At 74.6% G+C, this 56000-nt stretch carries 58 protein-coding genes, 1 tRNA gene, 4 pseudogenes and 1 riboswitch (2 of these 64 only partly in view); of the genes and pseudogenes, 16 read left to right on the top strand and 47 right to left on the bottom strand.

Annotated features, from left to right (window positions below; all coding sequences use genetic code 11):
- The 17 genes from gcvP to JD77_RS26360 form a co-directional block, all read right to left on the bottom strand.
- Positions 1-59, bottom strand: partial view of an aminomethyl-transferring glycine dehydrogenase gene (gcvP, locus tag JD77_RS26280; protein ID WP_145776607.1) — the beginning only. The gene continues 2764 nt to the left of window position 1, outside the view; only the first 59 of its 2823 coding nucleotides appear in the window; it begins with the start codon at positions 57-59; its stop codon lies beyond the left edge, outside the window.
- Positions 60-143: 84 nt separating this feature from the next.
- A riboswitch (glycine riboswitch) is annotated at positions 144-242 on the bottom strand.
- Between the two features lie 74 nt (positions 243-316).
- Positions 317-1180, bottom strand: a complete 864-nt coding sequence (locus JD77_RS26285) for an NAD-dependent protein deacetylase (protein WP_387227893.1) — start codon at positions 1178-1180, stop codon at positions 317-319.
- Positions 1181-1285: 105 nt separating this feature from the next.
- Positions 1286-2074 (bottom strand): DivIVA domain-containing protein, encoded by a 789-nt coding sequence (locus JD77_RS26290; RefSeq protein ID WP_211372678.1) that lies wholly within the window; start codon positions 2072-2074, stop codon positions 1286-1288.
- A 52-nt stretch (positions 2075-2126) separates the two neighbouring features.
- A complete protein-coding gene (locus tag JD77_RS26295; protein WP_145776609.1) occupies positions 2127-3293 on the bottom strand; it encodes a globin domain-containing protein in 1167 nt (388 codons plus the stop codon).
- A 2-nt stretch (positions 3294-3295) separates the two neighbouring features.
- Positions 3296-3691 (bottom strand): group I truncated hemoglobin, encoded by a 396-nt coding sequence (locus tag JD77_RS26300; RefSeq protein ID WP_145776610.1) that lies wholly within the window; start codon positions 3689-3691, stop codon positions 3296-3298.
- A 460-nt stretch (positions 3692-4151) separates the two neighbouring features.
- Positions 4152-4739 carry a MerR family transcriptional regulator gene (locus JD77_RS26305; RefSeq protein WP_145776611.1) on the bottom strand — a complete coding sequence of 196 codons (588 nt, stop codon included), beginning with the start codon at positions 4737-4739 and terminating at the stop codon, positions 4152-4154.
- Between the two features lie 203 nt (positions 4740-4942).
- Positions 4943-5407, bottom strand: a complete 465-nt coding sequence (locus JD77_RS26310) for a bifunctional nuclease family protein (RefSeq protein ID WP_073833177.1) — start codon at positions 5405-5407, stop codon at positions 4943-4945.
- Between the two features lie 250 nt (positions 5408-5657).
- On the bottom strand, positions 5658-6362 hold the full coding sequence (ftsR, locus tag JD77_RS26315) for a transcriptional regulator FtsR (protein WP_211372851.1): 705 nt from the start codon (positions 6360-6362) through the stop codon (positions 5658-5660).
- A gap of 50 nt (positions 6363-6412) precedes the next feature.
- Positions 6413-6865 carry an oxoglutarate dehydrogenase inhibitor Odhl gene (gene odhI, locus JD77_RS26320; RefSeq protein WP_007071101.1) on the bottom strand — a complete coding sequence of 151 codons (453 nt, stop codon included), beginning with the start codon at positions 6863-6865 and terminating at the stop codon, positions 6413-6415.
- Between the two features lie 210 nt (positions 6866-7075).
- Positions 7076-7456: a glycine cleavage system protein GcvH gene (gene gcvH, locus JD77_RS26325; RefSeq protein WP_145776613.1), complete on the bottom strand. Its 381-nt coding sequence runs from the start codon at positions 7454-7456 to the stop codon at positions 7076-7078.
- Positions 7457-7524: 68 nt separating this feature from the next.
- Positions 7525-8448 (bottom strand): DUF881 domain-containing protein, encoded by a 924-nt coding sequence (locus tag JD77_RS26330; protein WP_145776614.1) that lies wholly within the window; start codon positions 8446-8448, stop codon positions 7525-7527.
- A gap of 11 nt (positions 8449-8459) precedes the next feature.
- The gene (locus JD77_RS26335) at positions 8460-8792 is read right to left on the bottom strand and encodes a small basic family protein (protein WP_091426880.1); all 333 of its coding nucleotides are present in this window, start codon (positions 8790-8792) and stop codon (positions 8460-8462) included.
- Complete coding sequence (locus JD77_RS26340; protein WP_145776615.1) at positions 8789-9757, bottom strand: DUF881 domain-containing protein; 969 nt, start codon at positions 9755-9757, stop codon at positions 8789-8791. The genes JD77_RS26335 and JD77_RS26340 overlap by 4 nt, the downstream gene beginning before the upstream one ends.
- Positions 9754-10407 (bottom strand): cardiolipin synthase ClsA, encoded by a 654-nt coding sequence (gene clsA / locus JD77_RS26345; protein ID WP_387227865.1) that lies wholly within the window; start codon positions 10405-10407, stop codon positions 9754-9756. Before clsA ends, JD77_RS26340 begins: the two co-directional genes overlap by 4 nt.
- A gap of 291 nt (positions 10408-10698) precedes the next feature.
- Positions 10699-11154, bottom strand: a complete 456-nt coding sequence (locus tag JD77_RS26350) for a MarR family winged helix-turn-helix transcriptional regulator (RefSeq protein WP_145776616.1) — start codon at positions 11152-11154, stop codon at positions 10699-10701.
- Positions 11155-11198: 44 nt separating this feature from the next.
- Positions 11199-12386: a PP2C family protein-serine/threonine phosphatase gene (locus tag JD77_RS26355; RefSeq protein ID WP_145776617.1), complete on the bottom strand. Its 1188-nt coding sequence runs from the start codon at positions 12384-12386 to the stop codon at positions 11199-11201.
- Between the two features lie 177 nt (positions 12387-12563).
- Positions 12564-13310, bottom strand: coding sequence for an SAM-dependent methyltransferase (locus JD77_RS26360; protein ID WP_145776618.1), 747 nt, complete (start codon positions 13308-13310; stop codon positions 12564-12566).
- A gap of 183 nt (positions 13311-13493) precedes the next feature.
- Here JD77_RS26360 and JD77_RS26365 point away from each other — a divergent pair, with 183 nt between their 5' ends.
- Both JD77_RS26365 and JD77_RS26375 read left to right on the top strand, forming a co-directional pair.
- On the top strand, positions 13494-14369 hold the full coding sequence (locus JD77_RS26365) for a universal stress protein (RefSeq protein ID WP_145776619.1): 876 nt from the start codon (positions 13494-13496) through the stop codon (positions 14367-14369).
- 288 nt (positions 14370-14657) lie between these two features.
- Positions 14658-15128 carry a hypothetical protein gene (locus JD77_RS26375; RefSeq protein WP_145776620.1) on the top strand — a complete coding sequence of 157 codons (471 nt, stop codon included), beginning with the start codon at positions 14658-14660 and terminating at the stop codon, positions 15126-15128.
- Between the two features lie 4 nt (positions 15129-15132).
- On the opposite strand, the gene JD77_RS26380 is transcribed toward JD77_RS26375, so the two are convergent.
- Positions 15133-15336, bottom strand: coding sequence for a hypothetical protein (locus JD77_RS26380; RefSeq protein WP_145776621.1), 204 nt, complete (start codon positions 15334-15336; stop codon positions 15133-15135).
- A gap of 158 nt (positions 15337-15494) precedes the next feature.
- Here JD77_RS26380 and JD77_RS26385 point away from each other — a divergent pair, with 158 nt between their 5' ends.
- Entirely contained in the window at positions 15495-16148 is a 654-nt protein-coding gene (locus JD77_RS26385; RefSeq protein ID WP_145776622.1) for a hypothetical protein, read from the top strand.
- 9 nt (positions 16149-16157) lie between these two features.
- Here JD77_RS26385 and JD77_RS26390 read toward each other — a convergent pair whose 3' ends face one another.
- From JD77_RS26390 to fdh, 9 genes and pseudogenes are all read right to left on the bottom strand, one after another.
- Positions 16158-16343: a hypothetical protein gene (locus tag JD77_RS26390; protein ID WP_145776623.1), complete on the bottom strand. Its 186-nt coding sequence runs from the start codon at positions 16341-16343 to the stop codon at positions 16158-16160.
- Positions 16344-16434: 91 nt separating this feature from the next.
- On the bottom strand, positions 16435-17712 hold the full coding sequence (locus JD77_RS26395; protein ID WP_211372679.1) for a hemolysin family protein: 1278 nt from the start codon (positions 17710-17712) through the stop codon (positions 16435-16437).
- A gap of 52 nt (positions 17713-17764) precedes the next feature.
- The gene (locus JD77_RS26400) at positions 17765-17962 is read right to left on the bottom strand and encodes a hypothetical protein (protein ID WP_145776624.1); all 198 of its coding nucleotides are present in this window, start codon (positions 17960-17962) and stop codon (positions 17765-17767) included.
- Positions 17963-18040: 78 nt separating this feature from the next.
- Positions 18041-19807, bottom strand: coding sequence for a selenocysteine-specific translation elongation factor (gene selB, locus JD77_RS26405; RefSeq protein ID WP_145776625.1), 1767 nt, complete (start codon positions 19805-19807; stop codon positions 18041-18043).
- Position 19808: 1 nt separating this feature from the next.
- Positions 19809-21119 carry an L-seryl-tRNA(Sec) selenium transferase gene (gene selA, locus JD77_RS26410; RefSeq protein WP_145776626.1) on the bottom strand — a complete coding sequence of 437 codons (1311 nt, stop codon included), beginning with the start codon at positions 21117-21119 and terminating at the stop codon, positions 19809-19811.
- A 106-nt stretch (positions 21120-21225) separates the two neighbouring features.
- Positions 21226-21321: transfer RNA gene (locus tag JD77_RS32500), tRNA-Sec, on the bottom strand.
- A gap of 59 nt (positions 21322-21380) precedes the next feature.
- Positions 21381-22382 carry an NrfD/PsrC family molybdoenzyme membrane anchor subunit gene (gene nrfD, locus JD77_RS26415; RefSeq protein WP_145776627.1) on the bottom strand — a complete coding sequence of 334 codons (1002 nt, stop codon included), beginning with the start codon at positions 22380-22382 and terminating at the stop codon, positions 21381-21383.
- Between the two features lie 208 nt (positions 22383-22590).
- Positions 22591-23502: a 4Fe-4S dicluster domain-containing protein gene (locus tag JD77_RS26420; RefSeq protein ID WP_145776628.1), complete on the bottom strand. Its 912-nt coding sequence runs from the start codon at positions 23500-23502 to the stop codon at positions 22591-22593.
- A pseudogene (gene fdh / locus JD77_RS26425) lies at positions 23495-26763 on the bottom strand (formate dehydrogenase). The gene JD77_RS26420 and the pseudogene fdh overlap by 8 nt, the downstream one beginning before the upstream one ends.
- 234 nt (positions 26764-26997) lie before the next feature.
- On the opposite strand from fdh, the gene JD77_RS26435 reads away from it, so the two are divergent.
- Complete coding sequence (locus JD77_RS26435) at positions 26998-27318, top strand: hypothetical protein (RefSeq protein ID WP_145776631.1); 321 nt, start codon at positions 26998-27000, stop codon at positions 27316-27318.
- Positions 27319-27579: 261 nt separating this feature from the next.
- Here JD77_RS26435 and JD77_RS26440 read toward each other — a convergent pair whose 3' ends face one another.
- The 6 genes and pseudogenes from JD77_RS26440 to JD77_RS26465 form a co-directional block, all read right to left on the bottom strand.
- Positions 27580-28179, bottom strand: coding sequence for a hypothetical protein (locus tag JD77_RS26440; protein ID WP_145776632.1), 600 nt, complete (start codon positions 28177-28179; stop codon positions 27580-27582).
- A 630-nt stretch (positions 28180-28809) separates the two neighbouring features.
- Positions 28810-29619, bottom strand: a complete 810-nt coding sequence (locus JD77_RS26445) for a hypothetical protein (protein WP_145777791.1) — start codon at positions 29617-29619, stop codon at positions 28810-28812.
- A 369-nt stretch (positions 29620-29988) separates the two neighbouring features.
- Positions 29989-30489 carry a DUF3626 domain-containing protein gene (locus JD77_RS35650; RefSeq protein WP_484213892.1) on the bottom strand — a complete coding sequence of 167 codons (501 nt, stop codon included), beginning with the start codon at positions 30487-30489 and terminating at the stop codon, positions 29989-29991.
- Between the two features lie 40 nt (positions 30490-30529).
- Positions 30530-31257, bottom strand: a pseudogene (locus tag JD77_RS35655) (DUF3626 domain-containing protein).
- 67 nt (positions 31258-31324) lie between these two features.
- The gene (locus JD77_RS26460; RefSeq protein ID WP_145776633.1) at positions 31325-31954 is read right to left on the bottom strand and encodes an MBL fold metallo-hydrolase; all 630 of its coding nucleotides are present in this window, start codon (positions 31952-31954) and stop codon (positions 31325-31327) included.
- Positions 31951-33039, bottom strand: a complete 1089-nt coding sequence (locus JD77_RS26465) for an S-(hydroxymethyl)mycothiol dehydrogenase (protein ID WP_145776634.1) — start codon at positions 33037-33039, stop codon at positions 31951-31953. Before JD77_RS26465 ends, JD77_RS26460 begins: the two co-directional genes overlap by 4 nt.
- Before the next feature lie 194 nt (positions 33040-33233).
- On the opposite strand from JD77_RS26465, the gene JD77_RS26470 reads away from it, so the two are divergent.
- Positions 33234-33656 carry a hypothetical protein gene (locus JD77_RS26470; protein ID WP_145776635.1) on the top strand — a complete coding sequence of 141 codons (423 nt, stop codon included), beginning with the start codon at positions 33234-33236 and terminating at the stop codon, positions 33654-33656.
- Between the two features lie 326 nt (positions 33657-33982).
- Positions 33983-35305 carry an IS110 family RNA-guided transposase gene (locus JD77_RS26475; protein WP_145773135.1) on the top strand — a complete coding sequence of 441 codons (1323 nt, stop codon included), beginning with the start codon at positions 33983-33985 and terminating at the stop codon, positions 35303-35305.
- 78 nt (positions 35306-35383) lie between these two features.
- Here JD77_RS26475 and JD77_RS26480 read toward each other — a convergent pair whose 3' ends face one another.
- Positions 35384-36697 (bottom strand): MFS transporter, encoded by a 1314-nt coding sequence (locus JD77_RS26480; protein ID WP_145776636.1) that lies wholly within the window; start codon positions 36695-36697, stop codon positions 35384-35386.
- Positions 36694-37356: a GntR family transcriptional regulator gene (locus JD77_RS26485; protein ID WP_145776637.1), complete on the bottom strand. Its 663-nt coding sequence runs from the start codon at positions 37354-37356 to the stop codon at positions 36694-36696. Before JD77_RS26485 ends, JD77_RS26480 begins: the two co-directional genes overlap by 4 nt.
- Positions 37357-37552: 196 nt before the next feature.
- Here JD77_RS26485 and JD77_RS26490 point away from each other — a divergent pair, with 196 nt between their 5' ends.
- Positions 37553-39001 (top strand): cryptochrome/photolyase family protein, encoded by a 1449-nt coding sequence (locus JD77_RS26490; protein WP_145776638.1) that lies wholly within the window; start codon positions 37553-37555, stop codon positions 38999-39001.
- Between the two features lie 24 nt (positions 39002-39025).
- Here the strand turns inward: JD77_RS26490 and JD77_RS26495 are convergent, their stop codons facing one another.
- The 4 genes from JD77_RS26495 to JD77_RS26510 form a co-directional block, all read right to left on the bottom strand.
- The gene (locus JD77_RS26495) at positions 39026-39865 is read right to left on the bottom strand and encodes an SDR family NAD(P)-dependent oxidoreductase (protein WP_145776639.1); all 840 of its coding nucleotides are present in this window, start codon (positions 39863-39865) and stop codon (positions 39026-39028) included.
- 23 nt (positions 39866-39888) lie between these two features.
- Positions 39889-41406: a flavin-containing monooxygenase gene (locus tag JD77_RS26500; RefSeq protein WP_145776640.1), complete on the bottom strand. Its 1518-nt coding sequence runs from the start codon at positions 41404-41406 to the stop codon at positions 39889-39891.
- A gap of 140 nt (positions 41407-41546) precedes the next feature.
- Entirely contained in the window at positions 41547-42023 is a 477-nt protein-coding gene (locus tag JD77_RS26505; RefSeq protein ID WP_145776641.1) for a hypothetical protein, read from the bottom strand.
- Between the two features lie 70 nt (positions 42024-42093).
- Positions 42094-42636 (bottom strand): MBL fold metallo-hydrolase, encoded by a 543-nt coding sequence (locus JD77_RS26510; RefSeq protein WP_246140967.1) that lies wholly within the window; start codon positions 42634-42636, stop codon positions 42094-42096.
- 130 nt (positions 42637-42766) lie between these two features.
- Here JD77_RS26510 and JD77_RS26515 point away from each other — a divergent pair.
- Positions 42767-43194: pseudogene (locus JD77_RS26515) on the top strand (archease).
- A 53-nt stretch (positions 43195-43247) separates the two neighbouring features.
- Here JD77_RS26515 and JD77_RS26520 read toward each other — a convergent pair.
- Together JD77_RS26520 and JD77_RS26525 are read right to left on the bottom strand one after the other, a co-directional pair.
- The gene (locus JD77_RS26520) at positions 43248-44666 is read right to left on the bottom strand and encodes an RtcB family protein (RefSeq protein ID WP_145776642.1); all 1419 of its coding nucleotides are present in this window, start codon (positions 44664-44666) and stop codon (positions 43248-43250) included.
- A gap of 51 nt (positions 44667-44717) precedes the next feature.
- Positions 44718-45296, bottom strand: a complete 579-nt coding sequence (locus JD77_RS26525; protein ID WP_145776643.1) for a hypothetical protein — start codon at positions 45294-45296, stop codon at positions 44718-44720.
- Between the two features lie 167 nt (positions 45297-45463).
- Here JD77_RS26525 and JD77_RS26530 point away from each other — a divergent pair, with 167 nt between their 5' ends.
- Positions 45464-46396: a pentapeptide repeat-containing protein gene (locus JD77_RS26530; protein WP_246140972.1), complete on the top strand. Its 933-nt coding sequence runs from the start codon at positions 45464-45466 to the stop codon at positions 46394-46396.
- Between the two features lie 71 nt (positions 46397-46467).
- Positions 46468-46713 (top strand): hypothetical protein, encoded by a 246-nt coding sequence (locus JD77_RS26535; protein ID WP_145776645.1) that lies wholly within the window; start codon positions 46468-46470, stop codon positions 46711-46713.
- 129 nt (positions 46714-46842) lie between these two features.
- Here JD77_RS26535 and rnhA read toward each other — a convergent pair whose 3' ends face one another.
- A complete protein-coding gene (gene rnhA, locus JD77_RS26540; RefSeq protein ID WP_145776646.1) occupies positions 46843-47319 on the bottom strand; it encodes a ribonuclease HI in 477 nt (158 codons plus the stop codon).
- A 146-nt stretch (positions 47320-47465) separates the two neighbouring features.
- Here rnhA and JD77_RS32505 point away from each other — a divergent pair, with 146 nt between their 5' ends.
- Positions 47466-47630, top strand: a complete 165-nt coding sequence (locus tag JD77_RS32505; RefSeq protein WP_170286551.1) for a hypothetical protein — start codon at positions 47466-47468, stop codon at positions 47628-47630.
- Here the strand turns inward: JD77_RS32505 and JD77_RS26545 are convergent.
- The 3 genes from JD77_RS26545 to JD77_RS26555 form a co-directional block, all read right to left on the bottom strand.
- Complete coding sequence (locus tag JD77_RS26545) at positions 47601-48809, bottom strand: lycopene cyclase family protein (protein WP_145777793.1); 1209 nt, start codon at positions 48807-48809, stop codon at positions 47601-47603. The genes JD77_RS32505 and JD77_RS26545 overlap by 30 nt on opposite strands.
- 70 nt (positions 48810-48879) lie before the next feature.
- Positions 48880-49773, bottom strand: a complete 894-nt coding sequence (locus JD77_RS26550) for an aldo/keto reductase (RefSeq protein WP_145776647.1) — start codon at positions 49771-49773, stop codon at positions 48880-48882.
- 74 nt (positions 49774-49847) lie between these two features.
- Positions 49848-50009, bottom strand: coding sequence for a TauD/TfdA family dioxygenase (locus tag JD77_RS26555; RefSeq protein ID WP_211372680.1), 162 nt, complete (start codon positions 50007-50009; stop codon positions 49848-49850).
- A gap of 484 nt (positions 50010-50493) precedes the next feature.
- Between JD77_RS26555 and JD77_RS26560 the strand changes: the two genes are divergently transcribed.
- The 5 genes from JD77_RS26560 to JD77_RS26580 all read left to right on the top strand — a co-directional run bounded on the left by JD77_RS26560 (position 50494) and on the right by JD77_RS26580 (position 54976).
- The gene (locus JD77_RS26560; RefSeq protein WP_145776648.1) at positions 50494-50976 is read left to right on the top strand and encodes a hypothetical protein; all 483 of its coding nucleotides are present in this window, start codon (positions 50494-50496) and stop codon (positions 50974-50976) included.
- A 120-nt stretch (positions 50977-51096) separates the two neighbouring features.
- Positions 51097-51723 (top strand): class F sortase, encoded by a 627-nt coding sequence (locus tag JD77_RS26565; protein ID WP_145776649.1) that lies wholly within the window; start codon positions 51097-51099, stop codon positions 51721-51723.
- A gap of 75 nt (positions 51724-51798) precedes the next feature.
- Positions 51799-52905, top strand: coding sequence for a magnesium and cobalt transport protein CorA (locus JD77_RS26570; protein WP_145776650.1), 1107 nt, complete (start codon positions 51799-51801; stop codon positions 52903-52905).
- Between the two features lie 889 nt (positions 52906-53794).
- Positions 53795-54460 (top strand): C39 family peptidase, encoded by a 666-nt coding sequence (locus JD77_RS26575; RefSeq protein WP_145776651.1) that lies wholly within the window; start codon positions 53795-53797, stop codon positions 54458-54460.
- Positions 54461-54559: 99 nt separating this feature from the next.
- Positions 54560-54976 (top strand): YchJ family protein, encoded by a 417-nt coding sequence (locus JD77_RS26580; protein ID WP_145776652.1) that lies wholly within the window; start codon positions 54560-54562, stop codon positions 54974-54976.
- Positions 54977-55034: 58 nt separating this feature from the next.
- Here JD77_RS26580 and JD77_RS26585 read toward each other — a convergent pair whose 3' ends face one another.
- Together JD77_RS26585 and JD77_RS26590 are read right to left on the bottom strand one after the other, a co-directional pair.
- Positions 55035-55838 (bottom strand): maleylpyruvate isomerase family mycothiol-dependent enzyme, encoded by an 804-nt coding sequence (locus tag JD77_RS26585; protein WP_145776653.1) that lies wholly within the window; start codon positions 55836-55838, stop codon positions 55035-55037.
- A gap of 41 nt (positions 55839-55879) precedes the next feature.
- A pseudogene (locus JD77_RS26590) lies at positions 55880-56000 on the bottom strand (MFS transporter) (it continues 1105 nt past the right edge of the window).

Here is a 56000-nt window from a genome sequence, read left to right on the forward strand (position 1 = left end):
CGGCGCTCCGCCTGCGGGTCGGGGCCGATGTGACGGGCGGCGAACTGCTCTGCGGTCATGGGCGACGCTCCCGAGGGGATGAGGTCGAACGGGTCGGCCTCCCCCTGAGTCGCACCCCCACGGCGCGGGGCTGCTCCACAGTGCCTGCCCACGAGGTCCTTTTGCCTGAGAGGTTCCGGGGAGGGATCTGCCCCTTCGGCGCCGCCCGCGGCACCGCGGGCGGTCTCTCCCACGTGGGTGGTACCGGCGCGGTCAACGCTACCAGCGCCGCCCCGGCCGCCGCGCCTCCGGGCCGGGTGACCGACCGGGGCGGCCCCTACGCCGGCGCGCCGGCGGCCGCCCCGGCGACCCGGTCGACCACCGCCGGCAGGACCCGCCCCAGCGGCGCGTCCACCGTCACGGCCGCGTACCCGTCGCCGCGGGTCGCACCCTGGTTGACGATCGCCACCGGAATGCCCCGCCGCGCCGCGCGGATCACGAACCGGCGCCCCGACATCACCGTCAACGACGACCCGAGCACCAGCAGCGACCGGGCCCCGTCCACCAGGTCGAAACAGCGCGCCACCCGCGCGGGCGGCACCGTCTCACCGAAGAACACCACGTCCGGTTTCAGCATCCCCGTGCCGCAGAACGTGCAGTCGACCGTGGTGAACCCCGCCACCGCCCCGTCCGGCAGCTCCACGTCCCCGTCGGGGTTGACCGCCGCGGCGGCGGCGGCGAACCCCGGGTTCGCCTCCCGCAGCCGCCGGTCCAGCTCCTGCCGGGAGGTGAGGTTGCCGCAGTCCAGGCACACCACCTCGTCGAGGCGGCCGTGCAACTCCACCACCGACGTCGACCCGGCCGCGGTGTGCAGCCCGTCGACGTTCTGGGTGATCACCGCCTCGACCAGCCCCGCCCGTTGCAGCCGGGCCACCGCCCGGTGCCCCGCGTTCGGCGCGGCCCGGGCGATCGTGCGCCACCCCAGGTGGCTACGCGCCCAGTACCGGCGGCGGGCCACCGGGTCGCCGGTGAACGCCTGATAGGTCATCGGAGTGTGCCGGCGGGCCGCGCCGCTCGGCCCCCGGTAGTCCGGAATGCCGGACTCGGTGGACAGCCCGGCGCCGGACAACACCACGACCCCACCGGCGGCGAGCAGCCGGGCCAACGCGTCGATCTCCGTCACCCGTCCATGCTGCCTCAGCCGCTGCCCTCACCTCCACCGGGCGACCGCCGTCGCCCGGTGGGGCCGATACTCACGCGGCCGGCCCGTGGTCGGCCCACCGACGCGGGGGGCCGACCACGGGGATCAGCGCTGCTGGTGCTGGGGCGGCAACGCCACCCGCACCCGGCCACCACCCACCGGCGCACCCACCGGCGTGCCACCCGCGGGCGCACCCGCCGGCGTGCCACCCGCCGAGACGCCACCGCCGCCAACCGCCGCGGCGGCGCCCGCCGGGGCAGCCCCGCCCACCTCCGCGGCAATCCGCTCCATGGTCCGCGCCAGCTGCTCACTACCGTCGTCGAGATGCCGGGCCGCCGCCTGCATGTGCGAGACCATCATCTCGCCGAAGATCCGCAACGCCTCCCGCGTCGCCACCGAGTCGTCGAAGCTCGCGCCGGCACTGCTGCGGTAGTCCGCCACCGCCCGCTCGGCCTCCTGCTTCGCCTCCTCCGCCGCCGCCCGCACGTAGCTCTCGTACTGCGTCCGCGCGTACTCGGCCACCCGCCGGGCGTAGTCATGCGCCTGGGCGATGATCTGCTCGGCCTCCCGCTGCGCCGCCGACAGCAGGTTGACCTCCTTCGCCGCCGGCAGCTTCGCCGCCACCCCGCTGCTCGGGATCACCCCGTGCCGGTGCAGCTCCAGGTGGTCGTTGAGCAGCCCGTTCTCGGCCCGCAGGTCCGCCACCTGCGTCGCCAGCATGTCCAGCTCGTCGGCCACCTGCATCCGGAACCGGTCCACGTCGCTGGGATCGTATCCGCGGCGGGTGAACGACGCCGCGCTGAACTCCCACCGGCGCACCCGGTCCGGGGTCAACCGGACCTGCACGCTGGCGACCTGACCCCCGTCATACCTCCTGATCGGGGTTGCGCTCACCGGGCTCCCCTTCCCTTCGCGGCCGCTTGGCTCGCGAGCTCGCGCCTCACGCTCACCGGACACCTCCGGAATCGTCAGGGGCGGTCGCGGTCCGCCACGTCGGCCCGTACCAATGCTTGCCGAAACCCTCATGGTGCAGCTGACCGGCGTGGTAACCCGCCCGGGCCAACGTCGTCACCGAATGACCGACCATCTCGTCCGAGCCGCAGATGTAGACGTGCCGGGACCGCCAGTCCCCGTCGGCCAGCGCCCGGTCCACCACGTGCCCGGACTCCGCCGGCCGCTGAGGGTCCAGCCCCACCACGTAGGTGACCGCCAACCACGGATACACGGCTGCCAGCTTCTCGATCGCCTCGTTGTCGTAGAACTCGCCAGGCGACCGGGCCCCCACATACAGGTCGACCCGGCGGCGCGAACCCTCCGCCGCGACCTGCTCCACCAGCGCCTTCAGCGGAGCCCAGCCGGTGCCGCTGCCCAACAACAGCAGATCGGACGTTCCGGCCGGCCACAGCGTCAACCGGTCCCCCACCGGGGCGGCCAGGTGGATCTGATCACTCACCGCGCACCCGTACACCAGCCGCGACGACACGGCGCCACCGGGCGCCGCGCGCACGTGCAGCTCCAACGTCCCATCCGAACGCGGCGCGTTCGCCGGCGAGTAGTACCGCCACGCGCGCACCGCCGGATGGGACACCCCGATCGACTGACCCGGTGCGAACGGCAGCAGATACTGCGGACGCAGCGTCAGCACCGCCACGTCGAACGACCGCCGCTCGTGCCCAAGGATCTCGGCCACCCACCACGGCGGATTCACCGCCTCGGCCGCCTGCGCCCCGTCGATCATCACCTGCGAGATCAGCCCGTACGCGGCCGTCCAGTCCTGCGTCAGCTCGTCGGTCCACGCCTCGCCGAGGAAATGCCGCAACGTCGCCAGCAGCGCCTCCCCGACCGCCGGGTAGTGCTCGGCGCGCACCGCGAACTTGCGGTGGTCGCCCCCGAGGTCATGCAGGAACCCCACCAGGCTGTCCACCTGGTCCACGTGGGACACGATGTGCCCCAACGCGGACACCAGCCGGTCCCGCTGCCCGGCCATGTTCGACGGGAACATCTGCCGGGTCTCGGGGTAGGCCAGGAACAACGTCGAATAGAAGTGGAGCGGCACCAGGTCACCGAACTCGGCGACCTGGGACCAGCTCTGCTTCAGCCGTGCCGCGTCCACACTCAGACGCCCGTTCCGCGTCCCTGGGCCACCACCTGGTCCTGCACCTTCTCCAGGACGACCTGCACGTCACCGATGATGTCCCCCGGCACACCCAGCTCCGTCAGCGTCGCCGTCAGGTGCTCACCGACCTTGAGGTAATGCGCCACCGGGATGTTCAACGGCTGGTGTGCCTCGGCAAGCTCCCGGCCGTCGTACTCGTTCGGCCCGCCGAGCACCACAGTCAGCATCAACGCCAGGTGCCGCCGCTGCTCGGCCATGTTGAGGTCGGCGAAGTAGCCAGCCAGCTCCGGATCGGCGAGCACCTTGTCGTAGAACAGGGCCACCGCGGCCTTGACCGAACTGGCACCGCCAATCCGCTCGTAGTGCGATGGCGCGGTCTCTTCGATAACCGTCACGGTCGTTCCTTCCGGGTGAAAGGTCGCGCCGGTCGGCGCGGAGGGGCAACCGGTCGGCTGATAGGAGGTGCCGTAACGTCGCGACAGCCGACCGTGTGGGACCTTAGCGCGCCGCCCACCCGAAGGCACGGCCGGCCTATCAGAATTTTGGCAACCACCGACCGGCCAGCGCGCTCCTCCTCCGGAAGGACCGTTCACCGCCGCGCCCATCCCACACCCACAAAACCCACCGGCGGTAGACCTGCCCGCGTGACACCCTCCACCCTGGACCGGCCCGCCCACCCGTCGCACCTCAGCGCGGTGACCGGCCCCGAGCACCGCGGCCGCCCGTCCCACCCACCGGGACCCGCTCCCGGCAACCCGACATGCAGGCACACGCAAAAGATCGCGCCGGGCCCCCGGCCACGACGCGATCCTGCACACCCACCCCGGCGAAAGACCCCGCCACCGGGGCGCCGGCTCAACCCGCGCGCCGACGTGCCCGGCGCGCCGCCAACTCGTCGCCCACCGGATCCGCCGCCTCCTCCTGCGGCACCGACCCCATCGCCGGCTCCGCAGGCAGATGCGACAGCGAACCCTCGATCTCCTTGAACGCCCCGCCGATCGCGATGCCGAACACGCCCTGGCCGCCCTGCAACAGGTCGACCACCTCCTCCGGCGACCGGCACTCGTACACCGTCGTCCCGTCCGAGATCAACGTGATGCCCGCCAGATCGGCAACCCCACGCGACCGCAACGCCTCGATCGCCTTACGGATGTTCTGCAACGACACCCCGGCGTCCAACAGACGCTTCACGACCTTCAACACCACCAGGTCACGGAACGAGTACAGCCGAGACGTCCCCGAACCCGACGCGTCCCGCACGCTCGGCACCACCAGCGACGTCCGCGCCCAGTAGTCCAACTGCCGATACGTGATACCCACCGCGTGGCACGCCGTCACACCCCGGTAGCCCACCGCGCCGTCACCCTCAGTCGCCGGCCCCGCCGGCCCACCCCCCGCCCCGTGCTGCTGCCTACCAGGATCGGGATCTCGCGGCTCGTGCATCCGGACAACCTCCCCGCCAGTGCGGTGACACGTCGCTTCCGGGACGTGCACCCCTCGACACGGCAACCCTATAGCGCCCTTGAAGAGTTACCGGGCAGGAAAGGACGCGACACGCCGCACAACCACGGCAAAGATCAGAAACACCACCGAACGATCACCCACCGTGACCAACCCGGGACGCGAAAACAGAACCGGCGAAGACCTCAGCCCGCGAAATCCTCCGGGCGCACCTGCTCCAGGAACTCCCGGAACTTCTCCACCTCGTCCTCCTGCTCGTCCGGGATCACGATCCCCGCCTCACTGAGGACCTGCTCGGCACAACGAATCGGCGCCCCGACCCGCAACGCCAACGCGATCGAATCGCTCGGCCGCGCCGACACCCGCACCCCATCACCGATCAACAGATCGGCGTAGAAGACGTTCTCCTTCAACTCGGTGATCTCCACCGCCCGCAACGGCGCCTGCAACGCCGCCAACACGTCCCGCAGAAGATCATGCGTCAACGGCCGGGCCGGCTTGACCCCCTGCTGCTCGTAAGCGATCGCCGTCGCCTCGACCGCGCCGATCCAGATCGGCAGATAGCGGTCCCCCTCGACCTCCCGCAGCAGGACGATCGGCTGGTTGCTGGGCAGCTCCACCCGAACCCCGACCACGCTCAGCTCGCGCACCGCCGCCTCCGTGTCGTTGTCACCTACGCCCGCACCGCGCCCTTCCTGCACGGTACACGGACCGCGACACACACGTCCCATGCGCTACGTGCACCACGCCCCGCGCCAGAAAGGGGTTACCCCGGCAAGCCTACGACACGCACCCACACCCAGATCTTTCCCACCGCCCCCACCGAGGCGCGCGGACCGACCCGCCCACAAACACCACGCGGCCCGGGCAACCGCCCGAGCCGCGCAGCACCACCAGGGGTCACCGACCCAACGTCGACCGCAACCCCACCCGCACCAACGCCGCGTGCAACTGCTGCGACAACGCCACCAACTCACGCGCCGTCTCCGCCGCCCGCGCCCGCGCCGCCGGATCACTCTGCCGCGCCAACGGCGCCACCAACTGCGCGAACAGACCGACCTCCCGATCCGCCGCCGTCCGATAACCCCGCAGATGCCGCGGCTGGAACCCGTACGCCGCCAGACCCGCCACCGCCCGCGCGATGATCAACGCATCCCCGTCATACCAACCCGGCGGATCCGACACCACCAACCCCAGCCGCTCCAACTCGGCCAGCGTCGACTCCTCGACCCCACTGCGCGCGATCAGATCCGACCGCCCCAGCCGCAGCTGCGCCGAATCCGCCGGCTCCGCCGACGCGTCCCGGCCCGGCACCTCACCACCCGGACCCACCGCCACCAACGCCGGCCGCGGCGGCGCCGGCCCGTCACCCGACGCGTCCCAACCGGCAAGCTGCTCACGGATCACCCGCAACGGCAGATACTGGTCCCGCTGCGCGGTCAACACAAACCGCAACCGCGCCACATCGTCCCAGCTGTACTTCCGGTACCCCGCCGCCGTCCGCTGCGGCTCCACCAGCCCCTCGGCCTCCAGGAACCGCAACTTCGAGATCGTGACGTCCGGAAACTCCACCCGCAGATGCGCCAGCACCTCACCGATGCTCATCAGCGCCTGGGACCGGGACACCCCGGCCGGCATCGAAGCCGCAGGCTCGTTCACCCCCGGCCGGCCTCCTCCTCCGGACGCGGACCGGCGATGAACACCACCCGGAACTTACCGATCTGCACCTCGTCACCGTTGCTCAACGTGGCCGCCTCCACCCGCTCCCGGTTCACGTACGTGCCGTTCAAACTCCCCACGTCCCGCACCGTGAACGTGCCACCATCCCGGTGGAACTCGGCATGCCGCCGCGACACCGTCACATCGTCCAGGAAGATGTCACTGTCCGGGTGCCGACCACTCGTCGTCACATCATGATCCAACAAGAACCGGGCACCCGCATTCGGACCCCGACGAACCACCAGCAGCGCCATCCCCGGCGGCAACGAACCGGACATCCGGCTCGGCACCACATCGGTGTCCGGCCCCTCCAGCACTTCGTCGAGCGAACCGAGATTGAGCGTCGAAGTGACGTCGAGCGGGGGGAACTCGTCGTCTGGGCGCGTCATGGATCACCTCACGGATCTGTTTCGCGTCGGCGTCGGGTAATGGCGGGTCTGGCCGCCGGGCACACACCCCGGCGGCTGGCTCCCCGTGCCCGCAAAGGCAATTCCGCAACGCTCAACTATTTGATTCTCGGTCGACTGGGCGAGCCTAGCCAGCGCCGAAAAGCAGGGCAACCGGACGCGCGGAAACAACCCCACACGCCCAACGGACACTCAGCTCTCGGTGAGCTCCCGGTACGCACCGGCGGTCAACAACCCGTCCACCGCCGCCGGATCACTCGGTGTGATCTCCACCAACCAACCCGCACCGTACGGATCCGAGTTGATCACCTCAGGAGCGTCCGCCAACGCCTCGTTGCGCGCCGCCACCGTCCCACTGACCGGGGCGTAGATCTCCGACACACTCTTCGTCGACTCGATCTCACCCAACGAGTCACCCGCGGCGACCTCCGCGCCCTCCTCCGGCAACTGGACGTACACGATGTCACCCAGCGCGTCCTGCGCGAAGTGCGTGATGCCGACCCGGACCGAACCCGACCCGTCACCCGCCACCCACTCGTGCTCGGCGGTGTACCGCAGATCCTCAGGAATCACCAGACGCGTCCTTCATCGTCGTGCCGACCATCGCGTTGCACCGGAAGAACCGGCGTGGCCCGTACCGGTCAGGAGACCGGACGGGCATGCTCCAACTTCACAGGCGCGTGCAGCGCCGAAACCTCGGCAACCTCACGCTCCTCGACGATCACGGTACCGCCGTCACCGGCAACCGATGCGGCCACCCCGCCCGGAATCCTCAACGCGGTCTCCATCGTCGTCGGATCACCGATCACCGTGATCGTGAACGGACCCGTCAACCGCCGCCCGTCCACCACCAACGAACCGTCCGCCCCGTCCAGGAAGTACGTCGACGCGATGATCCGCACCGTCGCCCGATCCCCCGCCGAAATCTGCATCGCCTCCGCGCCCGCGCCCCGCAACTCCTGCACCGCGTCCAGGATCCGGTACGCCGAGATCGGCTTCGCCCCCGCCTCGAACCGCACCTCCAACCCCGGCCCCCGCGCCGGCAGAATCCCCGCCAGGATCCCCAACTCGTCCGCGCGACGGGTCGCCTCCTCCAACGCCGCCTGCCGACCCTGCTCACCCGAGCGCAACTGCCGCTGGCTCTCCTCCAACGACTCGATGTCCTGCCGCAGCCGCTTCTCCCGCGAATCCAGATCCGAGAAGATCCGAACCAGGTCCTCCTGCCGCGTCGCCGCCGCCGTCGGATCCGTCGACGTCGTCCGCAACTGCACCACCAGCGTGAAGCCCAACAAACCCAGCAACAGCGCGATCATCACCCCGGCCGAGGTGAACCGCCGGCCCGCCGCCGCGGCCGACCCGCCGGCCGACCCCTCGGAGGCCGACTCCGACTCGACCTCCGGCGACTCCGGCCGCCCCTCACCCGGCTCAGCCTCCGGCGCCAACGGGCTCACCTCATCCGAATCCGGCGCCTGCGGCCGCGGATCAGGCTCCCCCGCCGGCCCACCCGGACGCCCCGGAACCACCGACGGCCACCCGGTACCCGTCTCGCTCTGCTCCTCGCTCATCCCCACGAACCCTACGCCCGGAACAGGTGCCGACGGATCGCCGCCACGTTGCCGAAGATGCGCACCCCGAGCACGACCACCACACCGGTGGACAACTGCCCACCCACCCCCAACTGGTCACCCAGATACACGATCAGAGCCGCCACCAGCACGTTCGAGATGAACGACACCACGAACTGCTTGTCGTCGAAGATCCGATCCAGCTTCGCCCGCACCCCGCCGAACACCGCGTCCAACGCGGCCACCACGGCGATCGGCAGGTACGGCTGCAACGCCGCGGGAACAGTGGGGTCGAGGTACACCCCGAGGACCACACCGGCGAGCAACGCCAGCACCGCGATCATCGGCCACCTCCGGAGGGGCTGGGAGACGAACCCGAACCGGACGGCCCGGGACTGGACTTCGGCGCGGCCGGCGAACCCGACACGAGCGGACTCGGACTGACCGACGGCTCGGCGTAGCGTAGCCGTGGCTCCGGAGCCGCCGGCAGGGTGAGGTCGTCCACCTCACGCACCTGGAACGACAACCCCACCGACTCCACCAGGTCCCGCATCAGGTACGCCGCCCGACTGTCCTCGAACCGGTCCCGCAACGACCTCGGCCCGATCGCCGACACCTCGTACGGACCCGTCACCGGACGGAAATCCACCAGGATCGCCTCACCCGCCGACCGGATCGTCGACGTCGCCGTCAACCGCTGACCGTTGATCGCCACCGCCTCCGCGCCCGACGCCCACAGGTCGTTGGCCACCTTCTGCAGATCCGTGTACAACACCCGCGGCGGACCACCCGACGACCCCGTCACCGCGTCCTTGTCCTTCGCCGGCGCGTCCGCCAGGCGCACCACCACACCGTCACCGCGCACCCGACCCAGCCCGGTGCCCGCCTCCAGCGTGCGCAGCCGGGACGCCTGCGAACCGCTCAACGCCGCGTCGCGCTGCCGGCCGACCTCCTCCCGCAACTGGTCCGCCCGCGCCGCCAACTCGTCCGTCTCCGCCTCGCGCTCCTTGATCTGCGCCACCAGACCCGCCCGGGCCGTGTTGCGCCCCGGCTCCTCGGCCATCGTCTGCCGGTACGCCACCGCGAACAGGAAACCCACCACCACGATCACCAGCAGGCTCACCGAACGCGTCGAGGCCCGCCGCCAACCCGCCGGCGGCGGCGACTCCCGGCGCCGGGCCGCCGCGTCCTCGTATCCCGGGTCCAGCGGATTGCGGAACAACTCCGTCAGGAAGTCCGGCGTGAACACCCGGCTCGCCGGCCGGCCCGCGCCGGACTTCTCCGCCGACGCGCGCTGCGGGCCCGTCATGCCGCCACTCCCCCCGGCCCGGCGGCCCGCGCCGCCCGCACCAGCCGCGCCGCCTGCACCACGTAGAGCCCGCCGGCCGCCCAGTACAGCACCAGACCCCACCACGCCAGGCCCCAGCCGACCGCGCCGGCGGCCGTCGCCGTGACCGCCGTCGTGGCGTGCGCCAGCAACAGGGTCGGGAACGCGGCCAGCAACAGGAACGTCGCCGTCTTGCCCACGTAGTGCACCGGCGGCGGGCCGTACCCGTGCCGGCGCAGCACCCCCAGCGAGCCCAGCAACAGCAGCTCCCGGGCCAACAGCGCCGCCGTGAACTGCCACGGCACCACCTCCCGGGCCGTGAACGCCAGCAGGGTCGCCAGGATGTAGAGCCGGTCGGCGAGCGGATCGAGCAGCTCGCCGAGGCGACTGACCTGACGCAGCCGGCGGGCGATCCACCCGTCCACCCAGTCCGTCGTGCCGCCGATCGCGAGCACCACCACGGCGGCGACGTCGGCGTGCGCGACCAGCAGCAGGTAGAGGAAGAGCGGCACGCCGAGCAGCCGGACGAAGCTGATCAGGTTGGGCAGCGTGAGCACCCGGTCCCCGCTCGGCGCGGCGCCGGGGCCGCCGGTGTACTCCGAGGGCTGCGCCCCCGCCGGCCGACGCGACACCGAACCTCCCTCCGCAGCACGATCCGGCGCCGCGACGGGCGCTGCGGAGGCACGTGCGCGTTGCCGGGCCGGCTCTCGCCGGCGCCTGTGCGATCCCGGGCTGGGACCTCCCCTGGTGCGGCCCGTGATCACCACGATCCCGGGCCAGCACGTTGCGCTGCCACTATATCGGGCTCGTTTTCGCCTCCCCGGAGGCCGCTTTGTCGGCGCGGTCCGCTGGCTGTCGCGGTGGGGGTCACGCGGCGTAGAGCGTCCTGGGAAACTTGTGGTCGCCGACGGGTGGCGACGGGCTCAGGCGGTACGGGCGGACGAGTCCGCCTCGGACGCGGCCGCCCGGGCGAACGCCAGCAGCCCCAGCAACAGTTCGTGCTGCGTGCGGGGCGGCATCCGGTCCAGCACCGCCTGCACCGCGCGCAACCGGCGCGCCTTCAACTCCCGCAGCAGGGCCTCGGCCGCCGGCGTGGGCACCAGCCGGACCTCGCGCCGGTCCCGGGGGTCGACCACCCGGCGCAGCAGCCCGACCGCCTCCAGCCGGTCGCACAGCCGGCTCGCCGACGAGGGCACCACGTCCAGCAGCTCGGCGAGCCCGTTGACGTTGGTCACCGGGCGGCCGCTGATCAGCGACAACACCCGCAGCTGCGTCGGCGAGACCGGCATGCGCTGCCGCGAGCCCGCGCCGTCCAGCACACCGACGAACGCCTCGGCGGCGGCGTCGATCGCCGCGGCGAAATCCGGAGATTGATCCACCGACGTCCCCTGCGATTCTCCGCTCGTGACCCGCTACGGTCGCCTCACCGCGCCCCGCCGCCCGCTCCCCCGCCCCGGCCGTGCCAGTCGAGGCAGACGACCACGGCGTCGTCGCGCAGATCGCGGTCCGCGTGGTAGGACTGCAGCCCGCGCATCACCGTACCAACCGCCTCGGTCGCCGGCTGCAGCCGCGTCGCGCGCATCGACCGCGCCATCGCCCGCTCCCCGAACGGCTCCCGGCCGCCGGGGGCCGCCGCGTACACCCCGTCGCTGACGACGAACAGCCGGTCGCCCGGCTCGAGGCTGAACTCCTGCACCTCGTACCGGGTCTCGGCGAACATGCCCAGTGGCAGTTGCTGCTCCAGCGGCACCCGCACCACCGACCCGCCGCGCAGCCGCAGCACGTGCGGGGAGCCGGCGTCCACGGCCCGCACCCGGCCGTCGGTCGCGTCCAGCTCCAGCAGCAGCGTCGCCACGTGCCGGTTGCCGCGGTGCTGGGAGAAGACGGTGTCCGAGGCCAGTTCCGCCTGCTCGACCAGCCCGCCGCCGGAGCGGCGGGCGTTGCGCATGGCGTTGACGGTGACCGCGGTCAGCAGGGCCGCCGACAGGCCCGCGCCCCCGCCGTTGAGCACCGTCACGGTGAGCCGGTCGCCGTCGACGGACCAGTCGAAGTGGTCACCGCCCACTGTGTACGCCGGCTCCAGCTGCCCGGCCAGCAGGAACGCGCCGTGGGTGACGCTTCGCCCCGGCAACAGGTCCCACTGCATCTCCGCGGCCATGCTCAGCCGCTCCCGGCGCCGGGCCCGGCGGTACCGGTCCGTACCCCGCTCGGCCGCGCGCAGCGCCAGGGCCAGCTCGCCGGCGATGTCCGCGGCCGCGTCCAGGGTGGACGGCGACGGGCCGGCCGGCAGCTCCACCAGCAGCACGCCGAGGCGCTCGCCCCAGACCGTCAGCGGCAGATACACCCGGCACCGGCCGTCGCCGGCCCCGTCCAGCACGAGCTGCTGGCTGCTGAAGCACCGCTGGGCCACTCCCTGACAGGCGAGGAAGCCGGCGTCGGGCAGGTCCGGGTCCAGCACCGGCCACAGCCCGCTGATCCGGTAGTCGGCGACGAACACGTCGGTCCGCGACGCGCCCAACCGGGCGCGGATGGCCCGGTCGGCGGCCTCCGCCAACCGGTCGGGCGGCGCCTCCCGCAGCGCGCGGGACACGGTCGCGGACGCGTCCGGCATCATCACCCTCCGACAACTCTTGCTGTAGGGCAAGCATCATACGGAGGGAACCTGACGGGCTACGGGCACGGTCGACTCCGCCCACCGGCCGAGCCCCTGGCAGGGCGGAGACACGGCGGCCGGGCACGACGAACTGGATCTCGTCGCGCGCGGCCCGACGCGGGCGGCCCGCGCCGGTCAGGCGGCGGGCTTGGTGGCCAAGGCGCCGTAGAAGGCGTCGGGCAGGTCGGCCGGCGGCGCCTCCGGCCGCCAGTGCTGCACCGGGACGATCCCGTCGGCCGTCGGCGTCCACCGGCCCAGCAGCGGGGCGAACGCGGCGGGCGGGCGCATCCGGAACGCCGGCCCCATCATGGCCAGGGCCTGCGGGTGCGCGGCCAGTTCCTCGCTGTCGAAGTCCACCGCGAGGAAGCTGCCCGGCGCCACCGCCGCGTACAGCTCGTCGAGGGTACCGGCCAGGGTCGCGTCGTCGAGGAACGCCGCCAGCCCGAGGAAGATCACCCCGACCGGGCGTCGCCCCCAGCCGGGCACGAACCGGTGCAGCAGCGCCGGGTCGATCGTGCCGACGTCGGTGGCGTCACCGAAGCCGTAGCCGGCGCGGTCGCTGCCGGCCAGGATCCGCTGGCCGAGGCGGATGGTCACCGGGTCGACGTCGGTGTAGAGCACCGTCGCCTCCGGGGCGGCCTCGTGCACGTTGCCCTGGGTCGGCACGCCCGCGCCGAAGACCAGGAAACCGTCCACCCCGGCCGCCGCGATCGCGCGCACCGTCCGGCCGAGGAACCCGCGCATCTCCCGGAACAGCGGGGCGCAGGGGCCGTACGCGCCCTCGAAGGCGCGCGCCGCGGCCACGTCGACGGGGAAATGGTGCGCCCCTCCCAACCAGAAATCGATCATACGGGCGGTGCTCGGCTGGTCGGCCTCTTCCATCGACGCTGCTCCCCTCCCCGGCGATTCGGGCCAGCGTACCGATCCCGCCGGCCTGCGCGGTATCGCCCCGACGGCCCCGACCCGGCCGGGATACTGGCCGCGGACCGAGGGTCCAAACCCGGCCGGGGAGGTGGGTGAGCCGCCCGAGCCGGGCCGGGTCGATGGCCCACGGGAGGTACTGCGGTGAACGACGGCGCGGCGGTGGTGGTGGGCGTGGACGACTCGGAGCCGGCCCGGCGGGCCATCAGGCTGGCGGCCACGGAGGCCGCCCGGCGGCGCCTGCCGCTGCGCGTGGTGCACGGCTTCATCTGGCCGCTGCTGCGCGTCCCCGTCGGCCCGCCGCAGGGCGCGCCGGCCGGCGCCGGGTTGCGGCCCCAGGCCGAGCGGCTCGTCGCGCGGGCGGTGGCCGAGGCCGAGGCGGCCGCCCGCGGGGTACGGGTCAGCGGCGAGATCCTCGACGGTGAGGCGGCCGCCGTGCTGGTCGGCGAGTCGCGCACCGCCGCCATGATCGTCCTCGGCGACCGCGGGCTGGGCGGGTTCGCCGCCCTGGTGATCGGCTCCGTCGCCGGCCAGGTCGCCGCGTACGCCGAATGCCCGGTGCTCGTCGCCCGCGGCGCCGAACGCGCCGACGGGCCGGTGGTGGTCGGGGTCGACGGCTCGGCGCTGTCCCGGGCCGCCGTGCGGTTCGCCGCCGACGAGGCGGCCCTACGCGGCGCCCCGCTGCGGGCCGTGCACGCCTACCGGCACCCGGCCTCCACCGGGCCCGGCGACATGCAACCGCTGGTCCATGATGCGGACCTGCTGCGCGGCGAGGAGGAGCGGGTGCTGGCCGATTCGCTGGCCGGGCTCGCCGAGCACCACCCCGAGGTCACCGTCGAGAAGGTGGTGGCCCACGCCCGACCCGCCGCGGCGCTGGCCGAGGCGTCCCGCACCGCGCAGTTGCTGGTCGTCGGAGCGCGGGGCCACGGCGAACTCACCAGCCTGGTCCTCGGCTCGGTCAGCCACGCCGCGCTGCACCACGCCGACTGCCCCGTCGCCGTGGTGCGCGCCGCCGGGTGACCGGCCCGCGCCGGCGACGGTTGGCCCCGGCGCAGCCGGGTAGACGGCGTACGCAACGGCCACAGCGACCTCGGGAGGCGGCGATGCCAGGACCACGGCCGGGCAGCAGCGCGTACGACAAGGAGCGGGCGCGGCTGCGCGATCTGATCGAGAATTCCGGACGGGCGGCCGACAGCGAGGCCAACGAGGTCGCCAACCGGATCCTGCAGGAGGAGCGGGGACAGCGCGGCGTCGTACGCGGGAACGGACGTACGGGCCGAAGGGCGAGCGGGAACCGGGTGACCCCAAGTGAGGCGCTCCGGGGCCCTCGACGGCGCCATCGCCGGCGCGGTCGGCACCGTCGCGCTCAACCTGGTCACGTACCTCGACATGGTGCTGCGCGCCCGCCCGGCGAGCAGCGCCCCGGAGGAGAGCGCCCGGCGGCTCGCCGGGCTCGCGCACGTGGACCTCGGCCCCGAGGATCGTGCGGCGAACCGCCGCTCGGGCCTCGGGGCCCTGATCGGCTACGCCACGGGCATCGCCGGCGCCACCGCGTACGGCGCGCTCGCCCGACGCCGGTTGCCGCTGCCCGTGTCCGCGGCGGCGCTCGGTGGGAGCGTGATGGCCATGTCCGACGGTTCGCTGGCCGCCCTGGGGGTCAGCGACCCGCGCCGGTGGAGCAGGACGGACTGGCTCTCGGACGTCGTGCCCCACCTGGCGTACGGAATGGCGGCCGCCGCCACCCTGGGGAGGCTGCGGCCGCCGGACTCCCGACGCTGACAACTCAGCGTGCGTCGCTCTCGTCGTCGGCGACCTGCGCCCCGGCCGGGCCGTACGGTGAGACCTGGCCGCGCGGCACCGTGCGACCGCGGTCGCCCTGCGAGGTGCCGCTGTTACGGGGATGGCCGGACGCGCCGGGGCCCTTGGCGTCCTGCACCGCGTCGTTGCGCGCGTTGCGGCGCAGCTCCGGCTGCTGCGGGTTCGTCACGGGATTCTCCCTTCCGGGTGGTGGGCGGGCTCTTGGGCGCGCCCACCACCGGTTACCCGCCGCCGTGGCCGCCATGCCGCCGGCCCGCCCACGGGCCACGCGCACCGCGCCTCCGGCCACGCACGGGTGGGCGTCCCGCGAGCGGGTACCCGGGGATCGTGGCAGACGATCGGAGGACCGCCCGGGTCCTGCTGGAGCGGCAGGGGCGCACGTACGCCGAGGAGGCGGGCATCCGGCTCGCCGACCGGCCGGCCCCGCTGTACCAGCTGCTGGTGCTGGCCACCCTGCTCAGCACCCGCATCCGGGCGAGCGTCGCGGTGGCCGCCGCCCGGGAGCTGATCGCCGCCGGCTACAAGACACCGCAGGCGATGGAGGCGGCGAGCTGGCAGGACCGGGTCGACGCGCTGGGCCGCGGGCACTACCGCCGCTACGACGAGCGGACCGCCACCATGCTCGGCACGGGCGCCCGGCTGTGCCTGGACCGCTGGCGCGGCGACCTGCGCCGGCTGCACCGCGAGGCCGACGGGAACCGGCAGGCGCTGCGCCGGCTGCTCACCGAGTTCCCCGGGATCGGCCCGACCGGCGCGGACATCTTCCTGCGCGAGGCGCAGGCGGTCTGGCCGGACGTGCGCCCGTACGCCGACCGGCGGACCCTGGCCGGGGCGAAGCGGCTGGGGCTGCCGGCCAACCCGGACGGGCTGGCCGGGCTGGTCGACGAGGACGAGTTCGGCCTGCTCGCCTCGGCGCTGGTCCGGGTCGCCCTCGGGCAGGAGTCCGCCGGGGAGGTCACCCGCACCGCCGCCGGCGGCTGACCCGCCCGGTCACTTGACGGGGCCGTCCTTCGGCCGGGTCAGGTGCCAGGCCAGCGCGGCGGCCAGCACGGCCAGCACGATCACCCCGCTGGACACCCCGCCGCCCTGCTCGGGGCTGCGGCCCTTGCTGCCGAAGTAGATGACCGCGAGGCCGGCCAGCACCGCGACGGCCGTACGCATTCCTCGGTCCCTCACCCCCCGGACGGTACGGCGGCACGCGGCGCGGAGGCGGCCGGAGGCGGGCGCGTTCCCCCGTCCGGGTGGGATGCCGCCCGGACGGGGCGGCTCAGCCGCGCAGTGCGTCGCCGTGCAGCCGGACCCGGCGGATCGCCCGCCCGGACACCTCCACCACCTCGACGGTCAGCCCCGGCAGCCGCACCGTCTCCCCGGGGCCGGCCGGGACGTGTCCCAGCCCGGCCAGGACCAGCCCGGCCACGGTGGTGTAGTCCCGCGACAGCGGGAGGGTCAGCCGCACCCCGACGTCGGGCAGGTCGTGCAGCGGGAAGTCCCCGGGCAGCAGCAGCGCCCCGTCCGGTTCCCGGGTCACGCCGCCGACGTCCCGGTCGGTCTCGTCGTACAGCTCGCCGACGACCTCCTCGAGGAGGTCCTCCATGGTGACCAGGCCGTCGACGCCGCCGCGCTCGTCGACGACCAGGGCCAGCTGCTGGCGGCGCTGGCGCAGCTGGCGCATCGCGTCGGCCACCGGCAGGGTGGCCGGCAGCAGCAGCGGCGGGTGGGCCCGCCCGCCCACGGTGTCGTCCCCGGCGTCCACCAGGTCGCGGATGTGCACCACCCCGACCACGTCCTCGCGCCCGCCGGGCCCGACGACCGGCACCCGCGTACGTCCCGCCGCGGCCAGCTGGCGCATCCCCTCCCCGGCACCCAGCGTGGCGGGCAGGACGGTCATGTCGCCCCGGGGGACGAGGATCTGCCGCAGCGTCCGGCCGGCGATGTCGAACGCCCCGCTGACGATCTCCCGCTGCTGGGCCGACAGCCCGCGCTGGCTGACCAGCATCTCCCGCAGTTCCTCCTCGGTGACCTCCGCCCGCTGGGCGCGCGGATCGCCGCCGGAGAGCCGCACCACCACGTCCGTGGCGCGGCTGAGCAACCACACGGCCGGGCGGGACAGGCGGGACACCAGGTCCAGCGGGCCGGCGCCGAGCAGCGCCCACCGTTCCGCCCACTGCATCGCCAGCCGCTTCGGGGCCAGCTCCCCGAGCACCAGGGTGACGAAGGTGAGCAGCATGGTCACCGCCAGCACCGCCACCGGATGGGCCAGCCCGCCGAGCACGTCCAGCGACCCGGCCAGCGGCTCGGCCAGGGACACCGCGGCCGCCGCCGAGGCGAGGAACCCGGCGAGGGTGATCCCGAGCTGGATGGTGGCCAGGTAGCGGTTCGGGTCGCGGGCGAGGTCGGCCAGCCTGGCCCCGGACCGGCCGTGCCGGGCCAGCCGGCGCACCTGGCCCTCCCGCAGCGACACCAGCGCCATCTCGCTGCCCGACAGGGCCGCGTTGAGCAGCACCAGCACGGCGATCAGCGCCAGCTCGCCCAGCCGACCCCCCACCGCACACCCCCTCCCCGCGCTTCGCCACGCCCCGGCCCCGCCCGGCCCCCGGTCAGTCGCTCTCCAGGTCGCCGAGGGACAGCGAGTGGGTCATCAGCCAGCGGGCCAGGGCGGCCATCCCGAACAGCCACAGCGGCGCCGACTCGGTGGTGCCGTTGGTGGCGAAGATGGCGAAGCGCAGGTCCGGCGCCCGGTACGCCTCGATCCGCCAGCGGTGGTTCCTGTCCCGCCACGTCGCCGCAGGGTCCATGCCGTCACGGTAGGCGACCGTCCCCCCGCCGGGACCGGGTTGCCGGGGATCGGCGCCGCGGCCCGCCCGGGCGCCCGGTCACGGGCCGGGTGGGGCGACCACCGTTCGGGCGTCGTCAGGCAGCCGGCGGGTGACGCCCCGCCGGTCCAGCAGCTCCAGCAGCGGCACCGCCACCCGCCGGGTGGTGTCCAGGGCCTGCCGGGCGGCGCTGAGCGTGAACGGCTGCGGCAGCCGGGCCAGCACCCGGGCGGCGTCGTCGACCGCCCCGGGCAGCAGCACCACGTTCTCGGCCAGCCGCAGCAGCGCGCCGGCCCGCACCGCCGCCCCGATCTCCCGGGGCCCCAGCCCGATCTCGGCCAGCCGGTACGCCTCGGGGGCCTGGAACGGTCGGCCGCCGTACTCCGCCCGGATTCGGGCCACGGCGCGGGCCACCGGCGCGGGCAGCGCGCCCTGCGCCGACGCGGTGACCCGGCCGTCGGCCAGTCGCAGCGGCGGGCGGACGAGGGCCTCCACCAGCGCCCGGTCGGGCAGGTCGAGGCGGTGGCGCAGCACGTCCACGGGGACGCCCGGCTCCAGCGGGTGCGCGGCGGCGTACCGGGCGGCCTCGGCGGCCAGCCGGGCGGCCAGGTCACGCCAGTGCTCCGGGTCGGCGAGCCAGTCCCCGGCGACCGGGGCCGCGGTGGCCGGCACCCCCATCCGGGTCAGCGCGTCGCGGCGGACCAGGGCGCGGCGGCGCAGCTCGCCGGCCAGGTCGGGCCGCCCGTCCAGGCCGGCGAGCACCCGGGCGCGGGCGGCGGCCGCGCCGCGACGGTCCAGCGGCGGCGGGGCCACGTCCAGGACGGTGACGCCGCCGGACACGTGGCGCCGGCCCGGGTCGCGCAGCAGCGCCCGGTCCCCGATGAGCAGCGGCAGCGGGTGGGCCAGCCGCAGCCGGGCGGTGTCCGGGCCCAGGGGGCGCACCCGGGCGGGCACGGCCGCGGAGCCGACGTGCAGGGTGAGCGTGGCCGGCAGGTCCGCCGCCGCGTCCCCGGCGATCCGCACGTCGAGCAGGTCGGTGCGGCCGAACCGGCCGGGGGTGAGCAGGGCGTCGCCGCGGCGCAGCCGGTCCCGGGGGACGTTGCGCAGGTTGACCGCCACCCGGGCCACCGCGTCGACCCGGTCGCGGGCGGCGCCGAGGCGGTGCAGGCCGCGTACCCGCACCGGCTCCCCGGTGTCGGCCAGCTCGAGCTGGTCGCCGGCGGCCAGCCGGCCGCCGCCGAGGGTGCCCGTGACGACCGTGCCGCTGCCCCGGATGGTGAACGCCCGGTCGACCCACAGCCGCACCGGCGCGTCGAGCGCCGGCGCGGGCAGCCTGGCGACGAGCCGGTCCAGGGCGGCCCGCAGCTCCGGTAGGCCCGCGCCGGTGACCGCGCTGACCGGCACGGCCTCCACGGCACCGAGGCAGGTCGCGGCGATCCGGTCCCGGGCCTGGGCCAGCACCGGCCCGGGGTCGGCCAGGTCCGCGCGGGTCACCGCCAGCAGCCCGTACGACACCCCGAGCGCGTGCAGCGCGGCCAGGTGCTCGGCCGACTGGGGCATCCACCCCTCGTCGGCGGCCACGACCAGCAGGGCGGCCGGGACGGGGCCGACACCGGCGAGCATGTTCGGCACGAACCGCTCGTGGCCGGGCACGTCGACGAACGCGACGGTGCCGCCGGAGGGCAGCGCCGTCCACGCGAAGCCGAGGTCGATGGTCATGCCCCGGCGGCGTTCCTCGGCCCACCGGTCGGGTTCCATTCCGGTCAGCGCCCGGACCAGGGTCGACTTGCCGTGGTCGACGTGCCCGGCGGTGGCCACCACCCACATGTCAGCCGTCCCCGCGCACGCGCACGCGCAGGATCGCCGCGCGCAGGACGTCGTCGGCGTCGGCGGGCACGCAGCGCAGGTCCAGCAGCAGCCGGCCGTGGGCGAGGCGGCCGAGCACCGGCGGCGCGCCCGTGCGCAGCGGCCGGGCGTACCGCTCGGGCAGCGACAGCACCCACGACTCCAGCTCGACGCCGGGCGCGCCGCCACCGCCCACCACCGCGACGGCGGGCACCACCTCGGTCTTGCAGCCGTCGGCGGCCAGCCGGTCGCGCAGCCGTTCGGTGCGCTCGCGCAGCCGGGCCGCGTCGGCGTGCAGGGCGGCCCGGGTGGGGGTGTCGGGGCGGTGCAGGGTGGCCGCGAGGGCGGCGAGGGTCAGCTTGTCGACCCGCAACGCCCGGGCGAGCGGGTGCCGGCGCAGCCGGTCGACCAGGGCGGCGTCGCCGAGCAGCAGCCCGGCCTGCGGCCCGCCGAGGAGTTTGTCGCCGCTGGCGGTGACCAGGTGGGCGCCGGCGCGCAGCGTGGTGGTGGCGTCCGGCTCGGCGGGCAGCAGCGGGTCGGGGGCGAGCAGCCCGGAGCCGATGTCGGCGACCACGGGCACACCCAGGGTGGCCAGCCGGTCCACCCCGACGGCGGAGGTGAAGCCGGTGACCACGAAGTTCGACGGGTGGACCTTGAGCACGAAGCCGGTGTCGGGGCCGATCACGGCGGCGTAGTCGCCGAGCGTGGTGCGGTTGGTGGTGCCGACCTCGCGCAGCCGGGCGCCGGTGCTGGCCAGCAGGTCGGGCAGGCGGAACCCGTCGCCGATCTCGACCAGCTCGCCCCGGCTGACCACGATCTCCCGCCCGGCGGCCAGCGCGGTGGCGGCGAGCACCAGGGCGGCGGCGCCGTTGTTGACCACGTGCACGGCCCGCGCGTCGGGCACGGCGGCGGCGAGCGCGGCGAGGGCGGCGCGGCCACGGCGGGCCCGCCGGCCGGTGGCCAGGTCCAGCTCGACATCGGTGTGCCCGGCCGCGGCGACCAGTGCCTCGACGGCGGCGGCGGACAGCGCGGCCCGGCCGAGATTGGTGTGCAGCACGACGCCGGTGGCGTTGAGCACGGCCCGGGGGGCGGGCGACCGCAGCGCCGCGAGGGCCGCGTCGCGTACCCGCTCGGGGGTGATCTCGCCGCGGCGGGCGCGGTCCTGGGCCGCGACGACGGCGGCCTTGACCCGGTCGCGGCCGAACGTGTCGGCGGCGGCGGCCAACCCCGGGTCGGCGAGCAGCGCGTCGGTACGCGGCACGCGCCGCCGCGGGTCGGCCGTGCCGTCACGCATCGGATCGTCTCCCTGGCAGGCCTCGCAGAGGCAGGATCCCCGTGGTCGCCTCGCAGAGGCAGGATCCTCGTGGTCGCCTCGCAGAGGCGGAGCCCCCGGGGCTGCTTGGCGGAGACGGACGGGAATCGAACCCGCCTGGCCCGGATCCCGGACCACACCGGTTTTGAAGACCGGGAGGGGCACCAGCCGCCTGAACGCCTCCACGGAGCACTTAACCACACGGGACCTGCGCCCATTCACCGCAGGGGCGGAGCCCGGCGGTCAGGGCCCGGGCGTCTCGAAGTCCGGCCGGGGCCCGCCCTGGCCACCCCCGGTGCCCGGCCCCCTGACGTCCCGCGACTCGCGCCGCCGAACTCGCTCCCGCTGCGGCACCACCGTGTACTTCGGGTCGCGGGCCGAGGCGACGCCGGCGTGGTAGACGCCGAAGCGCAGCGCCAGCGACGCGGCGAGCAGGGCCGCGCCGGAGACGGCCGACACGGCGCGGCTGCGCCGGCCCGCGAGGGCCCCGACCGCCCCGGCGACGGCCAGTGCCCGGGCGGCGCGCAGCAGCCGGCCGGGGGTGCCGGTGCGGTAGGGCTCACTGAGCAGGCCGAGGCCGGTTTCCACCCGGTGCGCGTTCCACAGCTCCAGGGCCGCGCCGGCCACGGCCATCCGGCGGGCCGGGCCGGCCTGGTCGCCGGGCGCGGCGAGCAGGCCCACGCCGGCGCCGCTGGCCAGGGCGCTGCCCGCGAACAGGGCCGGCAGCTGCCGGTACGCCTCGTGCCACGACGGGACGGCCGTGTCGGCCAGCAGCACCCCGGTGTACGTGGCCAGGGCCGGCGCGGTGGCGGCCGCGAGCAGCCCGGCGGCGCGCCCGGCCGGGGGCAGCAGCCGGCGGCCCAACCCGAGCACGCCCCGCTCGGGCAGCCACGGCGCGGCCTCGGCGACGGCGGCGACCCCGGCGGCCGGCCCGTAGGCGGTCAGGATCCAGGTGCCCATCGACATCGGGGAGGTCGGCTTCGCCACCCGCAGCATGTGGTGGAACCGGTCGGGCCGGCCGAGGTCGTGGACGAGGAAGTACGCGCTGGCGCCGATCGCCGCCAGTGCGGTGACCCGGCCGGCGCGGCGCAGCGCCGGACGGCCGGTGAGCTGCCCGCCGGCGGCCAGCAGCGACGACCCGGCGGCCAGCCCGCCGGTGAACAGGTACGCGGCGATGTCCCACTTCCACACCGGCGCCTTGAGGATGGGCCGGCCGTAGTAGGAGGTGAACTCGGCCGGCGGCACGGCGAGGTCCTCGCCGCCGCGGCGACCCCGCCGGCCCGACGGCGGCCGGCGCGGCGGGTCCGGGGCGAGGTCGGCGGCCCGGGCGCCCCGGTCGGCGTGCGGGGCGCCGGGCCGGAGCCGGTGCGGCCGGCGCTGAACCCGTCGGGCCGGCCCGCGGCGCCGAGGCGGTGCAGGAAGCGCCGGAAGCGGTCGCCGGGACGGGGCGGACTCACGAGTGACCTCCGACGAACGCGGCGACGGCCGCCGCCGCCATGGCCAGGGCGGCCAGGCCCGCCCGCTTCCACATCCTCGGCAGGTCCCGGGTGGTGACCACCGGATCCGGCGGCAGGCCGTACACCTCGGGCTCGTCGAGCAGCAGGAAGAACGCCCCGTCGCCACCCACCCCGTCGGTGGGGTCGTGGCCGTACAGCCGGGCCTCGGGCACCCCGCGCTCGTGCAGGGCGGCCACCCGCGCGGCCGCCCGCTCCCGCAGCTCGTCCAGCGGGCCGTACTGGATGGACTCGGTGGGGCAGGCCTGCGCGCAGGCGGGGGTCTTCCCGGCGCCGACGCGGTCGTAGCACAGGGTGCACTTCCAGGCCCGGCCGTCGCCCCTGCGCTGGTCGATGACCCCGTACGGGCAGGCGGGGATGCAGTAGCCGCAGCCGTTGCAGATGTCCTCCTGCACCACGACCGTGCCGAACTCCGTGCGGAACAGTGAGCCGGTGGGGCAGACGTCGAGGCAGGCGGCGTGGGTGCAGTGCTTGCAGACGTCCGACATCATCAGCCAGCGGAAGTCGGTGCGCCCGGCGGCCCCGGTGGCCCGCCCCGGCGGCGCGGCGCCGGGCATGCCGAGGAACTGCGGCCCGGCGGACGTGCGGTGCCCGGCCGGGCGGGCCTGCTCCACGAACGCGACGTGCCGCCACGAGTTCGCGGTCAGCGCGCCGGTGTTGTCGTACGACATGCCGAGCAGGTCGAACCCGGAGGCGGGGACGCCGTTCCACTCCTTGCACGCCACCTCGCACGCCTTGCAGCCGATGCAGACGCTGGTGTCGGTGAAGAAGCCCATCCGGGGCGGGGCGTCGGACCAGCCGGCGTCCGGGGCCGGGTCCAGCGGCCCGTAGAGGCTGTTGGCGTCAGGCATCCTCGCCTCTCTCGTCCTCGGCAGCGGTGGTGCCGACGGGCACCTCGCCCGGGGTGAGCCCGGCCCGGCGCCGGTACTCGGCCACCAGCTCCAGCAGGGCGGGCCCGGTCGGCCGCCGGCCCGGCCGGACGTCGCAGGTGCCCACCTTGCTCTCCTGGATCAGCACGTTCGGGTCCAGGGTGATGCCGAACAGGTCGTTGGCCGAGTCGCCCGTGACCAGCCCCTCGGTGCCGAAGTGGTACGGCAGCCACAGCTGGTGGATCCGGCGGCCCTCCACGCGCAGCGGGGTGAGCCGGTCGGTGACCAGCACCTTCGCCTCGATGACCGCCCGGCCGCTGATCAGGTGCGCCCAGCCCAGGTGGGACAGCCCCGCCTCGGCGGCCAGCTCCGGGGACACCTCCACGAACATCTCCGGCTGCAGCTCCGCGAGCGGCCGTACGGTGCGGCTCATCCCGCCCGCGGTGTGGTGCTCGGTGAGCCGGCTGACCGTGAACACGTACGGGAAGACATCGCTGTGTCCGTCCGGGGGGCTCGGGTTGACCGAGTTCACCGGGTGGTCGTACACCTTGCGGGTCGGGTTGGCCTGCTGCCCGTACATCGGGTTGCGGATCGGGGACTCGGCCGGCTCGTAGTGCGTCGGCAGCGGCCCGTCGAGCACCCCGCGGGGCACGTACAGCCAGCCCTTGCCGTCGCCCTGCATGACGAACGGGTCGTCGCCGGCGATCGCCTCGGGCCCGGTGGCGCCCTCCGGCGGCCGGTACGTCGGCGGCTTCGTCCGCTCGAAGTCCGGCACGTCGTACCCGGTCCACTCCCCGGCGTCCGGATCCCACCAGACGTACTTCTTGCGCTCGCTCCACGGCCGGCCATGCGGGTCGGCGGAGGCCCGGTTGTACAGGGTGCGCCGGTTCGCCGGCCACGCCCAGCCCCACTCGGCGGCCACCCAGTCCTGCTCGTGCCGGGGCCTGCGCCGGGCGGCCTGGTTCACCCCGTCGGCGTACACCCCGCTGTAGATCCAGCAGCCGACGGCGGTGGAGCCGTCGTCGCGGGCCTCGGGGAACCCGCCGAGGAGGCGGCCGGTGGCCACCTCGTACCCGTTGATCTCGCGCAGCACCGCGTCGGCGCTCGGCTCGGCGTCGGGCCGTGCGTCGGGTAGTCCCAGGCGAGGTCGAGCAGGGCCCGGTCGCGGGGGCGGGTGGAGCCGGCCAGCTTCTCCCGCAGCCTCCGCCCGAGGTGGTAGAAGAACCACAGCTCGGAGCGGGCGTCGCCCGGCGGCTCGACGGCCTTCTCCCGCCACTGCAGCAGCCGCTGGGTCTGGGTGAACGTGCCCTCCTTCTCCACGTGCGAGGCCGCGGGCAGGAAGAACACCTCCGTGCGGCACTCCTGCGGCACGATCTCCCCGGTGGCCACCTCGGGGCTGTTCTTCCAGAACGTGGCGCTCTCGATCATGAACAGGTCGCGGACCACCAGCCAGTCGAGGTTGGCCATGCCGAGCCGCTGGGCGCGGCCGTGCGCGGAGCCGACCGCCGGATTCTGGCCGAGCAGGAAGTAGCCCTTGACCCGCCCGTCGATCATGCTCAGCACCTGCTGGTACGTCCCGTGGTCGCCGGTCATCCGGGGCAGGTACCCGTAGCAGAAGTCGTTCTCCGGCGTCGCCGCGTCCCCCCAGTACGCCTTCAGCAGGCTCGCCGCGTACGCCCGCGAGTTGCCCCAGAAGCCCTTCTGGTGGGGGTGGCGGATGCTGTCGACCCAGTCGTCGAAGGTGACGTGGGCGGCGTGGTGCGGCATCGGCAGGTAGCCGGGCAGCAGGTTGAACAGCGTCGGGATGTCGGTGGAGCCCTGGATGCTGGCGTGTCCCCGCAGCGCCAGGACGCCGCCGCCCGGCCGGCCCACGTTGCCCAGCAGCAGTTGGATGATCGCCCCGGTGCGGATGTACTGCACGCCGACGCTGTGCTGCGTCCAGCCCACCGAGTAGACCAGCGCGCCGGTGCGCTCGCGGCCGGAGTTCTCCGTCCAGGCGCGGGCCAGCTCCAGGAACTTCTCCTGCGGGATGCCGCAGACCCGCTCCACCATCTCCGGCGTGTAGCGGGCGAAGTGCCGCCTGAGGATCTGGTACACGCAGCGCGGATGCTGCAACGTGTCGTCCCGCAGCGTCTGCCCGGGCACCGGCACGCCGTGCGACTCGTGCCGCAGGCCGGCCGCGGTCTCCCGCTGCATGCTGGTGTCCGCGCTGCCGGCCGGGTTCTCCTGGCCCGCGTACTGCCAGCTCGCCTGGTCGTACGAGCCGGTCTCCGGGTCGTAGCCGGAGAACAGCCCGTCCAGGTCCTCGGTGTCGACGAACCGCTCGCTGACGATCGCCGCCGCGTTCGTGTACGCCAGCACGTACTCCCGGAAATCCAGCTCGTTCTCGAGGATGTACCGCACCACGCCGCCGAGCAGCGCGATGTCGGTGCCCGCCCGGATCGGCAGGTACGTGTCGGCGAGCGCACTCGTCCGGGTGAACCGGGGGTCGACGTGGAAGACCTTGGCGCCGTGCTTCTTCGCCTCCATCACCCACTGGAAGCCCACCGGGTGGGCCTCGGCCATGTTGGAGCCCTGGATGACGATGACGTCAGCGTTGGCCAGGTTCTGCTGGAAGTCCGTCGCGCCGCCGCGACCGAAGCTGGTCCCCAGACCGGGGACGGTGGCGGAGTGTCAAATGCGGGCCTGGTTCTCGATCTGCAAGGCCCCCATCGCCGTGAACAGCTTCTTGATGAGGTAGTTCTCCTCGTTGTCCAGCGTCGCCCCGCCCAGCGCCGAGATGCCGAGCGTCCGGTTGAGCGGCCGGCCGGCGTCGTCGACGTCCTCCCAGGTCTCCTCGCGGGCGGCGAGAATCCGGTCGGCGATCATGTCCACGGCGGTGTCGAGGTCGAGGTCCTCCCACTCCGTGGCGTACGGCCGGCGGTAGCGGACCCTCGTCTGTCGCAGGGGGCTGGTGACCAGGCTCTTGCTGGCCGAACCCTTCGGGCACAGCCGACCCCGGGAGATCGGGCTGTCCGGGTCGCCCTCGATCTGGGTGACCCGGCCGTCGGCGACGTACACCCGCTGGCCGCAGCCCACGGCGCAGTAGGGGCAGACGGAGCGGGCCACGCGGTCGGCCGTCTCGGTGCGCGGGGTCAGCGCCGCCGAACGGGCCGACCGGGCCGCGGCGCCCCGGCCCAGCGGGTCGGTGCCGGTGAGCTGCCGGTAGACCGGCCACCCCTCGATGAAGGTCCGCAGACCCATCCCGGGACACCTCCTCCCCGTTGGCGGAAGTCGACCACCCGAACATAGGCCAGGCTCCGCCGCCCCGCGACCCGGCCCCGGTCTTTTCCCGGACGTCGGGCCGGGTCCACCCAGGCGGGACGGTTTGAACCGGGCACCGTAGGCAAAGCGGCGAGCATGTCGGACCGCCACCGGCCCGGGCCCTCGCCCCGACCGGCCCGCCGGCCGCCCCGGCCACGGGCCGCCCGGAGCGCCGTGCGGGGCACGCGGGCGCTGGCGGTCGGGGGTCTGCCGACCCTGCTGTTCTGGTTCGGCGCCGGGCCGGGGCCGAACCGGCTGGTGGGACCCACCGTGGGGCTGGCCGGGCTGGCCGTGGCCCGCGTCCTGCCCCGGGCGTGGCGCACCCGCGTCTCCGTCGGCGCCGCCGCCACGGGCATCCTGCTGCTGGTGGCGGCCCCGATGCTCACCCGGCCGCACCTGTCGGGGGCCCTCACGTTCCTCGCCCTGTTCTGGGGCATGCTGCTGGCCAGCACCGTCTGCGAGGTCGCGGCGCGACGCCGCCGCGGCCAGTACTGAACAAGTCCCCGGCGCCGGCCGGACGCGAAACCGCCCCCGACCCTGCCGGGCCGGGGGCGGTTCGCGATGTCGATGTGCAGGTCGCCTCTCGGCGAGTGGCGCGACGCGGCTCCAGCCGAACGGTATTCCGCGAAGGCGATATTGGTGAGGCCCGGGGACACTGGACACACCGACACCGGGTCCAACGTACCCGCTCGGCGCCCTGTTCCACCTGGCGCCGTAATCCACCTCACCCGACGTACCGGGCGAGGGGGGTCAGGGTCAGCTGTTCCAGTGCTGGGCGACCAGGTCGGCGGCCTGCTGCTCCCACTGCGCGTACGCGTCGGGGTACGCCGACACCTGCACCGTCTGCGCGGCCTGGGTCAGCGGCATGTCCTGCCACCCGTCGACCTGCCGCAGACCCTTCAGGAACGCGGTCGTCGAGTACTCCGGGTCGGTGATCTGCTCCGGGGTGCCCCAACCCGACGACGGGCGCTGCTGGAACAGGCCCAGCGAGTCGTGGTCGTTGGCGTCACCCAGGTGCCCCAGGTTCTCCAGCTTCGACTCCTGCAGGCTGGTGGCGATCGAGATCACCGCCGCCCGCTCCGGCAGACCGGCCTTCTTCGTCGCCGCGATGATCGCCTTCGCGTTCGCGGTCTGCTCGTCGTTCAGGTCGATGTGGGACTGCTGGCCCTGCACACCGTGCGGGATCAGCTTGGTGTTGTCGGGCTTGTCGGCCTGCACCGTCACCGCGACCGGCTTGCCCTGCACCGGGGTCCCGGCGTGGGCGGCGGTGGCATGCAGCGGACCAGCGGCCAGCCCACCGGCGAACGCCAGACCAGCAACACCGAGAACACTCTTACGCAGCAGCATCGTGTTCATGATCAAAGCTCCATTCGGGGGTCGACGCACACCAAAGGGGGACGGCGTGCGCAAGCACCGCCAGGCGCTCGAAAGCTCGAAGGGGAAGTCTTCTGCCCGGTGCGACCGCGGGCGGCGGGCCTCGTCGTCGGGCGGGCTCGTCGGGCGGGCCTCGTCGGGGCGGGCCTCGTCGGGGCGGGCTCGTCGCGGGCGGGCCTCGTCGCGGGCGGGGCCTCGTCGCGGGCGGGCCTCGTCGCGGGCGGGGCCTCGTCGCGGTGCCGGGAACCATGTCCAACGACCGGCGACCCACCATCATTCCGGGCCCGGCCAGCCCGCCTCCCTGAGGGCGGGCGGCCTTCCTCGGTCGTGCGTCACAGGTGTAACGACCCCACCCCGGCCACGATTCCGCCCCCACGATGCCGCCGGTCACACCCAGGGGCCGCGATCGGACCGGACATACCGCGTGAATCGGCGCACCCGGATCAGAAGATCCACTCCATGTCGCCGTCATCGGGGCGTCCGTGCCGCCCGGATACCCCCATGTCGCCGACATGGGGCCGATCACGACCTAACCGAATCGAGCCAGGCACCCGAAAGGCCCCCGGCCGAGCCCTTGCCGGGGGGGCTCGGCCGGGGCTGATCAGAAGAGGGTCACCACAGCTGCTGGACGATGTCCGCCGCCTGCTCCTCCCACTGCGCGTACGCGTACGGGAACGCCGACCCCTGCACCGTCTGCGCCGCGGCGGTCAGCGGCAGGTCCCGCCAGCCGCCCACGTTCTTGAGGGCGTTGAAGAACGCCTTCGAGGCGTAGTCCGGGTCGGTGATCTGCTCGGGCGAGCCCCAGCCGGACGACGGGCGCTGCTGGAACAGGCCCTGCGAGTCGTGGTCGTTGTACATGCCCAGGTGGCCGAGGTTGTACAGCTTCGACTCCTGCAGCGACGTGGCCACACCGATCACCGCGCCGCGCTTGCCCACCCCGGTCTCCTTGGCGGCGTTGACGATCGCCTTGGCGTTGGCGAGTTGCGCGTCGTCCAGCGGGATGCGCGACTGCGCGCCCTCGACGCCGTGCGGGATCAGCTCGTCCCGGGTCGGCTTGTCGGCCGGCGCCCTGTTGCTCGCCTCGTCGCTCTCCGCGCCGGTCGTCAGCGCGGACTCGGCCGTGGCGCCCTGCCGGGCCTTGCCGGTGGCGAGGTCGATGGCGGCGACGGCGCCGGCGTGGGGGCCGCCGGTGACCGGCGCGGCGACGGCCGTGGGGCCGAAGGCCAGGCCGCCGAGGACGGCGACGCCGGCGATGCTCAGGACCGCCTTGCGGTTCGTGGTCTTGGCGACAGCCGGGAGCCATCGGTCCGTGGTCTTGGCGACAGCCGGGAGCCATCGGTCCGTGGTCTTGGCGATGGCCGGGAGCCATCGGTCCGTGGTCTTGGCGATGGCCGGGAGCCATCGAGTGAAGTCGGCCTTCACGATGGTTGCCCTTTCGATCGTTACGACGCGCTCCGGTTTGAGCGCCCCTCGGGGGAACTGCCGCGCCGGCGAGGTTTACCGGCGGGAGGTACGGGGGACACAACCAGGCTGGCATGTCGGTCATTCCGGAAATGAGGCAGCCTCCCGCGGCTGCGACCCCGGTCACCCGCGAGGATGGGACAAAACCGCAGCTCCCCGCCCGACCAGGTGCCGACCGCCCCGAACCGACCCGGAGGCGCGCCGCGCCCCGAACCGACCCGGAGGCGCGCGGCGCCCGAACCGGTCAGGAGGCGCGCCGCGCCCCGAACCGACCCGGAGGCGCGCGGCGGCGCCCCGAACCGGTCAGGAGGCGCGCGGCGCTCCGAACCGTCAGCGGGCGCGCGGCGCCCCGAACCGGACGAGCACGTGCCAGAGCTGCTTGAGGTGTTGGAGGGTCACCGGCAGCGGCCCCCGGTCCGCCCAACGGTCCGGCTCGGTGACCAGGGAGGCCGCCGCCCGGCCGATGAGCGCGGCGTCGACCGGGTCGCCCGGCCGGGCGAACTCGGCGTGGATCCGCGCGGCCAGCGGCGGGATGTCCGGGCCGCGGAACGCCGGATCGATCCCGTCGGCGGGCAGTTCGAACCCCGCGTGCCAGCGCAGCGTGATCCCGTGCCGGGCGGCGAGGTCGGCCAGCGTCCGGCCCACCTCGGTGCCCTCGAAAGACGGGTCCAGCACCAGCGCCTCGACGTCCCGGGCCAGGTTGATCTCGCCGTGGACCTGCGCCTCGGCGTAGTCGTCCAGGGAACGCGCGGCGGGGCCGGGGCGCCAGGCGTCCCGCTCGCGGCGGCGCAGCAGCGCCCGGGCGAGGGCGGCGGTGTCCATCCCGGCCACGCCGAGGCTGACGCCGGTGTCGGCGTGTCGATCCGGTCGGTCACCACCTCGGCGCGGCGTCGAGGAGGGCGGCGAGCACCGCTTCGGGTGCCTCCGCCGTGCCGAGACACGTCGGCCCGAGGTGGCTGTCGCCGAAGCAGAGCGTCGCGCGGGTCAGCGCGTCGGGGCGCAGCCGCAGGTGGCAGGAGCCGAACCGGGGGCAGGCGCCGTCGGGGTGGTCGAGCAGGTTGAGCCCCCCGTACTTCGGGCGGTCCGCCGGCAACACACCGGTGCCTGGTACGCGCCGCCGAACAGCGCCTCCTCCCACCGGTCCCGGTCCCCTCCCGGGTACGCGCTGAGGCCACCGTTGGAGATGCCCGTCTCGAACTGGCTGCGGTACACGCCGTCCCCGGCCAGCGCCGCGGCCACCGTGCGCCCGTCGGCGAGCAGCCGGTCAGGGTGGAAGTTGAGCGTCAACCGGCCGTGCACCGCGACCGCGGCGACCAGCTGCTCCGGCTGGTACGTCGTCCCCGAGCCGGCCAGGTGCCGGGCGATCACGGCGAGGGCGGACGGGCGGTCCCGCAGGGCCGTGCGGCCCACGTGGGCCAGAGCGGCGGCCTGGGCGGGGGCCAACGCGGCGGGGGCGGCGGGCACGGGCCCGAGTATGCCGACGCGGGATGTCCCCGCCCCAGCGATTTCCGACGGTCGGCCGTCCCGGCCGGGTGCCGAAGCCGACCGGCGCCGCCCGTTCGCCCGCGGCACTGGTTGGCGTACCGCGGACGGGCTCACCGGGTCGATCCTGGTGACGGCGTCCGCTCGGGCCGCCGCCCGCCGGGGGCGGCGGCCCGACCGGCGGTCAGTGGCCCCGGGCGATCCACTCCTCGAGGTGCGGTGCCTCCGCCCCGATGGTGGTGCTGTCGCCGTGGCCGGTGTGCACCGCCGTCTCGGGCGGCAGGGTGAGCAGCCGGGTACGGATCGACTCGATGATCGTGCCGAAGTCGCTGTACGAGCGGCCGGTCGCGCCCGGCCCGCCGGCGAAGAGGGTGTCGCCGGTGAAGACGGCACCGAGGGCCGGGGCGTACAGGCTGCAGGCGCCGGGGCTGTGGCCGGGGGTGTGCAGCGCCCGCACCGGCGTGCCGGCCACCTCGATCGTCGTCCCGTCGCGCAGCTCGCCGTCGGGGGCCACGTCGGGGTGGACCAGGTCCCACAGCACCCGGTCGTCGGGGTGCAGCAGCACCGGCGCGCCGGTGGCCCGGGACAGCGCCGGGGCCACCCGGACGTGGTCGTCGTGCGCGTGGGTGGCCAGGATCGCCACCACCCGCCGTCCACCGACCACCCGCAGGATCGCCTCCACGTCGTGCGGCGCGTCGACGACCAGGCACTCGGTGTCGTCGCCGACGACCCACACGTTGTTGTCGACGTCGAAGGTCTGCCCGTCCAGCGAGAAGGTGCCGGAGGTGACGGTGTGGTCGACGCGGGCGGTCACGGGAAGACCACCACCGAGCGCAGCACGTCGCCGTGGTGCATCCGGGTGAACGCCTGCTCGACCTGGTCCAGGGCGATCTCCTCGGTGACGAACGCGTCCAGGTCGAGCCGGCCCTGCAGGTACAGAGCGGTGAGCATCGGGAAGTCGCGGCTGGGCAGGCAGTCGCCGTACCAGCTGGACTTGAGGGCGCCGCCGCGGCCGAAGACGTCCAGCAGGGGCAGATCGACCTGCATCTGCGGGGTCGGCACGCCGACCAGTACCACGGTGCCGGCGAGGTCGCGGGCGTAGAACGCCTGCTTCCAGGTCTCGGGCCGGCCGACGGCGTCGATGACGACGTCGGCGCCGAAGCCGCCGGTGGCCGCCCGGATCGCCTCGACCACGTCGTCCTCGGAGGCGTTGACGGTGTGGGTGGCGCCGAACCTGCGGGCCCAGTCGAGCTTGCGGGAGTCGGTGTCCACGGCGATGATCGTCGTCGCGCCGGCCAGCGTCGCGCCGGCGACGGCGGCGTCGCCGACCCCGCCGCAGCCGATGACGGCCACCGAGTCGCCGCGGCTGACCGCGCCGGTGTTCACGGCCGCGCCGAGACCGGCCATCACGCCGCAGCCGAGCAGGCCGACGGCGGCGGGCCGGGCGGCCGGGTCCACCTTCGTGCACTGTCCGGCGTGGACGAGGGTCTTCTCGGCGAACGCGCCGATGCCGAGCGCCGGCGACAGCTCGGTGCCGTCGGTGAGGGTCATCTTCCGGGTGGCGTTGTGGGTGTTGAAGCAGTACCAGGGCCGGCCGCGCCGGCAGGCACGGCAGACGCCGCACACCGCCCGCCAGTTGAGCACGACGAAGTCGCCGGGCGCCACGTCGGTGACCCCGTCGCCCACCTGCTCGACGATGCCGGCGGCCTCGTGGCCGAGCAGGAACGGGTACTCGTCGTTGATCCCGCCCTCCCGGTAGTGCAGGTCGGTGTGACAGACCCCGCAGGACTGGACGCGGACCACCGCCTCACCCGGCCCCGGGTCGGGCACCACGATGGTGGCCACCTCCACCGGCGCGCCCTTGCTGCGTGAGATGACTCCCCGGACTTCCTGGCTCACGTTCGCCTCCTGCTCCACGCCGTGTCCGTCGCCCCTGCCGGCCCGCACGGCCGGACGCGGCGGGGCGGCACCGGCGCCGCGTACCGCCCCAGGCGAAACTACCGCCGGCCGCCACGCCGGGCCGCATCACCCGGCGGTTACCGGCGCCGTCGCCGGGTAGGCGGGGGCACTGTCGTCGGGGTACGGAGGGCCAGATGAAGCTCACGCACGTGCCGCTGCGCGCCACTGTCGGCGCGTACATCCTCAACTCGGGCCTGGGCAAGCGGAGCCTGGAGGGCGAGTCGGCCACGGGCATGCACGGCATGGCCGCCGGGGCGATCCCGCAGCTGCGGCAGCTCGACCCGGCCCGGTTCGCCCGGTTGCTGTCCCGGGGCGAGATGGCGCTCGGGGCCGCCCTGCTCGCGCCGTTCGTCCCGTCCCTGCTCGCGGGGTTGGGCCTGGCCGCGTTCGGGGCGGGGCTGGTGAAGCTGTACCTGAGCACCCCCGGCATGCGGGAGCCGGGCAGCCTGAAGCCGACGCCGCAGGGCATCGGCCTCGCCAAGGACGTCTGGCTGGTCGGCGCCGGGCTGACGCTGGTGCTGGACGACCTCACCCACCGCCGCTTCCGCCGCGCCTGACCCGGGTCGCACGCGACGCGGCCCCTCGCCGATCTTGCAGCTTCGGCCCTCAGTTCGGGCTGTTTGCGCGTTTTGCGGGGGCAGTAACTGCAAGTCACCCGGTCTTTTCGGGACGCCTCGCAGGCGTGAAAATGGTGGACAGGTCGCCCGCCGACGCCGATCGATCTTGGTCTAGTTGAGGCCGTCTGCAAGTCTGGCGCCGGGGCCCGGACTCTTGTGGGTCACGCACTGTTGCTTCGAGCACGCCGGTCAGATTTTCGGTTCCCGACCGAGGCCCCCGGGCGACCTACCCACTGGTCGATCACGGTGAGGAGGGACGCGGGCGGATGCGCGGGTTACCCGAAGAGATCCCGGACGCTGACAGCGAGAAGGTCTGGGAGCGGGTGTGTGCGGTCGATGTGGCCAAGGAGTCGGGGATGGTGTGTACCCGGCTACCCGCCGCGGGTGGGCGGCGGGTGAGCCGGGTGTGGCAGGTGACGGCGACCACGAACGCGGTCAGTGACCTTGCCGCCGATCTGGTGGCGGCGGGGGTGGAGAGGGTCACCGTGGAAAGCACGTCGGACTACTGGCGGATCTGGTTCTACCTGTTCGAGGCAGCCGGGTTGGACGTGCAGTTGGTCAACGCCCGTGACGTCAAGAACGTGCCCGGGCGGCCGAAGACCGACAAGCTGGACGCGGTGTGGTTGGCCAAGCTCACCGAGAAGGGCCTGTTGCGGCCCTCGTTCGTGCCTGCGGCTCCGGTGCGGGTGTTGCGTGACTACACCCGGATGCGGGTGGATCTGGTCCGGGACCGGACCCGCTACTGGTCGAGGTTGGAGAAACTGCTTGAAGACGCCCTGATCAAGGTGTCGTCGGTGGCCTCCACCCTGCGGACGGTGTCGACGCGGGACATGGTTGAGGCGTTGATCGCCGGTCAACGTGATCCGGCGACCCTCGCCTCGCTGGCCCACGGAGCGCTGCGCCGCAAACGCAACGCCCTCATCGAGGCACTCACCGGCCGCTTCGACGACCATCACGGCGAGTTGGCCCGGATCCTGCTCGACCAGATCGACCGCCTCGACACCGAGATCGCGAAACTCACCACACGGATCGGGCAGATACTCGACGACATCGACCCACCGTCCCAGCCGGGCGGCGGCGACGGCGACACCCCGGCGCCAGACGCCCGGCGGCGCCTGGCCGAGATCCCGGGCATCAGCACCGAGTCCGCGCAACTGATCATCGCCGAGATCGGTCTGGACATGACACGGTTCCCCACCGCGGCGCACCTGGTGTCCTGGGCGAAGCTGTGTCCGCGCACCATCCAGTCCGGTACCAGCCTCACCGCGGGCAAGACAGGCAAAGGCAATCCGTACCTCAAAGGCGCCCTCGGTATGGCCGCAGCCACCGTCGCCCGCGGCAAGGGAACGTTCCTGTCCGAACGCTACCGGCGTCTGGTCACACGTCGAGGCAAAGGCAAGGCCAAGGTCGCCGTCGCCCGCTCCATCCTCGTGATCATCTGGCACCTGCTCAACGACCCAACCGCCCGTTACCACGATCTCGGCGCCGACTTCCACGAACGCCGTATCAACACCACCCGGAAGATCAACAGCCTGGTCCGGCAACTCGAAGCCCTCGGCCACACCGTCACCCTGCAACCGACAACCTGACCCCACACCCCCACCCCGCCCGGGCTGGCCATCAACACCGGGCCAGCCCACCGCGCCCAAAACCCGTCGTGGTACAGGTCATTTACCGGTCAGATCGCGGAGGCGTTCGTCGCGGCCGGCTGCGGCCTGCAGGCGGCGGGCGGCGTTGCGGTAGCGCAGCACCTGGACCGCGCCGAGCGCCCACAGGGCGTACTGCGCGGCGAAGGCCCACCGGAACGCGGCGAGGTCCGGGGCGGTCCGGCCGGCGGGGGTGGCCAGGTCGAGGACGACGCCGACGGCGAGCATCAGGACGATCGAGGCCACGAATCCGCCGACGTTGACGATGCCGGTGGCGCTGCCGATCCGGCTGGCCGGGTTGAAGGTGCGGGCGTAGTCGAAGCCGATGGCCGAGCCGGGACCGTTGACGGCGAGCACCAGCACCAGGACGACCAGCAGCCAGCCCGGGGCGCGGCCGGGCCAGGCGAGCACGACCGCCCAGACCGCGGCGGTGGCGGCGGTGACGGCCAGGACCAGCACCGAGCGGCGGAACGGGTGCCGGGCGCACAGGTGGGCGACCACCGGCCCCACCACGAGGCCGGCCAGGGTCATCAGGGTGAGCAGGGACGCGGCGACGGTGGGCGCCATCCCCTGCCCCTGCACGAGGAAGGGGTAGCCCCACAGCAGCGCGAAGACCGAGCCGGAGAACTGGGTGACGAAGTGCGTCCACAGGCCCAGCCGAGTGCCGGGTTGCGCCCACGCCGCGGCGAGTTCCCGGCGTACGGTGGCCAGGTCGGGCGCCGGCAGGGCGGCGTGCTCGCGGTGCGGGGTGTCCCGGACGGCCGCGGCGACCATCGTCAGCACGGTCGCGCCGAGCGCGGCGGCGGTGAGGAAGGCGGGGGTCCAGCCGGTGTGGTGCAGCAGCGCCACCAGGGGAACGGCGCCGAGGACCGCGCCGAGCTGGCCGAGGGTGCCGGTGAGCTGCACCAGCATCGGGTTGCGCCGGCCCGGAAACCAGAACGTGATGATGCGCAGCACGCTGATGAAGGTGGTGGCGTCACCCAGGCCGACCAGGACGCGGGCCCCGACGGCCAGCCGGACGTCGGTGACCAGCGCGAAGCAGAGCTGCCCGGCGACCATCAGCGCGCCGCCGGCGATGAGCAGCCGGCGGGACCCGAACCGGTCGAGCAGGACCCCGACGGGTATCTGCATGGCGGCGTACACGGCGAGCTGGGCGACGGAGAACGTGGCCAGCGTGGCGGCGTTGATGTGGAAGCGGTCGGCGGCGTCGACCCCGGTCACGCCGAGGGAGCTGCGGTGGAACACCGCGGCCACGTACGCGCCCAGCGCGACCGCGAAGACCAGCACGGCGGAACGGCGGGGCGGGGCGGCGGGGACGGCGGCGGCGGCGCTCACCGCAGGCTCCGCAGCACGGTCGCGGCGTTGTCGACGTGCGCGGCGACGCTGTCGAGCCAGGCCTGCTGGTCGTCGCCGTCGAGGGTGGCGAGCTGGGCGGCGTGCTCGGCGAGCACGACCTGCGCCCAGCCGGGCGAGAGCCGGAAGCTCGCCTCGCCCATGCGCACCTGCCGGTCGCGCAGCCGGTGGTACAGCTCGGCGAGGATCTCGTTGCCGGCCGCCTCGACGACGGTGGCGTGGAAGGCCCGGTCGGCGGCCATCAGTGCGGTGACGTCGCCGGCCGCGTGAGCCTCACGCATGCGGTCCAGCCAGCGGGCCAGGTCGGCCCTCAGTTGCGCGCGGCGGGGCCAGACCCGCTCGGCGGCGTGCAGTTCGACGAGGCGGCGCGCCTCGACGACGTCGGCGATCTCCCGGGCGCAGACGGGCCGGATCAGGGCGCCGCGCTTGGGGTAGAGCGCCACGAGCCCCTCGGCCTCCAGCCGCAGCAGCGCCTCCCGGACGGGGGTGCGGGAGACACCGGCCGCCTCGGCGATCTCCCCCTCGCTGATCAGCAGGCCGCCCGGGTAGACCTGTTCGAGGATCGACCGCTTCAGGTGCTGGTAGGCCCGCTCCGCCGCCGAGGGGGCGACCGGCCGCGCCGGAGGACTGGGATGCGCCATGTATCTATGCTGCACCTCAGCGGGTACGGGGCGGCGGGGCGGGACCCGGATCGTGTCGTGCGCCACGAACCCGACCCCAGCCCGGACCCGGCACGTCACCCCGGGCTCGGCACCGGGCCCCCGGTGTGGCGCGAACCACGGCGGGGCGCGGCGGGTCCGACGGGCGGGACCCGCACGGACCAGACAGAATCGATGCATGTCATTTCCGCGCCGGTGGCTGCTCGCCGATCAACTCGGGCCGCACTTCCTCGACGATCCGGCGCAACCGGTCCTGCTGGTGGAGGCCAAGGAACTGTTCCGGCAGCGCCCGATGCACCGCCAGAAGGCCCACCTGATCCTGTCCGCGCTACGGCACCGGGCAGCCGAGTTGGGCGACCGGGCGACGCTGGTGCGGGCCGGGACGTTCCGCGAGGCCCTGGCGCGGGTCAAGGAGCCGCTGCAGGTGTGTCACCCGCCCTCGCGGGCCGCGCTGGCGTTCGCCCGGTCGGTGCCCGGACTGACGATCCTGCCGCCACGCGGCTTCCTCACCAACCGGGAGGACTTCACCGCGTGGGCGGACGCCCAGCGCCGGGGGCCACTGCGGGTGGCGGACTTCTACCACTGGGCGCGGCGCGAGCACCGGGTGCTGGAGGGGCCGCCGGGGCGCGTCCCCCGCCGGTCACGCGCCTTCGCCGGCACGGTCGCCCCGGCACCGCCACCCGTCGTGGAGGACGCGATCGACGCGGACGTCCGCGCGGAGCTGGACCGGTGGGAGCGCGAGGGCGTCCGGTTCGTGGGCCGCGACGGCCCGCGCCGGTACCCGGCCACGTACGCCGAGGCGGACGCCCGGCTGCGGCACTTCGTCCGGCACCGGCTGCCCGACTTCGGCCGGTACCAGGAGGTGATGAGCGTCGGGGACCCCCTGCTGGCGCACAGCGTACTGTCGTCGTCGTTCAACCTGGGGCTGCTCGATCCGGCGGAGGCGGTCCGGGCGGCGGAGACGGCCTGGCGCGCCGGGGCCGCGTCGCTGTCGGCCGTCGAGCCGTTCGTGCGCGGGCTGCTCGGCTGGCGGGAGTTCCTCTGGCAGCTGTACTGGTACGTCGAGCCGCGCCTCCCGGGCGCGACCCGGCTGGCCGCGGCCGAGCCGCTGCCGGAGTGGTTCGCCGAGCTGGACGCCGACGCCGTCGAGGCGCGCTGCCTGGCCGACGTGCTGGCCGGGGTGCGCGACCGGGCCTGGGCGCACCACGCGCAGCGGCTGCTGGTGCTGGGCAACTACGCGCTGCAGCGCGGGTGGCGGCCGGCGGAGCTGGCGGACTGGTTCCAGCGGAGCTTCGTCGACGGCGCCGACTGGGTGATGAACGCGACGGTGATCGGCATGAGCCAGTACGCCGACCTGGGCCGGGTCGACAGCCGCCCGTACGCGGTGGACGGCCGGTACGTCGACGAGCTCAGCGACTACTGCGCCGGCTGCCGGTACCAGCCGGAGACGGCGCTGGGCGACCTCGCCTGCCCGTACACCGGGGGGTTCGACGCCTTCCTGCACCGCAACCGGGAGCGGCTGACCGGCGACCCCCGGCTCGCCGCGGAGCTCGCCGAACGCGACGACCCGCACCTGCGGGAGGCGGTGCTCACGCAGGAGGACAAGCGCGGCAGCAGCCCGCCCTGACCGTCCCGGGCCGGCGGCACGACGTCACCCGGCGGCGCGGGCGCGGCCCATGCCGAGGGCCAGGACCCGCCCGTACGAGGCGGGGGCCAGCCGGGCGAGCAGGTCCGGCAGCGTCGCCGACCAGCCGACCAGCACCCGGCCGCGGCGGCGCGCGACACCACGCAGGATGACCTCGGCGGCCCGCGCAGGGTCGATGGTGAGCAGCTTCTCGAACCGGCGGCGCCCGGCCTCGTACTCCTCGACCGGGACGCCACTGCCGACCCGGGCGCTGCTCGCGATCCGGGTGCGGATGCCGCCGGGGTGCACGCAGGTCACCCCGACACCCACGTCGGCCAGCTCGTGGCGCAGCGCCTCGGTGAAGCCCCGGACGGCGAACTTGCTCGCCGCGTACGCGGCCTGCCCGGCCGGGGCGATGAGCCCGAACAGGCTGGAGACGTTGACCAGGTGCGCGCCGGGCTCGGCCTTCAGCGCCGGCAGCAGGGCGTGGGTCAGCTGCACCACGGCCCGGAAGTTGACGTCGATCACCCAGTCGAACTCGTCCAGGGTGACCTGGTCGAACCGGCCGCCGAGGGCGACGCCGGCGTTGTTGACGAGCAGCCGGAGCCGCGGGTGATCCCGGCGGACCTCCTCGGCCACCCGGGCCGTCGCCGCCGCGTCGGCCAGGTCGACCAGGTGGGTGGCGAGCCGCCGGTGGGGGTGGGCCGCCCGGATCGCGGCCGCCACGGCGGCGAGCCGGTCGGCGTCCCGGTCGAGCAGGACCAGGTCGCTGCCGCGCCGGGCCAGCCCGTGGGCGAGGGCCTCGCCGATGCCGCTGGCCGCCCCGGTGACCACGGCCGCGCCGGCGGCGAAGTCGAACGTACGCACGTCGTCTCCCTCTGCTGGACCGGTCAGCCGACGGCGGCGTCGGCGGGGCGGGCGGGGTCCGGGCGGCGCGGGCCGGGCGGTGGCGCGCCGGCGCGGGAGAAACGCACCCCGGCGTCGGTCAGCCGGCCGTGGCGCATCAGCAGCACGTCGCGGGGATAGTTCTGGTGCAGCCGCCACGGCGCGGACGCGCCCTGCTTCGGCAGCGCGTCGACACCGCGCAGCACGTAGCCGGACTTCAGGTCGATCAGCGGCACCCGCTCCCCGGAGCCGGGAGCCAGCGGGGTGACGATCTGCTGGCCGGTGGCGTCCAGGTGCCGCAGCAGCCGGCACACGTACGTCGCGACCAGGTCGGCCTTGAGCGTCCAGGACGCGTTGGTGTAGCCGATCGTCATCGCCAGGTTCGGCACGCCCGAGAGCATCATCCCCTTGTACGCGACCGTGTCGGCGAGGTCGACCTCGGCGCCGTCGACGCTGATCGTCATGCCACCGAGCGCCAGCAGGTTCAGCCCGGTGGCGGTGACCACGATGTCGGCGGTCAACTCCGTGCCGGAGGCGAGCCGGACGCCGGTCGGGGTGAACGTGTCGATCCGGTCGGTCACCACCTCGGCGCGGCCCTGCCCGACGGCGGTGAACAGGTCCCCGTCGGGCACCACGCACAGCCGCTGGTCCCACGGGTCGTAGCGGGGCGAGAAGTGCCGCCCGACGTCGTACCCGGCCGGCAGCCGGCCGGCGGCGGCGCGCAGCAGGAACCGCCGCACCAGCCCCGGGGCGCGGCGGCTGAGCTGGAAGTTCGCCACACCGAGCAGCACGTTCTTCCAGCGCACCAGCGGATACGCGACCTTCGCGGGCAGCCGGCGGCGCAGCGCGTCGGCGAGGCCGTCGCGGGACGACAGCGCGATCACGTACGTCGGCGAGCGCTGGAGCAAGGTGACGTGGGCGGCCCGCTCGGCCAGCGCCGGCACCAGGGTCACCGCCGTGGCGCCGCTGCCGACGACCACCACCCGCCTGCCGGTGTGGTCCAGGTCGGCGGGCCAGTGCTGCGGGTGCACCAGCCGCCCCGCGTACTCCCCCATCCCCGGCAGGTCCGGGGTGTAGCCGGCGTCGTAGCGGTAGTAGCCGGAGCAGACGAACAGGAACGCGCAGGTGAGCGCGACGTCCTCGCCGGTGTCGTCGCGGCGGGCCCGCACCGTCCACCGGGCGGTGCCGCTGTCCCACTCGGCGCGCACGACCCGGTGGTGGAAGCGGATGTGCTCGGTCACGCCGTACTCCCGGGCGGTCCGACGGACGTAGTCGCGGATCGAGTCGCCGTCGGCGATGGCCTTCGGATCGGTCCACGGCCTGAACGAGTAGCCCAGGGTGAACATGTCCGAGTCGGAGCGGACGCCGGGGTAGCGGAACAGGTCCCAGGTGCCGCCGATCGCGCCGCGCGCCTCCAGCACCGCGTACGTCTTGCCGGGACAGTCGCGGCGCAGGTGACAGGCGGCGCCGACGCCGGAGAGACCGGCGCCGACGATGAGCACGTCGACGTGGTCGCTGGCCATGGTGCGTCTCCCGTCGCAGGGTACGCCCCGGACCCTACCCAGTACGCCACCCCGCCGGCGGACCGCACCCGGCGGCGGGGCCGGTCAGCCGGTACGGGTGAAGTCCGTCGTCCAGTTGGTCTCCCAGGTGCGCTCCCCCGTCAGCGGCCCACCGGCCCCGCGGCGCGGGTGTCGGCCAGGTAGCCGTCCAGGTCCGGACGCTCGGGCGCCAGGACGTGCCGGACCCAGGCGGCCCGTTCGTGCTCCAGCACGCCCAGTTCCCAGACGCAGCCGACCCCCGGGCGGCGCAGTTCGACGAAGTGCGCCGGGTCGTCGTCCGGGCAGTCCAGCGCCGGCTGGCCGGCAACGCCGATCCGGGCCTCGACGACGTTGTCCCAGAACCAGCTGTACGCGAGCAGGTAGGCGGCGCCGTCCGCGCCCCGGTGCAGCACCACCCAGCCGCCGGGCGGGGTGCCGTCGTCGCCGGTGGGCAGCAGCCGGGGCAGGAACGCCGCGGCGGCGCGCCGCACCTCGGGCGTGATCCGGCGGTCCGGCTGGTCGATGAGGTAGTGCTTGAGCCGGCGGCCGGCGACCGTGGTCACGCCGGCGACGCGCAGCTCCTTGCTGTGGAATGCCATACCGGGGACCGTAGGGCCGGCCCACTGACACCTGGTGTCAGTGGGCCGGCCCCGGCGTCGCGGAATCCCGTCAGGGCAGGTCGGGGGCGGCCACCCAGGACCAGGTGAGCCCGTCGCGCGACAGCCGGGCACCCCGTCGAGTCGGGCCAGCCCGTCTGCACGTACCCGCCGGGCACCGGCTTGGCGTCCGCCCCGGGCTCCAACGTGGTCGGCCGGTGAGCTTCAGCCAGGACGCCTGCGCCGGCACCAGCAGCGTGTCCACCGGCTGCCCCGCCGGGTGCAGGGAGTCGCCCGGGTGGTAGACCGCGCCGTCGGAGACGACGTACCCGAGGTTGGCGCAGTCGGGCTGGCCGCCGTGGATGGTGGCGTGCCGGCCGCCGACGGCCAGCACGGGCAGGCCCGCGGCGGTGAACCGCTGCCCGGCGCGGACCCGGGTCACCGGCAGGTCGGCCAGCGGCGGCAGGACGGCCCCCTCGGGAACGAAGACGGGGGCGCCGAGGCCGGCGAGGCGGAGGACGTCGACGTGGTCGGTGTGCTCGTGGGTGACGAGCACGGCGTCCGCTCCGGCGAGGGCGCGCGGCTCGCTCCAGGTGCCCGGGTCGACGACCAGCACCCGCCCCTCGTGCTCGAGCCGTACTCAGGAGTGGGTGAACTTGGTGATCCGCATCCGCCCGAGGGTACGCGGCGCCCCTCTTTCCGCCCGGGCGCCGGCCACCCGGGCTGGGCGGCGGGATGATCGGGGCATGGAACGAGGACCGGGGCGGGGCCACCGGGCCGTGCCGCACACCGCCGACGTGCGGATCGAGGCGTGGGCGCCGGACCGGGAGGGCTGCCTGGCGGAGGCGGTGCGGGCGGCGGTGGAGACGTTCGCCGACTTCTCCGGCGCGGGGCCGGGCACCGGGGCGACGGTCGACGTCCCGGCCGGCGACGACGAGGACCTGCTGGTGGGCGCCCTCGACGAAATGATCTTCCGGTTGGAGACGGAGGGGACGCTGCCGGTCGCGGTGGAGGTGACCGCCCGGCCCGACGGGGCGTGCGGGTGCGCTGGCGGGTCGTGGACGCCGACGCGGTGGAGCCGGTCGGCGCGGTGCCGAAGGCGGTGTCCCTGCACGAGCTGCGTTTCGGCCCGGACGGGCGCGGCTGGTCCTGCGCGGTGACCCTGGACGTGTGACGGCGGCCCGCCAGGGCGCTCGTCGGGCACCGCCGACGCGGGCCGACGGACGGTCAGCCCTTGACGACGCCCAGCGGCACCAGCCGGGCCACCCGGCGGCACAGGCCGGCGCCCTCGGCCACCTCGACCACCTCGGTGACGTCCTTGTACGCCTCCGGCGTCTCCTCGGCCAGCCCCCGCCAGGACGCCCCGCGCACCGCGATCCCCCGGCTCTCCAGCTCCCGGCGCAGGTCCTGGCCCCGGACGGTCTTCGTGGCCTGCTTACGGCTGCGCGTCCGGCCCGCCCCGTGGCACGTCGAGGCGAACGCCGGGGCGCCGGCGACGCCCGTGAGCACGTACGAGGCGGTGCCCATGGAACCGGGGATGAGCGCCGGCTGGCCGGCGGGGCACAGGTCGGCGGGCAGGTCGGCGTGCCCGGGCGGCAGCGCCCGGGTGGCGCCCTTGCGGTGCACGCAGAGCCGCCTCTCGACGCCGTCCACCCGGTGCGTCTCGATCTTCGCGAGGTTGTGCGAGACGTCGTACACCAGGTCGAGGCCGCCGCCGGTGACCCGGGCGAAGATCCGGCGGGCGGCCTCGGTGAGCAGCTGCCGGTTGGCGCGGGCGTAGTTCGCGGCGGCGGCCATCGCCGCCAGGTACGCCCGCCCCTCCGCCGAGTCGACGGGCGCGCAGGCGAGCTGCCGGTCCGGCACCTGGATGCCGTCGCGGGGCATCGTGCGCTCCATGGTGCGTACGTAGTCGGTGCAGATCTGGTGGCCCAGCCCCCGCGACCCGCAGTGGATCATCACGCAGACCTGGCCGGCGCGCAGCCCGAACGCCGCCGCCACCCGCTCGTCGTGGACCTCGTCGACCGCCTGCACCTCCAGGAAGTGGTTGCCGGAACCGAGGCTGCCGACCTGCCCCTGCCCGCGCTGCACGGCCCGGTCGCTGACCTGCGCCGGGTCGGCGTCGCCGACCGCGCCGTAGTCCTCGCACCGGTCCAGGTCCCGGGGCACGCCGTGCCCCCGCTCGACGGCGTACCGGGACCCGGCACGCAGCACCGCGTCCAGCTCGGCCCGGTCGGTCAGGTGCCACACGGAGCCCCGGCCCATGCCGCGCGGGATCGCGGCGTCGAGGCCGTCCATCAGGGCCTCGCGCACCCGCGGCAGGTCGTCGCGGTGCAGGTCGGCGGCGAGCAGCCGCACCCCGCAGGAGATGTCGAAGCCGACCCCGCCCGGGGAGACCACCCCGCCCGCGTCGACGTCGGTGGCGGCGACGCCGCCGATCGGGAAGCCGTACCCCCAGTGCACGTCGGGCATCGCGTACGAGGCGCCGACGATGCCCGGCAGGGTCGCGACGTTGGCCACCTGCTCCAGGGACCGGTCCTCCCCCACGTCGGGGATCAGCGCGCGGGAGGCGAAGACGACGCCGGGCACCCGCATCGTGTCCCGCCGCTCGATGCGGAACCGGTACGGCGCCTCCTCGACCAGCTCCATGCGTCGCGGCTACCCGCCGGGCGGACGGCTACACCTCGCCGGCACCGGGCGTCAGGGCGGGCGGCCGACGAGGCGGCGGGATACCGCTGACGGGACCCGCGGGCCGACCCGCACCTGCGGACCCACGCCCGCCAGCACGGCGAGCAGGGTCACGCCCAGCCCGATCAGCAGCGCGTTGACCGCGCCGACCATGGCCGCCGTGGTGAGCAGCAGCTGGGTACGGCTGGGACGGTTGCCGACCGCCGCCCAGGACGCTCGCACGTCGTCCCCGGCCAGGGCCGCGTCCGCGAAGAAGTCGTGCCCGGCGGCGAGCTTGCGGTGGTAGTACGCCCGGATGCGCTGCATGCGTCTGAGGTCCACCTCGTTCTCCACCATGTTCTGCACCAGCCGGCCGAACGTGAGCAGCCCCGTGATCACCAGGGTCGGCAGCACGGCCCCCAGGTACGGCTTGAGCAGCGGGCCGCTCGTGGTGACGAAGCCCAGCCCGATCAGCGCGGCCGACAGCAGGGACAGGAACACGGTGGCCCGGCCGACCGACTCGGTGACGGTCGCGCTGCGGGAGGTCTGGAGCACGAAGTGTTCGGTGGTCAGGGCGGTGAGCAGTGCCTGCTCGCGCGCGCTGTCGTCCATCGTCCGGCCCCCCGCCTGACTGGATAGGCCCACCCTACGGGCGCCGCACGCGTCCGGGGCCGGAAAGACCTGGTCACCCCGCGTCCCCGCGGCACGGCGCCGGCGGGACAATGGGGCGGCCCGGGATTGCCGGGCGACCACCCCTACGACCCGGGAGAACGGTCAGCGTGCCAGAACCATCCCAGCCCGCCCCGGGCGGCGACCTGCGGGCGGACTGCTCCCGCTGCTTCGGGCTGTGCTGCGTGGCGCCGGCGTTCTCCGCGTCCGCGGACTTCGCGCTGGACAAGCCGGCCGGGCGGCCCTGCCCCAACCTGGGCGCCGACTTCCGCTGCGGCATCCACCGCGACCTGCGGGCCCGGGGCTTCCCGGGGTGCACCGTCTTCGACTGCTTCGGCGCGGGCCAGCAGGTCGCCCAGGTCACCTTCGGCGGGCGGGACTGGCGGGCCGCCCCGGAGACGGCTACGCGGATGTTCGACACGTTCGCCGTCATGCGCCCGCTGCACGAGCTGCTCTGGTACCTGACCGAGGCGGTGGCGCTGACCGCGCCCGGCCCGCTGCGCGAGGAGCTGGCCGCGGCGCTGACCGAGACCCGCCGGCTCACCGCCGGCGGCCCCGAGGAGTTGCTCGCCCTCGACGTCGACGCGTACCGGGATCGGGTGAACCCGCTGCTGTCGCGCGCCGGCGAGCGGGCGCGCGCCGAGCGGCCCGGGGTCGACCGGCGGGGGGCCGTGCTGGTCGCGGCCGACCTGCGCCGGGTCGACCTGGTCGGGGCGAACCTGCGCGGCGCGGTGCTGCTCGGGGCGGACCTGCGCGGCGCCGACCTCACCCTGGCCGACGTCACCGGCGCGGACCTGCGCGGCGCCGACGTGCGCGGCGCGGACCTGCGGCGCGCGCTGTTCCTGCACCAGTCCCAGGTCGACGCGGCCCGCGGCGACCACCGGACCGGGCTCCCGCCGGCGCTCGCGCGCCCGGCCCACTGGTCGCCGCCGATCACCGTGCTGCCCCGGCCGGTCGCCGACCGCCCGCGAAGCGGCGGGCGGGCCGAGCCCGGTACGCGGGCCGGCGGCGGGCGGGCGGCGCGCCGGGGCCGGCCCCGCTGACGTCCGCCGCGGCCGGGCGGGCAACCGTCCTGCCGGCGTTTGCCGGCCGCCGGGACGGGCAGGAGTGCGGCATGACCAGTGAGAGGCGCGTGGACCGAGCCAGCACCGACGAGCCCGACGGCGCGACCGCCTACGAGGCGTCGCTGCGCCCGCCGGGCGAGTCCCTGCACACGACCGACGACCACGGGGACGACTTCGCCGACCTGCCCGCCGAGAACCGCCAGCCGGCCCGCGGCACCAGCCGCGCCGGCTACGACGTCGACGCGGTCTCCGGCACCGCCGACCCGGCCGACGAACCCGCCGCGAACGAACCCTGACGTCCCCCTCCTTCACGATCTTGCACGTTGGGCCCCCGGATCGGGTCTTTCATCCTGTTTGTCGGGGCGACAATTGCACGATCGCGGAGCTGGGCGGGTGGCGGCGGTGGGACACGGTGCGTCGCTCAGTCACCGGGCGGCGGTCGCCTCCGACCGGGCCTCGGCCATGCCGCGGTTGGCCAGCGCGTCCGCCCGCTCGTTCTCCGGGTGGCCGTTGTGCCCCTTCACCCACAGCCACCGCACCGTGTGCCGGGCGCAGGCCGCCTCCAGCCGTTGCCACAGGTCGGCGTTCTTGACCGGCTGCCGGGACGCGGTCACCCAGCCGTTGCGCTTCCACCCGGCGAGCCAACTGGTGATGCCGTTGCGCACGTACGTGCTGTCGGTGTGCAGCTCGACGGAGACCGGGCGGGTCAGCGCCTCCAGCGCCCGGATGGCGGCCATCAGCTCCATCCGGTTGTTCGTCGTCGGGGTCGCCTCGCCACCGCACAGCTCCCGCTCGTGGGCGCCGTAGCGCAGCACCACGCCCCACCCGCCCGGGCCGGGGTTGCCGCTGCACGCGCCGTCGGTCCAGATCTGCACGACCCCGCCGGCCGCCTCGTCCACCATGCCCGCAACCTACCCGGCGCGCCCTGTCGCCGGGCCTCCGGGCGGTCCGGCGCGGGGGAGATCGGAGGCGCCGCCCGGCGTCCGCGCTGCGGGCGGCGTCGGGAGGTGGTCCGTCGTGACCGCGACTTCTGGCGGGGTCGCTCATCATGATCGAACCACGGGACGGTGTGCTGGCCGAGGTGCGCGCCGCCCTGGACGGCCTCGCCGGCTCGGGCCGGGAGGCCGGGGTGCAGGTCGCGGCACCGGTGCAAGGCCGTGCTGCGGTACGGACGCGCGGGCGGTCAGCGCGGGCGGCGCAGCCGGCCGCGTAGCCGCCCCACCGCGTCCCCGAGCACGGCGGAGGTCATCGGCAGCAGCGGACTGGACCGCATGACCGCCAGGTCCTCCCCCGGCGAGGTCCCGCCGTCGAGGAAGCGCAGCACCCGCTGCGGCGGGTTGCGGTCGAACAGCCGGTCGAAGAAGTCCGGGCCGGCCAGCCGCCCGGTGTCCAGCGCCCGCAGCGCGACCGCGTCCAGCCACAGGTGCCGACGGGGGTACGCGGGCGCGGGCACCGGCGGGCGGCCGGCCGCCACCGCCCGGGCCACCTGCTCGGCCTGCCGCAGCATCGCGGCGAAGGTGTAGCCGGTGGAGGGCCGGGTGGCGCCGCCGGCCGTGCCGAGGCACACCACCCGAGGCGAGGGCCGGCGCGCGAACGGGGCGTCGGTCATCGGGATCACCCCGTTCTCCACCTCCCGCACCCTCAGCGCCTCGGGATGCAGGCCGAGCCGGGCGACGTAGCCGCGCAGCGCCCGGTCGTACCCGTGGTCGGTCAGCGGCGCCGGGGAGAACTCCGTGTACTCGACCAGGGCGTACCGGTCGCTGACCGGCAGGACGTAGCCGAAGGACACGCCCCGCCGCGGCTGCGGGGTGCGGAAATCCATCAGCACCGCCCGGTCGGGGTCGAACGCCGCCGCCCCGGCCTCCAGCCACCAACCGCGAAAGTGCTGCAACCAGGACGTCCGGCCGGGCCTCCGCGGCGGGCGGGGCCGGGAGTCCAGCACCCACGACGCCCGCGCCAGCGGCACCCCGTCCGGGCCGCGGAGCAGCACGCGGGTGCCGTCGTCGGCCAGGGCGGTGACCGCGGCGTCGATCCGGGTCGCGCCGAGGCGCCGCTCGGCCTCGGCGGCCCGCGCGTACACGGGGGCGGAGCGCAGCATCGCGTACCGCAGCGGGGCGAGGTCGAGCACCCGGCGCCGGGCGGGCGTGGTCACCTCGACACGCCGCCAGCTGGCGCTGAGCAGCGGCTCCAGCTCGCCGCCCGGCCGGCCCCAGAACGCCCAGGTGCGGTCCTGGCCGTGCTTGCGGACCGGGTCGAGCACGGCGACCCGTACGCCCCGCACGCCGTGCCGGTCCAGGGCGGCCAGCACGAGCGACGCCGCGCCGCCGCCGCCGACCAGGGCGAGGTCGACGTCGACGGGTGGGGAGGCGGCCACCCCGCCACGCTGCCACACCACGCGCCGGGGCGCGGCGCCGGGACACCGACCCCGCCGACCGGGTCCGGTGACGGGCCGGGAACGGCCGCTACCGCCCGCGCTGGTGGACGGTCTCCAGCCGGGCCAGGTCGTCCGGGGTGAGCCGCAGCGCCGCGGCGGCCACGTTCGCGACCAGGTGCTCCGGGTTGCCGGTGCCCGGGATGGCCAGCACGTTCGGGCCGCGGTGCAGCGTCCAGGCGAGCCGCACCTGCGCGGTGGACACCCCGTGGGCGGCGGCGACCGCGCACACCTCGGGGTCCTCCTCGCCGCCCGCGCCGGCCTCCCGGCCGGCGGTGGCGATGGCGAAGAAGGGCACGTACGCCACGCCCCGCGCCGCGCAGTCCCGGACGAACTCGTCGTGGCCGGCCCGGTAGCCCAGGCCGTACGCGTTCTGCACGCACACCACCGGGGCGACGGCCCGCGCCTGCGGCAGGTGGTGCGGCCGGACGTTGGAGATGCCCAGGTGCCGGATCAGCCCGGCGTCGCGCAGCTCGGCCAGCGCGCCGAAGTGCTCGGCGACCGAGTCCAGGCCGTTCTGGCGCAGGTTGACCAGGTCGAGGTGGTCGCGGCCGAGCTGGCGGAGGTTCTCCTCGACCTGCCCACGCAGTTGGTCCGGCCGGGCCAGCGGCAGCCACTGCCCCGAGGGGTCCTTGCCCGGCCCGACCTTGGTGGCGATGACCAGGTCGTCCGGGTACGGCGCGAGGGCGGCGTTGATCAGCTCGTTCGCCGAGCGCAGCGGCGAGAAGTAGAAGGCCGCCGTGTCGATGTGGTTGACGCCCAGCTCGACGGCCCGGCGCAGCAGCCCGATCATCTGGTCCCGGTCGGTCGGCCGGCCGTCGGCCGTCGCGGTCAGCCGCATCGCCCCGAGGCCGATCCGGTTGACGGTGCGGTCGCCCAGCGTCCAGGTGCCCGCAGCGTCCGCGGTGACGGTTCCCCTGTGCATGACGACGATCATGGCACGGGGGCGCCCGGACGAGTACCCGCGAACCGGGCGGGTGGGCCGCCGGGTCGGGGCAGTCAGCTCGCCGCCGCCGGGTCCCGGTCCGTGTCCAGCCACAGCCGGATCAGGTCGCGGCGACGCTCCGGCTCCGGATGGTCGGAGTAGGCGGTGCGCACGTGCACCACGACGTGGTTGTTGAGCAGCTGCATGTCCCCGGCCCGCAGGTCCATGCCGAGCACGAACCGTCGGCGAGCTGGTCGGCCGCCAGTCGGCCGGGCCACCGACCTGGCTGATCACCGACATGCGCGGCTCCTCCGATCGGATCCGGCCGCCGGCCGGGTGCTGTCCCCACAGCATGCCCCGGTGCCGTCGCCGAGGGCGGCCTGCTCTGCCACGGGCATAACTCGGTGGCGTCACGGCGACGACGGGGCCGGTAGCCGGGCGTACGCCTCGGGTCCGCCCGGGTGGGTCGATCACCGGCAGAACGGGCCGGGCCCGGACGGCAGGGGCGGCCCGCCCCGCCCCGTCACTGGCGGCGCCGGTACGGCCTTTCCGCAGCTCTCCTGCTGCGCGGGCGGACACGTGACGGGAACGAAGAATTCTCGTTTTCACCGGATCGGGGCCCCAACCCTCCTAGTGTTGGGCACACCGGTGCTAGTTGCGGTGTTGGCCACCCGAACGACGTCCCACCCGAACAGCGGACAGAAGTGAGGGAAGACGCGTATGAAGGCACAGTCACTACTCGTATCGACGACGCTCGGCGTGGGCCTCGGCACCCTGCTGCTCCCGGCCGCCGCGCTCGCGGCGACCACCGTCTCACCGGCCACCACACCCGTCGGCGGCACCGTCGTGCTCACCTCCACCTGCAACCCGAAGGCGGGCGACGCCATCTTCCACGTCACCGGCCCCAACCGGGACGAGAACGTCCGGTCCACCACGGCGGCCGCCGGCGGCGGACTCAGCGCCGAACTCTTCACCGCCGGGTTCACCATCGGCACCTACACGGTCACCGCGACCTGCGGCGACGGGACGTCCTCGGGCAGCGCCACGTTCACCGTCACCCCCATCGGCGGGGCGGCGGCCGGCGGGGGTGCCACCACCGGCAACACGGCCCTCCTCGCCGCGGGCGGCACCCTCGTCGGCGCCGCCACGGCCGGCGCGCTGACCCTGGTACGCCGCCGACGCCACGCGTCCGCCAACACCTGACCCGGCACACGTCACGACATCCCTGAGCACGACATCCCTGAGCACGACATCCCTGAGACGGGCGCCTGCGCCGGCCGACCACCGGCGCGGGCGCCCGTCGCGCCCGTCCGGAGGTGCGAGGTGCTCCCAGGCCACCGGGCCGCCGCGGCGGCGATCGCGCTGGCCGGCGTGACCGGGCTCGGACTGCTCGCCGCCGGGGCGACCCGCACACCCCCGCGCCCGCCCCGACCGGACGCCGCGGCGACCACCGACCCGACCGCCCACCGGGCGGCGTCGCCCGCGCCACCCCTGCCCCGGGCGGACCCGACCCGCATCACCATCCCCGCGATCGGCGTACGCGCCGACCTGGTGCCGGTGGCCGTCACCGGCACCGGCGAACTCGAAGTTCCCCCGCCGGACCGGCCGACCGTCGCCGGCTGGTACCGGCTCGGCGTCAGCCCGGGCGAGGCCGGCAACGCCGTCATCGTCGGGCACGTCGACTCCCGCGACACCGGCCCGGCGGTCTTCTTCGACCTCGGCCGGCTCCGGCCCGGCGACCGGATCCGCGTGGCGCGCGCCGACGCGACCGAGGTGACGTTCGCCGTGGACGGCATCGGGTCCTACCCGAAGACAGCCTTCCCCGCCGACCTCGTCTACGGCGCCGGCGCCGTGCCGCGGCTACGCCTGGTCACCTGCGGCGGCCGCTTCGACGAACGCCAGGGCGGCTACCTCGACAACGTCGTCGTCTTCGCCACCGCCATCCCCTGAGGACGCCCGGGCCACCACCCGGCGGGAAGATCGCCTACGGTTGCCGGCAGTTCCCGGTGAAGCGGAGGTGACCCGGTGGACCAGGAGCCCACGCGTACCCGCTGGCGGCGACGGCTGCCCCAACTGCTGCGACGCGCGCTGGGCGGCCGCCCCGCCCGGGCCGCGCCGCCCAGCCGCCCCGCCAACCCGGACGCCGTGGTCGACTGCGCGGTCTACGCCGACGGGCGCCGCCAGCCCGGACGTCCGCACTACGCCGACGCGTACACGCAGACCCGCCACCGACGGTCCTTCGTCTGGCTCGGCCTGCACGAGCCGGCACCGGCGGTGATGGCCGACGTCGGCCGGACCTTCGGCCTGGACGCGTTCAGCGTCGAGCAGGCCGTCGCCGACGGGCACCGCCCCACCCTGCAACGGCACGGCACGGCGACGCTGCTGGTGCTGCGCACCGCCGGCTACGTCGAGCACGCCGAACTGACGGGCACCTCCGAGGTGATCGACACCGGGGACGTGATGGTGTTCCTCGGCGACCGGTTCGTCATCACCGTCCGGCACGGCGCTGCCGGTGCGTTGACCCCGGTCCGCGAGGGCATCCAGGGCCGCCCGGCGGTACTCGCGGAGGGCCCCTGGGCCGTCGCGTACGCCGTGTGCGCCCGCATGGTCGACCTGTACCTGGAGGTCGCCGGGCACGTCGAGCACGACCTGGAACGCGTGGAGGAGACGGTCTTCGCCCGCGACCGGTCCGCCGATGTCCAGCAGATCTACCAGCTCAAACGGGAAATCGTGGAGTTCAAGCGGGCCGTACTGCCGTTGCAGGCGCCACTGCGCACGCTCACCGAGCCGCGCCCCGACGGCCCACCGCCGGCACTGCGCAGCCGGTTCGTCGAGGTGGAGGGGCAGCTCGCCCGGGCGGTCGACCGTGTCGGCGCGTACGACGACCTGCTCAACTCGCTCCTGCAGTCCCGACTGGCACAGCTGGCCGTCGAGCAGAACAACGACATGCGCAAAATCGCCGCATGGGCGGCGATCGCCGCGACGCAGACCGCCGTCGCCGGGATCTACGGCATGAACTTCGCGGTCATGCCGGAACTGAACTGGCGCTACGGCTACCCGGCCGCGTTGCTGGTGATGGCGGCCGCCGCGTTCACCCTCCACCGCCTCTTCCGCCGCTCCGGCTGGCTCTGACCGCCCCCACCCCCCATTCCACCCTCGCACCGCCCCGCCCCCCGGGGCGGGACAGAAATTTCGCGCAGTTTCGGGGAAAGAGTGGCCATACCGCCAGTCGAGGGGACAGTTTCCCCGAAAGTGTGGCCTCGGGTGCCGGTCCGGCGCGCTGCCGGCATCCGCTCCCGGTGGGGGCCGGTCGGCGAGAGGGAGTTCCCGGCCGGCGGTGCGCCGGCGGGACGCCGGCGGGACGCCGGCCGGGGCGGCAGCCGGGGCGGCAGCCGGGCGGCGACCCGGGCGGCGGCCGCGTGTCCGGTTTGGGGGTGAATGTCCCATGGTCGGCGGGTGGTCGTGGAATGGCGGCCGGGCCCACGCGGCGGTTTGCGCCCCCGCCCCCTTGACCCATCGGGCACTGACGCGGCCCGGGGGCGGTCATCAACCCCATGTCGCCGACATGGGGGCATCCACGCCCAGCGGATCCCGCCATGTCGGCGACATCGCGCGCACCACCACCCCCCGGCCGGTCTCTCCGGGCCCGGTTGACCCCATGTCGCCGACATAGGGGCATCCACGCCAGGGGGATCCCGCCATGTCGGCGACGTGGCGGGGCACCACGACGCCCCCGGCCGGCGACGAAGTGGGTGGAATGCCTCCGGCTGCCCCGGTGGAATGGCCCCGCCGCCCCGGCGCGTTACACCCCCGGGATGCGCCCGAGCATCGGGCCGAACCCAACCCCGGGAAGCCGCGACCCGCGGGAATCACCCGCCGCCCCCGGGCGTTACACCCCGGGCCACCCGAGCCAGGCACCATCGCCGGGACCCGAGCCCCTCGCGCTCTTCCCCTTTCCTTCCGCGCGGCGCGCCGCCCCCGGCGTGTTGCCGCGCGCCCCCGATCGAAAGGTTCCCTCATCATGCGTACCGACCTGATCCGCAAGACCGCCCTGACCGTTGCCGGCATCGCCGCCACCGCCGGCGGCATCGCCGGACCCGCCATCGCCGCCCACGCCGCACCCGCCCACAAGCCCACCCAGGCCACCCACACCCAGGCCGACCGCAAACCCGCGGGCGAGCGGGAACTCGACGTCCGCTACCAGGCCCAGCCCAACTTCTACTACTGCGGCCCCGCCGCCACCCGCAACGCCCTGTCCGTCCAGGGCAAGAACATCGACGTCGACGCCATGGCCAAGGAAATGGGCACCACCGAGAACGGCACCAACAGCATCAACGACATCACCCCCGTCCTGAACAAGGAAACCGGCGGCAACGTCTACAAATCCGTCGAGATCCGCGACACCAAGGCCACCGACACGCAGACCGACACCCTGCGCGCCGACATCGTCCGCACCATCGACAACGGCAAGGCCGTCGTCGCCAACATCGCCGGCACCACCACCGACACCGACGGCACCACCCACTCCTTCGAAGGCGGCCACTACATCAGCATCGTCGGCTACCACGACAACGGCCACACCGTCACCATCGCCGACTCCGCCAACCCCGACCAAGCCTCCTACCACCTCACCGTCGACAACCTCGCCGACTGGATCGCCACCCGCGGCTACAGCACCACCTCCTGACCGCAAACCCGAACCACAGGAGACAACACGAAGGGCCGACCCCCAGCGAGGGGCCGGCCCTTCGACGTACCCGCGCCGGGCACGCGGCAGGATGAAGGGATGGCGAAACGACACAGCCGCGGCGGCGCGGACGCGGCGACCCGCGCCTGCCCGTGCGGCGCCGGCCAGCCGTACGCCCAGTGCTGCGGCCGGCTGCACCGCGGCGAGGCGGACGCGGCCACGGCGGAGGCGCTGATGCGGTCCCGGTTCAGCGCGTTCGCCGTCGGCGACACGGCGTACCTGCTGCGCAGCTGGCACTCCGGCACCCGACCGGAGTCGCTGCGCCTCGACCCCGACCACCGGTGGACGCGACTGGAGATCCTCGGCACCGACCGGGGCGGCCTGTTCGACACCGCCGGCAGCGTCGCGTTCCGGGCCCACTACCGCCAGGGCGGCCGGCCGGGAACGCTCACCGAACACAGCCGATTCGTCCGCGAGAGCGGGCGCTGGGTCTACCTGGACGCCCTGCCGGACTGAGGCCCCCGACGTTCAGTGAGCCCAGGCCGAAGCCGATGGCCACGCCGCCGCCCGATGGTCAGCCGAACCCGACCCGGTCCAGCCAGAAGTCGAGCAGACCCCGGTCGCCCAGCACCTCCACCGTCCCGGCGTCGACCGGCCGCCGGCGGTAGACCACCAGCAGCAGTTCGGTCAGCGGACCCCGCACCGCCACGGCCGCCCGCTCATGCGCCGGACGCCAGGCGACGGCGTCGCCGGTCAGGTCGACCAGCCACTCCGCCGCCACGCCCGGCCCCGCGTCGGTGGCGTGCAGGTGGACCGTGCGGCCCGGGCCGAGCAGCTCACGCTGCCGCGGATGCACGTCGAGCATCATCGGCAGCGACCCCAGCTCCATCCACTCGTCGAGGGCGTCCAGCGCCAACTCCTCGCCGACGGTGAACGCCGCCCCCAGCGCCAGGGCCGCGTCGAGCCGGTGCATCAGCGTCTCGTGGGCGAACCGCCGCGCCCAGAACGTGCTGCCGGGATCCCCCGCGCCGGGCGGCAGCGGCGTCCACACCGGCGCGTCCGGCCCCGCCGTGGCCAGCGCCCCGGCCAACTCCCGCGCCCCCTCGACCAGCCAGGGGCCGAGCACCGCCGGATCCTCCCGCGCGTACGGGGTGAGGTCACGGAAGGAGTCGTCCGGCGGCGCAGCCTGCGGGCGCGTCCGCACGATCGACTCAGCCCAGCGCTGCCCACCGCCCAGGTGCCGGCCCAACTGGCCGACGTTCCACCCCGGGCACGAGGGCACGGGCACGGTCAGGTCGGCCCCGGCCAGATGGCCGGCCAGCAACTCGCTCTGCTCGGTGATCTCGGCGCGCAGACGGTCGTACCCCAGGCGACGCATGCCCTCAGGCTAGGCCCCACCACCGACAGCGCGCCGCACCGTCACGCCCGGGCGCGCCGGCCGAGGGCCACCAGCGCCGCCACCGCCAGGTACGGCACGGCGGCCCAGACGAACGCCGCCCGGTTGCCGGCCGCCGTGGCCACCAGCCCGTACGCCCCGTAC

Origin of the sequence: Micromonospora olivasterospora, assembly GCF_007830265.1 — a bacterium.
GTDB classification, from domain to species: domain Bacteria; phylum Actinomycetota; class Actinomycetes; order Mycobacteriales; family Micromonosporaceae; genus Micromonospora; species Micromonospora olivasterospora.

Excerpts from the sequence above, each read along its gene's own strand:
- JD77_RS26305 (WP_145776611.1), bottom strand. The coding sequence starts at position 4,739 with ATGCACGAGCCGCGAGATCCCGATCCTGGTAGGCAGCAGCACGGGGCG.
- ftsR (WP_211372851.1), bottom strand. The coding sequence starts at position 6,362 with ATGAGCATCGGTGAGGTGCTGGCGCATCTGCGGGTGGAGTTTCCGGAC.
- odhI (WP_007071101.1), bottom strand. The coding sequence starts at position 6,865 with ATGACGCGCCCAGACGACGAGTTCCCCCCGCTCGACGTCACTTCGACG.
- JD77_RS26330 (WP_145776614.1), bottom strand. The coding sequence starts at position 8,448 with ATGAGCGAGGAGCAGAGCGAGACGGGTACCGGGTGGCCGTCGGTGGTT.
- JD77_RS26335 (WP_091426880.1), bottom strand. The coding sequence starts at position 8,792 with ATGATCGCGGTGCTGGCGTTGCTCGCCGGTGTGGTCCTCGGGGTGTAC.
- JD77_RS26340 (WP_145776615.1), bottom strand. The coding sequence starts at position 9,757 with ATGACGGGCCCGCAGCGCGCGTCGGCGGAGAAGTCCGGCGCGGGCCGG.
- JD77_RS26355 (WP_145776617.1), bottom strand. The coding sequence starts at position 12,386 with ATGCCGGACGCGTCCGCGACCGTGTCCCGCGCGCTGCGGGAGGCGCCG.
- JD77_RS26360 (WP_145776618.1), bottom strand. The coding sequence starts at position 13,310 with ATGGAAGAGGCCGACCAGCCGAGCACCGCCCGTATGATCGATTTCTGG.
- JD77_RS26400 (WP_145776624.1), bottom strand. The coding sequence starts at position 17,962 with ATGGACCCTGCGGCGACGTGGCGGGACAGGAACCACCGCTGGCGGATC.
- selB (WP_145776625.1), bottom strand. The coding sequence starts at position 19,807 with ATGTGGGTGGTGGCCACCGCCGGGCACGTCGACCACGGCAAGTCGACC.
- selA (WP_145776626.1), bottom strand. The coding sequence starts at position 21,119 with ATGCGTGACGGCACGGCCGACCCGCGGCGGCGCGTGCCGCGTACCGAC.
- JD77_RS26420 (WP_145776628.1), bottom strand. The coding sequence starts at position 23,502 with ATGCCTGACGCCAACAGCCTCTACGGGCCGCTGGACCCGGCCCCGGAC.
- JD77_RS26440 (WP_145776632.1), bottom strand. The coding sequence starts at position 28,179 with ATGAACACGATGCTGCTGCGTAAGAGTGTTCTCGGTGTTGCTGGTCTG.
- JD77_RS26470 (WP_145776635.1), top strand. The coding sequence starts at position 33,234 with ATGAAGCTCACGCACGTGCCGCTGCGCGCCACTGTCGGCGCGTACATC.
- JD77_RS26475 (WP_145773135.1), top strand. The coding sequence starts at position 33,983 with ATGCGCGGGTTACCCGAAGAGATCCCGGACGCTGACAGCGAGAAGGTC.
- JD77_RS26485 (WP_145776637.1), bottom strand. The coding sequence starts at position 37,356 with ATGGCGCATCCCAGTCCTCCGGCGCGGCCGGTCGCCCCCTCGGCGGCG.
- JD77_RS26490 (WP_145776638.1), top strand. The coding sequence starts at position 37,553 with ATGTCATTTCCGCGCCGGTGGCTGCTCGCCGATCAACTCGGGCCGCAC.
- JD77_RS26500 (WP_145776640.1), bottom strand. The coding sequence starts at position 41,406 with ATGGCCAGCGACCACGTCGACGTGCTCATCGTCGGCGCCGGTCTCTCC.
- JD77_RS26505 (WP_145776641.1), bottom strand. The coding sequence starts at position 42,023 with ATGGCATTCCACAGCAAGGAGCTGCGCGTCGCCGGCGTGACCACGGTC.
- JD77_RS26520 (WP_145776642.1), bottom strand. The coding sequence starts at position 44,666 with ATGGAGCTGGTCGAGGAGGCGCCGTACCGGTTCCGCATCGAGCGGCGG.
- JD77_RS26525 (WP_145776643.1), bottom strand. The coding sequence starts at position 45,296 with ATGGACGACAGCGCGCGCGAGCAGGCACTGCTCACCGCCCTGACCACC.
- JD77_RS26535 (WP_145776645.1), top strand. The coding sequence starts at position 46,468 with ATGACCAGTGAGAGGCGCGTGGACCGAGCCAGCACCGACGAGCCCGAC.
- rnhA (WP_145776646.1), bottom strand. The coding sequence starts at position 47,319 with ATGGTGGACGAGGCGGCCGGCGGGGTCGTGCAGATCTGGACCGACGGC.
- JD77_RS32505 (WP_170286551.1), top strand. The coding sequence starts at position 47,466 with ATGATCGAACCACGGGACGGTGTGCTGGCCGAGGTGCGCGCCGCCCTG.
- JD77_RS26550 (WP_145776647.1), bottom strand. The coding sequence starts at position 49,773 with ATGCACAGGGGAACCGTCACCGCGGACGCTGCGGGCACCTGGACGCTG.
- JD77_RS26560 (WP_145776648.1), top strand. The coding sequence starts at position 50,494 with ATGAAGGCACAGTCACTACTCGTATCGACGACGCTCGGCGTGGGCCTC.
- JD77_RS26575 (WP_145776651.1), top strand. The coding sequence starts at position 53,795 with ATGCGTACCGACCTGATCCGCAAGACCGCCCTGACCGTTGCCGGCATC.
- JD77_RS26580 (WP_145776652.1), top strand. The coding sequence starts at position 54,560 with ATGGCGAAACGACACAGCCGCGGCGGCGCGGACGCGGCGACCCGCGCC.
- JD77_RS26585 (WP_145776653.1), bottom strand. The coding sequence starts at position 55,838 with ATGCGTCGCCTGGGGTACGACCGTCTGCGCGCCGAGATCACCGAGCAG.